The sequence below is a fragment of the Sandaracinaceae bacterium genome (genome assembly GCA_016706685.1).
In the GTDB taxonomy this organism is placed as follows: Bacteria; Myxococcota_A; Polyangia; order Polyangiales; family Houyiibacteriaceae; genus JADJJE01.
In genome coordinates, this window is sequence record JADJJE010000001.1 from 1 (window position 1) to 57,671 (window position 57,671).

A 57,671-nucleotide genomic window follows, 5' to 3' on the forward strand; every position below is an offset into this window, starting at 1 on the left:
GCCTGCTCAACAACGTGGCCATCGCGGCAGCAGCGGCGCTCGCACGGGGAGCGCAGCGCGTGGCCATCGTGGACTGGGACGTGCACCACGGGAACGGCACCCAGGAGATGTTCTACGACGATCCGCGCGTGCTCTTCATCTCGCTGCACCAGTGGCCCTGCTACCCGGGCACAGGCGCCGCGCAGGAGACCGGGCGCGGCGCGGGCCAGGGCACCACGCTCAACATCCCCCTACCGGCGGGCGCCGACCCGGCCGTGTTCGGCGAGGCCTTCCGGCGCCTGGTGCTCCCCGCGCTGCAGGCGTTCCGAGCGGACCTGGTGCTGGTGTCGGCGGGCTTCGACGCCCACGAGCGGGACCCGCTGGCCAACCTGAACCTGGACGCGGCCACCTACGGGGCCATGACCAGCTCGCTGGTGGACCACGTGGAAGGGCTCGGGCACGGGCGCCTGGGGTTGGTGCTCGAGGGGGGCTACGACCTGCGGGCGCTCGAGGACAGCGTGGCCGCCGTGACCCGCGCGCTCGGGGGCAGCGGGGTGGCGCTCCCGGAGGGTCGCATCGGGCCGGAATTCGAGCGAGCCCTCGCCCGTGCCGAGGCGCTCCGCTAGCGCAGGGCTTGCGCCCGGCCCCCGACCCGTGGCTTAACCCGCGGATGCCGTCCATTCTGACCTCTCTCGCAAGCGCGGTGCGCGCCCTCTCCCTCTTGGCCACCTTGGTGGCGCTCGGGTGTGGCTCGCCTAGCCCCGCGCCGGACTACCCGACGCCCGAAGACCCGCCGCTCGACGATGGCGAGGAGGACGCCGTCGAAGAGGAAGTCGAAGACGACTGGGTGGACCCGAGCGCGGGCGAAGAGACCGAGGAGCCCGAGAAGCGCTGAGGTGACCCACGCCGACACCGTGATCGTGGGCGCCGGCGCGGCAGGCAGCGTCATCGCGGCGCGCATGACCGAAGACGGGGCCCACGACGTGTTGCTGCTGGAGGCGGGTCCGGACTACCCGCCCGGCACACGGCTCCCGGCCGACCTGGTGGACGGGACGCGCAACTCCACCCGCGCGCACGACTGGGGCTACGCCATGACGCCCACGCCGCGCGCGTCCAGCATGGACTTCCCGCGTGGGCGGGTGGTGGGCGGGTCGAGCGCGGTGAACACGTGCATCGCGCTGCGCGGCATGCCGTACGACTTCGACGAGTGGGCCGCCCTGGGGCTGCCCGACTGGTCCTGGGAGCGCTGCCGCCCAGCATTCCTGCGGCTCGAGACCGACCTGGACAAGCGGGACGAGCACCACGGGAGCGCGGGCCCCATCCCCATTCGCCGGCACCCGCCCGCCGAGCTGACGCGCTGGCAGGCGGCGTTCATGGCGGCCTGCGACGAGCTGGGCTACGCGGAGAACCCCGACGCCAACCGGCCCGACACCACGGGCTGTGCGCCCCACCCCATGAACAAGGTGGACGGCCAGCGCATGGGCGCCGCGCGCTGCTACCTGACGGCCGAGGTGCGGGCGCGGCCGGGCCTGCGCATCATGGCGCACACGCACGTGGTGCGGGTGGTCTTCGAGGGGCAGCGCGCCATCGGCGTGGAGGTCACGCGCGGGGGCGAGCGCTCCGTCATTCGCGCCGAGCAGGTGGTGCTGGCCAGCGGCGCCATCAGCACGCCCGGCATCTTGCTGCGCTCTGGGGTGGGCCCGCGCGCGGAGCTCGAGCGCCTGGGGGTCCCCCGGGTAGCCGACGTGCCGGGCGTGGCGGCGCGGCTGCTGGACCACCCGGGCGTGGCCATGTTCTACCTGCCGAAGCCGGGCGTGGCCGATGTGCGCGACGCGCTGGTGCAGACGCACCTGCGCTATGCGGCAGAGGGCAGCTCGCGCCTCAACGACATGCAGCTGCAGCCGGGGTCGCTGGTGCCGCTCCCGGTCGCCGAGCTGCCCGCCGTGAGCCTGATGGCCGCCGTGGGAAAGCCGCGCGGGCACGGGCTGCTGCGCTTCCCCACCGCCCTCGCACACCAGAAGCCGGTCATCGAGCTGCGCGCCCTGGCGCACCCGGACGACCTCGAGCAGGCGGCCGAGGCGCTGGAGCTGGCCTGGTTGTTGGGGTCCACCGCGCCCATGCGGGAGCTGGCCACCCTGGCGCTGCCGTCCGAACGAGGCCTCGGGAGCCGAGCCAGCTTCCGGGAGATCGCGCGGCGCCAGTGCGGGAGCGGGTACCACCCGTGCGGCTCGGCCAAGATGGGCGCCGACGACGATCCCTTGGCGGTCACCGACGGGCGGGGCCGCGTGCGCGGGGTCACCGGCCTGCGGGTGGCCGACGCCAGCCTCATGCCCACCATCCCGAGCGGGAACATCCACCTCCCCACCCTCATGATGGGCGAGCGCTTCGGCGAGTGGCTGCGGGACGGTACGTGAAACGCGACTCCAACCTGATAAGCTCCGCCGCGTGAACGACGACCCGACGCTCGAGATGGAGGATCTGCTGGCGATGACGCTGGCAGACCACTACATCATCCATCGCACCCTCGAGTGGGGCGGGGACGCCGTCTCGTACCTGGAGGCCGAGCGCGATGGCCAGCGCCTGATCCTCTGCACGCTGCCCGAGCTGTTCGCCACGGGTGCCGCCAAGGACGCGTTCGTGGCCCTGGCCGAGTCGCTCATGAAGCTGGACGTGCCCACCGTGCTGCCCATCAAGGCGTGGGCCGTGGTGGACGACGTGCCGCTGCTGGAGATGGGCTGGGAAGAGGGCAAGCCCATCAGCACGGCCATCGTGAAGGCGCCGCTGCCGTCCGTGCCGCTCTTGAAGGTGGCCGACCAGGTGCTGCGCGCGCTGGTGCACTGCCATCGCGCGTCCATCGTGCACGGCGACCTCACGCCCGAGAACGTCATCGTCACGCGCGGCGGCGACATGAAGTCGCCCATCATCCGTGTCATCGGGGTGGGGCTCGGGCCGCTGCTGCGCGAGTACGGGCTGGTGGAGCAGAACAACCCCATGTCGGGGGCGTTCGCGCTCGACTACCTGCCGCCCGAGGTGGGTCGTGGGCAGCGCGCGTCGTCGCGCTCCGATCTGTTCTGCATGGGCGTGCTCATGCACCACATGGTCATCGGGCGCCCGCCCGAGGGCTACGACTCACGCGATGGCTTCGCCGACATCCCGCAGATGCCGGATGTCATCCGGCGTGCCACCGCGCGCGACGCGGCCGAGCGGTACTCCGACGCCGCGGGCATGCTGGCCGCGCTCGACTGGCTGGACGTCATCTCGTCCAAGATGAGCCCGCACACGCAGGACATCCCGCTGTGGATGGAGTACTCCATCGTGGGGAACATCCCGGTGCCGCAGCTGAACGCGGCGTCCACGGACGTGCTGCCGGTGCGCCGCACCTCGCGGCCGCCGCGCGCTCCCTCGGCGCCGCCGCCCGGCATGCTGCGAGGCTCGCACTCGCCCAGCATGCCGCAGTCGGTCATCCCCGTGCGCATCGTAGTCAGCCCGTCCATGGCGGCGCCTCCCACCATCACGGGGGCACCCGCGGTGCCCACCATCCCGGGGCCCGCGGGCCTGCCGCGTGTGAAGAGCGCCAGCAACGACGGCCTCTGGTGGGTGGCCGCGGCGCTGTGCCTGGTCATCATCCTGTTGGTGCTGGGCTGGGTGTGGCTCGAGACCAACCCGAACGCCGCGCTGCCCGCCCCCGCTCCCACCGCTGCACCGTGAGTCGCCTGGTGCCGAGACATTCCGGCGCAGTGCTGGTAGGTTCCCGCGCCATGACGATCAACGAGCTCCAGCAGGAAGAACGCATCGCCCTCGGAGGCCTGCTGCGCCTCATCATCCGCTCGGATGGAGACTTCACGGTGGCCGAGGAGGAGACCGTCAACCAGCTGGGCGAGAAGCACCTGGGCGGCGCGGGCGAGCTCTGGCGCGTGATCTCCGCGTCGGCGCAAGCCTGCCCCAACGACGCCGCCATCCGCGCGAGCGCCGCGAAGGTGACGCGCCCCGAGGCCCGCGCCGTCATCCTCGGGCTGGTGCGCGAGGTCGCGGCGGGCGACGAGGTCAGCCCCAGCGAGGAGACGCTCATCGGCTGGCTCGAGTCGCTCTGGAAGTGACGCGCGGCGTCACTTCCCGCCCTCACATCATGGAGACGGGGTCCACGTCCACGCTCGCCCGCGCCGTGCCGCCGCCGCGCTCGATGGCGGCCAGCACCAGCAGCGCCACCTCGCGCAGCGCCTTGCGGTCCGGGCTGCGCAGCAGGAAGCGATAGCGAAAGCGCGAGCGCACCTTGGCCAGCGGCGCCGGCGCGGGGCCCTGCAGCTGCACGCGGTGGTCTTTGACGGCCGGGTGACGCCGCGCCTCGTTGGCCAGCGCCTCGGCCGCACGGCGCGCCTCGAGGTCGTCCGGGGCATCCACGCGCACGGCCACCATGCGCCCGAAGGGAGCGTAGGCCAGCTCGCGGCGCTGCTCGATCTCGGCGGTGTAGAACGCCTCGTAGTCGTGCCGCGCGGCCGACGCGATGGCGTGGTGCTCGGGCTGGAAGGTCTGCACCAGCACGCGGCCCTTGCGCGCGCCTCGGCCGGCCCGCCCTGCCACCTGGGCCAGCAGCTGGAACGTGCGCTCCGACCCGCGAAAGTCGGGGAACGCGAGGCTCTGGTCGGCCAGCAGCACGCCCACCAGCGTCACGTTCTCGATGTCGTGCCCCTTGGTCACCATCTGTGTGCCCACCAGCACGTCGATCTCACCCGAGCGCACGCGGTCGAGCACCTGCTCCACGCCCTCGCCGCTGGCGGTGTCGCGGTCGAGGCGCGCCACCTTCGCGGGGGCCAGCAGGTCGGACAGCTCGTCCTCCAGCTTCTCGGTGCCCACACCGAGGGGCACGCGCTCGGTGGCACCGCACGAGCGGCAGGCGGCCACCAGGGGCTCGCTGTAGTCGCAGTAGTGGCAACGCAGCGCGCCCTCGCGGCGGTGCTCGGTGAGCGGCACGCTGCACGCCGGGCAGCCCACCAGCTCTTCGCAGCCCGCGCACTGCATGGTGGGCGAGTAGCCGCGCCGGTTCAGGAACAAGATGGCCTGGCCCTTGTCGGCCAGGCACTCGCGCAGCGCACGCAGCAGCGGCTCCGACACGAAGCGGCGCTCGGGCCCGCTGCTCTTGAGGCGCCGCAGGTCCACCAGCTCCACGCGGGGCATGACCTGCCCCGTGGCGCGCTCGGGCAGGCTGATCAGGTCGAAGCGCCCGTCGCGCGCGTGCTGAAAGCTCTCGAGGCTGGGCGTGGCGCTGCCCAGGATGCACACCGCCGACGCGCGCGTGGCGCGCAGCACCGCCATGTCGCGCGCGTGATAGCGGAAGCCATCTTCCTGCTTGAAAGAAGGGTCGTGCTCCTCGTCCACCACGATGACGCCCAGGTCTCGCACCGGCGCGAAGAGCGCGCTGCGCGCACCCACGGCGATGCGCAGATCACCCCGCCGCAGCGCCCGCCAGTAGTCGTCGCGCTCCTTCTCGCCGAGGCCGCTGTGCAGCACCGCGATCTCGTTGCCGAAGCGCGCACGGAAGCGGCCCACCAGCTGCGGCGTGAGCGCGATCTCGGGCACCAGCAGCAACCCACCGCGCCCCTGCGCGCGCGCGGCGTCCATCACGCGCAGATACACCTCGGTCTTGCCGGAGCCGGTCACGCCGTGCAGCAGGAAGGGGCGCGTGGGCGCCGCCAGGGCTTCCACCAAGCGCTGTGTAGCGTGCGCCTGGGCAGCGGTGGCCTGGGGTGGCGCCTCGATGGTGGGCGCAGCCGTCAGGAAGCGGTCCGCCAGCACCTCGCGCACCTCGCAGCTGAGCAGGCCGCGCTCCACCAGCTTGGCCACCACGGTGCGCGCCGTCTTCTCGTGCACGCGCAGCTCACTGAGGCTCACCTCGCCGCGCGTGTCCACCAGCGTGAGCACGCGCGCCTGGGCCGCGCCGAACCGGCCTTCGCGCGCGGCCTCCGTGGCGCGCACGAACGTCTCCTCGCGCACGCGCACGGCGGCGCCCTTCAACGCGTCCCCGCCGGTAAGGAAGCCATCCTGACGCAAACGCGCGAGCGCCCCACGCGGGAGCGCCGGCGCGGCGGAGCGCAGCACCTCCCCCAGCGGGTGCATGTAGTAGCGCGCGGCTTCCTCGAGGAAGGCCAGCAGCTCGTCCGTGAAGAGCGGCTCGGCTTCGAGCAAGCCCGCCACCCGCATGATGCGCGTGACCCCCTCGGGGGGCGCCGCGCGCTCGGCCACCACGATGCCCACCGCCTTGCGGCGCGCAAACGGCACGGCCACACGCGCGCCCCGCTTCACCTGCCCGGCCAGGTGGCGTGGCACGGCATAGGTGAACGTGCGCCGCAGCGGCACGGGCAGCGCCACGTCCACGTAGCCGGCGATGTCGTCGCTCACGGCGCGCTCGGCTCCTGGTCACCCAACGGTGCCCGCAGGTCCTCGGCGGCTTCGCGCTCCTGCCAGGCCACGTGCAGGATGGCGGCCACCGCGTCGTAGAGCTCCTCGGGGATCTCCTCGCCCAGCGACAGCTCGTACAAGCTGCGCGCCAGCGGGATGTCGCGCAGCACCGGCACACCCGCCTCGCGCGCTGCGGCGATCATCTTCTGGGCCAGGTGGTCGGCGCCCTTCGCCAGCACCTCGGGCGCGCCCTCCCCGTCTTCGTCGTAGTGGATGGCCACCGCCAAGTGCGTGGGGTTCACGATGAGCGCGTCGGCGCCGCGCACCTGCTCGAGCGTCTGGTGCTCGATGATCTCCTGGTGCTTGCGCTTGCGCTCGTGCTTCAGCTGGCCATCGCCCTCGGCGTTCTTGTACTCACGCTTGACCTCGTCCTTGCTCATGCGCTGGTCGCGCTGGAACTGCCAGCGCTGGTAGAGCAGGTCCAGCACGCCCACGCCCAGCAGCGCGAGGCCCACGCGCAGGAACAGCTGCTCACCCAGCAGCCCCAGGCTGCGCAGCACGGCATCGCCCGGCGCCAGCACCAGCGTGAGCACGCCCCGCAGCGCCGCGCGCAGGCTGACCCACGCCACTGCGGTCACCAGCCCCAGCAGGGCCAGCGACTTGAGCAGCTCCACCAAGCGCTTCAGCGAGAACAGCTGCTTGGTGCCCTTCAGCGGATCCACGCGCGAGAGGTCCGGCGAGATGGGGTCGAACGTGAGCAGCGGGCCCACCTGCAGGAACGTGAGCGCCACGCCGCTGAACATGCCCGCCAGCAGGATGGGCAGCACCAGCGTGCTGGCCAGCGTGAGCGACGCCGTCAGCGCCCGCAGCGAGCCCTCGGCCCCGGTGTGCATGCTGGCCAGGGAGAGCTCGAACAGGCTGCGAAAGCCCACCTGCAGCGGCGCGGCCGAGGACGCGAGCGCGGCCGTCAGCGCCAGCAGCACCACCGCCGACGACAGCTCCCGGCTCTTGGGCACCTGCCCCTTCTGCCGCGCCTCCCGCAGCTTCTTGTCGGTGGCCTGCTCGGTCTTCTCGCTCACGCGAAAACCCTGTCACGCGGGCTGGACGCGCGCACGGGGACCGCACGGACCGAGGCCTCACTCGAACTGGCTGCAGTCGATGAGCGTCGGGTGCACGGCCCCGTTGTTGCCGTCGTTGCACTCCGGCACCACGTCATTGGGGTCCACCACTCCGTACAGCTGGAACATCGTCTCTGGCACGGTCAGCGACTGCTGGAAGGAGAGCTGGCCCCCCGCAGGGACCGTGCCCGTGACGGTAACCGTCTGGATGCTCACGCCACCGGCGCTGGGGTTGCCGGCGAAGAAGCGCACCACCGGGTCCGTGACCGGCGCGCTGCCGTCGTTGAAGACCGTGAAGGACACCAGGGGTGCCGGACACGCGCTGCTCACGGTGTCGATCACCAGCCGCAGGTCGGCCTCGGACGCCCCCGTGGTGAGCGTGGCGACGGCGTCGTTGTTGCTCTCACGGCACTCGCGCTCCACGTTCGCGGCATCGATGGCGGCGCGCACCGAGTCGGGGAGCCCGCTGGGTGTCATGCCGGTGGCGTCGTAGCGCGCCACCAGGAACACCACCCCGCCCGCCTCCAGTGACGTGGTGAGCGGCACGGTCAAAGGACCGCTGTTGGTCATGAGCGGGCTCTCCGTGCCGCCCCACGTGCCGAAGAAGCTCACCTCGATGCCGGGGCCCACGCGCAGGTCGCCCGCGTTGACCACGCGCGCCGACAGGTCGATCTCGGAAGAGAACGTCCCACAGGCTGCATCCGGGGATGACACCTGCAGGCCCGTGACCTGCAGGTCGGGCGCGATGCCGAAGGGGCTCTGCGGATTGCTGCGATAGGAGTTGTAGAGGCGCCCGTTCAGCGGCTCCCAGCTGGGCGGCTCGCTCATGGGTACGCCGCCGCCCTCGTACACGTTGGTCACGTGGTAGGCGTGCTGGTTCCAGATGCGGCGCGCGCTCACCCAGAAGTCGCCGGAGTCGCCCCACATCTCGATGCCGTTGTTGAAGGACGCGCTCACCCCCGGGAGCCCGCAGAAGCCGGACTCGTTGCTGGTGGAGAAGATGATCTCGGCGTTCCCGTCGTTGTCCGCGTCCGCCACGATGGGGTACTCGATGCGCGTGCGGCTCTCGCTCAGCTCGCGGAAGTACACCGTGCCGTCACGCCCGTCGTACACACGGAAGTAGCACTCGTCGTTGTAGACCACCTCGGCCGCACCATCGCCGTTGAAGTCGAAGAGGGTGGAGCCCGTGACCTGGCTCGATGCGTCCTGGGTCTGGCGCGTCCAGCCGTTGTGGAGGCAGGTGCAGGTGCCGGCGCGCGTGTTGCACACGGCCTCGCCCGGGAAGCCACAGTCGGCGTCCGTGCTGCAGGGCACCGCGTTGGGTGTTCTCACTGGGTTCCCCGCGGGCAGCGGCATGTTGTCCACCATGGCGTTCGGCCAGGCCGCGCAGCTGGCGGTCGTGGCCTGGAGGTCGACCATTTGATACCCGGTGGACCCCGCCGTGCCGATCTCGGGGAACCCGTCACCGTCGAAGTCGTCCACGTTGGGCGCGCCGCCGAGCGTGCCGGGGATGTCGATGTCCACGTAGATCTGGCCGGTCTGGCCGTTCATGATCTGCAGGCGACCAGCGGCCACGGTGATGACCTCGGGCACGCCGTCGAGCGCGTTCCCAGGCCCGGGGGCAGCGCTCTGGCTCGTTCCGAGCACGTCGGCCACCGCGCAGAAGCCCTCACGGATGGCGGTGTTGTCGATGGCGCGCGCGTCCCAGCGCGTGACCAGGCGCCCGGCGCAGTAGGCCACCTCCTCGGGAACCGTCTCGCTGCCGCTGCACTCCGAGCGTCGCGTGACGCCCGCCGGCGGGTTGGGGAACTCGTACGCCGTGCTGCCCGCGATGACCTCGAGGCGTCCGTCTCCGAGGATGTCGGCCACGCACGCGATGGAGCCCTGCGTGTTGATGCCCGTGCCCCCGGTGCCGGTGCCGGCGAACGCGTCCCGTACCTGCAGCACGCCTGCGCCGCTGCGCTCGAGCGTGAAGACGCGACGCCCGATCACGATCTCGGCGAAGCCCACACCGTCCACGTTGGCGATGGACGGCGACGGGTTCGGACCTTCGAGTGTCACATCGAAGCTGCTCAGCAGCGCGCCGCGGTTGCTGTAGATGAGCACCTCGTCCGCCTCGTGGATGGCCACGATCTCGGGGATGCCGTCCTGGTCGAGGTCACCCGCCGCGAGGCTCGCGGTGGGGTCCACGATGCCCGCGGTGCAGCTGCAAGCGGCGTCGAACGTGGTGGTGGGCTCGCCCTCGGCCCACACGGCGTTGCCGCACGACGCAAAGAAGTCCTCGCCCTTGTTGGGGCCGCCTCCGTGGATGGCCCGCAGAACACCATGCTGCTGGTAGCGCGCGTTGCCTGCCACGGTGCCGCAGAACGAGGCGAACACGATCTCCGGGAAGTCGAGCTCGTTGATCGCGCCGTCGCCGTTGTCGTCGTCCAGGTTGATGACCAGCGGCGCGATCACCGCCTGCGACGACGGCGGAAAGGGGCTCCCTACCGCGTCGCGGTTGGCCTGCGTGCCACCCCAGGTGATCTCGTTGCTGGGCAGCACGCTGGTGAAGGGCTGGGGCGCCAGGAAGCACGTGGGCGCAACGCCAGTGCCCACGCAGCGGTCCACCACGCACTCCGTGTTGGCGGGGCAGTCCCAGTCGTCGGCGCAGGGGCAGGTGGCCTCGCCGGAGGTCTCGCTGCACGCCTGCGAGCACTCGAGCCGCACGAAGGTGCCCGAGCCGTTCCCCAAGCACTCGAGGACCTGCATGCCCGCGCAGCTCCGCGCGCCGGGCACGCACACGTCGCCCACGCACACGTCGCTCACGCAGCTCTCGGTCGGGTCGCACTCGAGGTCGTCGCTGCACGAGTTGTCGCGGCACACGAAGCCCCCGCCCACAGCCGGCTCGCACACTTCCGTCGGCGAGCACGCGAGCTCGGCGCACGAGTTGTCCACGCACTCGAAGTCGTCATCGACGGTGCTGCAGCGCTGGCCGAGACCACACGTGGCCGTGCAGCCGGTGACGCAGGTGGGCACACCGCTGGCCGCGCTGCACGTCTCGCCCGAGGGGCAAGGGAAGCCCACGCAGTCGAGCACGCACGCCGGCTGCCCGCTCACGTCGCGGCAGCTGTAGCCGGGGTCACACGCAACCCCGGTGCAGTCCGCTGCGCAGCGGTACGAGTTACCGATGTTGACGCACGTCTGGTTCGCGCCGCAGGGGTTCGGGTCGCACGCGTCCACGACCATCATGTCCTGGTCCACGGCGCCGTCTCGAGGGCCACCTTGGTCCCCGTCGCCACCGTCCATTCGTGAGGGCGTACCGCTCTCACAGGAGCAGCCCGCCGCGCCGAGCGCGAGCGGAAGGCCAAAGAGAACGAGCAAGACCACCGACCTGGACAGGCGACTCCGCATTCGGACAGCGTAGCGGCCAGAACGGAATATTGCACTACCGTGGCTTGCGGGGCGCCTCGCGTGATAGCGTCACGTCGGCGCGTCAGGGGGATGCGCCAACACCAGGGATGGAATCCATGTCACTGACCGCCGAACAGGCCGCGCAACGCGTTGGCAAGCAGCCCGCGTGGGAGCTCGCGAACGACATCAAGCGACTGCTGGGGAGCGTGGACGACGCCCGCGAGCGACAGGGGCTCTTGCTCACGCTGGCCAGAGCCGAGAAGGCACAGGGTCGCTCGCTGCATGCCCTGCACCGGGTGGATGACGTGCTGCGTCTCGACCCCGGGTGCGCGGAGGCGCACGTGCTGCGCGGCGACATCTTCACGGACAAGGGCGCCGACAGCGACGCGATCGCCGCGTATCAGAGGGCGATCGAGCTCAGTCCCGACAACGCCGCGGCTCACGCTGGCCTCGGGCTCGTGTACGCCTTCAGCCAGCGGTCGGCCGAGGCCGTGCCGCACCTGACCAGGGCCGTGACCCTCGACCCCACGCACGTCCTGGCAACCCAGACGCTGGGGCAGGAGCTCTTGAAGCTGGGGCAGCGAGAGCAAGCCGAGCCGTTCGTCCGGAAGGCTGCCGACCGGGCTCACCCGCTGTCCGCTTGCACCCTGAAGTGGACCTATGGCGCCACGCTCGACCACCAGCAGCTGGTCGCGCTGTCGCAGCACTACTGGGACCAGAACCAGCAACACCTCACGTTCCAGCACCTGGAGGAGGCCCTGGCGCTGCCGGCGCTCACGCCCGACCAGCGCTGCGAGGTGCTGCAAGCGTACTCGCTCAAGCTCTACTTCACGGAGCTGTACGCGGAGGCCGAAGCGAAGATTCGAGAGGCGCTCGCGCTGGGCGGAGGCGCGGACGCGAAGTCGCAGGCCAACTTCCGAGGCAACCTGGCCATGGCGCTCTTCCGCCAGGGGCCCGAGAAGCTGGACGCGGCGTGCCGAGAGTTCCCGGACGCGCTCCGGCTCGAGCCCGGCAACGCGCAGCGCCTCCACAACTACGGGATGGCGCTGCACGCCCGGGGCAGCACGGACGAAGCGCTCGCGGCGCTGCTCGAGGCCAACGCGGCCGACCCCTACCACGTGAACACGCACTATCAGCTGGGGGTCGTGTACAGCGCCAAGGGCGAGGTCGAGCTGGCCCGGAAACACCTGCTCTACGCCGAGCAGTGCGGGCACCAGGGCGCCCAGGCGCTGCGCCACCAAACCTGCGGTGCGAACGAGCCCGCCGATCACATGAACAACGGCGCCTACTACTTCGACCGCAACCAGCTCGAGCAGGCCATCGCGAGCTTCCAGCAAGCCATCCCGCTGCTGGAAGGCATGGTGGAGTTCGAGGGCGACCGAAGCTCCATCAACCTGGCGTCGTGCCACAACAACATCGGCTTCGCGATGACGTTGCTGAACAACCCCGCTGGCAAGGAGCACCTCGAGAAGGCCATCGCGATGGACCCGCTGTACTTCGACGCCGTCAACAACCTGGGCAACTACCTCGCCGCGTTCGGCCAAGACGACGCCGCGCTCGCACAGTTCGCGCTCGCATCGGAGCTCGACCCGAACTCGGGCTCGCCCTACTACAACCGCGGTCGCGTCTACCTGAACAAGAAGCAGGACTTCCAGCAGGGCATCGAGGAGTTCACGCAGGCGGCCACGCTGTACGCCAACCACGAGCAACGGCTGAACGACGCGCGCTACCTGCGCGCCAAGTGCTACGAGGCGCTCGGCAGGTACGCGGAGGCCATGAAGGACTACTACGACGTCTACGCGGACGCCGACGTGGCGCGCGTCCAGGCGCTCATGTAGACCGGTTGTGGCCCTCGACCTTGGTGGTGCCCCGGACACCACGCCTCCCAATGCGCGTGTGCCACCAACCCAGGAGCCCCGCCCAGATGACGACGGGCAGGAAGACGAGCGCCGGCGCAGTCTCGCCGGTGACGATCAGCTCAGCGCTCGGGAAGCACCACCTGTCGTGGTCCAACCACGGGTACACGATGGCGAGATCGTGCATGAGCGTGCCGAACCTCAGTCGCGCGAGCGGCACGGCGAGCCCCGCCGCTGCGGCCGTTCGCCATGCACGCTCCGGTTCGTGACGAGCGGTGAAGGGAGCGAACCCCACCGCGAACAGGCACACGGCCCCGAGCACCACGACATGACTCGGACGCAACCCCACCAGGAACCACCCGTACATCTCGTATGCGTACATCCCGACGCTCAACACGGAGCACAGAGCGCGCAAGAGGGTGGCGGGATGGAAGAGGGACGTGATGCGCATGAGGGCGGGCTCAGCGAGCGCTCAACTCCGCTGAGGCCCGCGCCATTCCGCGCCCGCATGCGCTCTGGCTAGTGGTCGTGCTTGAGCAAGAACTCGGGGCTGATAGCCTTGAACGACACGCGACCCAGCGTGTTCGAGCGCGCCTCGTTGAGGGGACGGATGACGATGCCCTCGCGCTCGACGTGGTGGAGCGAGCTCGTGCCCATGCTCTTCCGCACCAGGATGGGGATGTCGTTCTCGAGCCGGTAGTCGCTCTCCAGCACGGGCACCATGGGGAGGTCCATGCCTCGCAGGACGTCCACGAGCTCGACGAAGTCGAAGAACCGGTATCGGTCGATGTCGAAGACGTTGAAGAAGCTCACGCGGTGCCCACGGAGCGCATACAGGTTGCCCTGGATGCCTTCGCCGATGATCTCTCCCTGCAGGGCCAGATTGCCGCCCCGGGCGCGCAGCTTCTCTTCGACGCCGAGCGCACGCGCGACGTTCCAGAGGCTGTTCTGCTCCGACTCGAGGAGCTCCAGGTTGCGAGAGCAGACGCCGAACTCGCCGTCCCTCAGGTAGTAGGTCACGGAGCTGCCATCGAGCTTCTCCGTCACGTAACACGCCGTGCCGGCGTACTCGTCCAGCACCTCCTGCAGCACCTGGACGCGTGTCTCGTCGGTCTTCGGGATGAAGCCGGGGAACGCACCCTTGACCACGCCCGCAAGGTTGGCGGGCATGGGTGGCTCGTACTTGCTGACGCCGAGAATCGCCGTGACGTCGGTGCCTTCGGCGCACTCGACCCCCGCCGGAAGGATGCTGAGGGGAAAGCAGATGCCCTGCGAGATCTCGCCGCGCAGGCGAACCGTGCGGATGCGCATGCCACGCGCCTGTAGGAAGGCGAACTCGGGCCGCGCGGGAAGGATGGAGTCGACCTCGCAGTAGACGGCGAGGTCACCGACCTGGAACTCCCCCTTCTTGACGACCAGCTGCCAGCCGAGAACGGTGGCTGCCTCGATGGCGTCCGCTCCGCGGATGGGCTGGAGAGTGCGGATGCGTTGGATGGAAGCGAGTGCGCGCATGATTCGGGTGGCGTCATCGCGATGACGACGCGGCGCCGTTCATGGTACTGCGGACGGCGACGTCAAGCGCGGAGCGGCGTGCTGTGGAGGCGGAGCCCTCGTGCGCCGGTAGACAGTCACAGTCTCGGTGCGTCGTGTGCTTCGGCCCCTTCGTGCTGTTCCGGTGCTTCGGGGAGCAGGTGACCCGCATCAGGCGGGAATTCGCCGCCATGAGCCTGGGCAGCGCGCCGTCACCCGCTGCGTGACAGATCGCATGCGCCGCTCGTGCGTCTACAAGGCGGCGAGGTGGCCCATGACCTATCGAGACGACATCCTGGCCCTTGATGCGCGCGAGCGGGCGGTCAGCGCCGAGCTGGCCATCGTCGACGCGGAGCTCGCCGCGCACGCCGTCCGTCGAGCGGAAGCCAGTCACCTCCGAGCGGAGCTCGATGCGCTGCGCGTACGACGACGGCAGGCCAGCGTCGAGCACTTGGCGCTGCACCCGTTGCACGTGGCCAAGCCTTGCCGTGTGCCGTGGTCGTCCATGCAGGGAGGCGAGCACGTGCGTCACTGCGGGCAATGCAACAAGCAGGTCTACAGCCTGTCGGGCCTGTCCGCCGTGCAAGTCGTGCGGCTGCTCGCGACGGGGGACGCCACGTGCGTGCGCTTCTTCGCGCGCGCGGACGGAACGCTCATCACGTCGGACTGCAGCCCCGCGACCGCTCCCCTGCGGTCCCCTCAGGCTGCTGCTCGCGCACTGCTGCTCGGGGTGAGCGCCCTCGCGGCCGCCACCTGTGCGCTCCCCACAGAGACTCCTGGTGAGGTGTTCAAGCCCGCGCCGCCGGCCCCCATCGTCGTCGAGGAGGCTGTGGAGGCCACGGAGCGGCCTCCACCTGGCGACGAGGCTGTTCCCTCGTACGGTCCCTACACCTACGAAGTCACGGGCTACTTCAGGTGATCAACGCTCCGTCGGGTCGGCTCGAGACCACAGGTGCACTGGCGGCGAGCGACTTGTTCGAGTACGTGGTCCGGGCCGCGATGACCCACCCACACGTCCTCCCTGAATCGAACGTTCGCGAGCACTCGCGCGAAGGGGGCCGCTGATGGCCAAGGCCACACCGCAGGGCGCCAAAAAGCCAAGCACCAAGGGCACCTCAGGGGGGCGCGCAACGTCCGGGCGGTCGGCGGCCAGGAAGCCACCTGCGAAAAAGCCGCAGAAGCTGGACATCGAGCGCGTGCTGGAGGGAAAGACGCCCGTCCCCGTGAAAGTGGACGAGCTGCGCGGCGTGCACGCCCTGCCCGGATCCAAGACCGCCATCACGTTCGCCGCGTGGTGCGTGCGACGGGGCAAGCTCAAGCTGCTCGCGCGCTTGGCCGCCGACCACCCTCTGCTCCTGCGCGAGCTGGGTCTCAACGGCAGCTCGGCGCTCCACACGGCCGCGTCGAAGGGGCCGGCGTTCGTGAGCCTGCTGCTGGAAGCCGGGCTCGACCCCGCACTGGCGGACAACGAGGGGCGCCTGCCCGTGGACATGGCCATCAAGGCCGGCAGCAAGGCCGTGGTGCGCCTCTTGGCGCTGGCAGAGGATCTGGACCCGCTCGTGCTGCTCGACTACCCGGAGTTCGTTCGGCGAGTGTCCGCAGGCGAAGCCCCCAGGCTGCCCACCGCCGCGCTCGCCGCGGTGCTTCGCAGAGCCCGCCTGCGCGTGGACCTGAACGACGCGTCCGGGGCCTCGCGCGCTGCTGCTGCGAGCCACATCGCGCCGCTGGTGGCGAGCCTCCGCGCGCTCGGGGCGCGTCCCACGGACGCCGCCATGCTGGACGTGGACTGGTTTCAGAGCGAGGAGCTGACGGCGGCGTCCACGCGACGCGCGGGGGCGTCTCCAGTTCCCCGCCTGGACCCGGCCTGATACAACCTCCCCCGTGACGAAACCGCGCAGCCCTACTCTCCGTGTGCAAGTCGAGCGTGTCGTGGCCCGCGGGCTCATGCAGTTCCCCGAGGCCGCCCAGCGCGGGCTGGCACGTCTGGCCCCCACCACGCCGCTGGCGCGCGAGCTGCTCCACCCCCAGTTCCAGGCGCTCTTGGCCGCCAACGCCACGCGTCCCAAGATGCACGCGCAGACGGTGCGCGCCGCACGCTCAAGCTACAGCGGCATGATGCACATGCTCAGCCCGGCCCCCGTGCCCATGGCGAAGAGCGTGGACCTGCAGGTGCCGGTGCCCGCCACGGGGGCCTCGCGAGCCGAGCAGATCCTGGTGCGCGTGCACTACCCGCTGCCCGTGAGCGCCGCGTCACCGGCCATCATGTACATGCACGGGGGCGGCTTCACCGTGGGCGACGTGCCTTCGTACGACGCTGTGTGCCGCGACATCGCCGCGCAGACGGGTTTCCCGGTGGCCAGCGTGGAGTACCGCATGGGGCCCGAGCACCCGGCGCCGGCCGCCACCGAAGACTGCGTGGCCGCGTGGAGCTACCTGGTGCAGCACGCCGCCGAGCTGCAGCTGGACGCCACGCGCATGGCCGTCATGGGTGACAGCGCGGGCGGCAAGCTGAGCGCCGCCGTGGCGCAGCAGGCGAAGCAGCGCAGGCTCACCCCGCCGGCGCTGCAGGTGCTGGTGTACCCGGGCCTCGATCTCTTCAACGAGCTCCCCTCGAAGCAGCGCTTCGCCGTGGGCTTCGGGCTCGAGAAAGCCACCATCGACTGGTTCACATCCAACTACGTGGACAACGACGCCATCCGGCAGGACACGCGCGTCTCACCGCTGCTCACCAAAGATCTCACGGGTCTCGCACCCGCCATCGTGGTGGTGGCCAGCGACCCGCTGCGGGACGAGGGCCTGCTGTATGCGAAGCGTCTGAAGGAGGCCGGCGTGGCCGTCGAGCTGCTGGACTACCCGCGCCTGATCCACGGCTTCTTCACGATGGGCGGCGTGGTGCCCGTCGCGGCCATCGCCGTCGCCGAGGTGCTGGGCCGCACGCGCAGCCTCCTATCCCGAGCCTGAGAGGCGCCTCTCAGCGGAAGCGCTTGAAGTCGGGCTTCCGCTTCTCGAAGAAGGCCCCGATGGCCTCCTTGAGTTCGTCGCTCTTGAGCAGGTCGCAGAACACCACCGACTCGGCGTCGATGTGCGCGTTCAGCTCGGGCGCGCTGTGGCGCTTGAGCAGCTGCTTGGTGGCCAGCAGCGCGCGCTGCGGCTTCTCGGCCAGGCGACGGGCGCGCTTGCGGGCGTGGTCCAGCAGCTCGTCCTTGGGGACCACACGGCTCACCAGCCCCAGCTCCAGGGCCAAGGCGGTGTCGAACGGCTCGCCAAAGAAGAACACCTCGGCCGCGCGGCGATGGCCGGCCACCTTGGGCAGCACCAGCGCGGAGCCGGCCTCGGGGCACAGCGCCAGGTTCACGAACGGCAGGATGAACTGCGTCTCGGGCGCGGCGTAGACCACGTCGCAGTGCAACAGCATCGTGCTGCCAATGCCCACCGCGAAGCCGTCCACGGCCGCCACGATGGGCTTCTTGCACTCGGCGATCACGTGCATGAAGCGGAAGACCGGACTCTCGGGCCCGTCCGGCGCGTTCTCGAGGAAGTCCTTGAGGTCATTGCCGCTGCTGAACTGCCCGCCCTCGCCCCGCACCAGGATGACTTGCACCTCGGGGTCGCGCTCCGCGTCCAGCAGCGCCTCGGTGAGCGCCTCGTACATGGTCACGAGCAGCGAGTTCTTGGTCTCGGGGCGCGCGATGACGATCTCGCGGACGCCCTCTTCGGTGCTGACTTGAATCTTCTCGCTGCGGCTCACCGGGGCTCCTTGGTCATGGCTGGGCCGTGCCTTAGCACTGCGAGGCGGGGTCCGCATCCTCGTGTAAGGTCGTCCACCGAAACGGGCTGGTCGTCACCCGTGGGACGCGGGCCGATCTGTTCGTCCGCCCACAGCGGAGACGCGACTGACCCCCCGATGGCGTGCCAAGCGCCCCGCGCTCGCAATGCCGAACCCGCGCCGGCGAACCCAGCGAGTGGCCGTGCCACGATGCCGGGCTGGCATGGGGCCTCTCAGCGTGAGGCGGGCGGTTGGGATGCGCCTAGCTCGCTGTAGCCCCGCAGCTGGCGCACGGTGGCCAGGTCTGGGTCACGCCGCGCACGCCGCAAGCGCTCTCGGCACACGATGCAGCCTGCACCAGCGCGTGCGTGCAGGTCGCGCAGCAGCTCCAGCGCGCGCTCGCCATCGCCCAGCTTCGCGAGCGCGCAAGCCAGATTGTAGCGCACGTTCGCGTCTGCCGGGGCGACCGCGAGCAGACGCACCCAGAGCTGCATGGCCCCCGCATAGTCGCGTGCCCGATGCATGGCCAACGCGGCGCGGTTGTAGCGTGCGACGGTGGTCGCGCTCGAGGCCTCGTCGAACGGCGAGACCGCCCCCGACGTGGCGATGGCGAGCGACGCGACCGGGCGCTCACTCACGAAGCGCGCGGCGTCGAGGCCCTCGACGGCAGCTGGACGCACCTCGGTGGGGAAGTGGCCCATTCCGGGGGCGCTGTTGAAGCCGTGCACGAGCACGACGAGGTTCGCTCCGCCGGGCGACACGGCCACGTGCACCTCGACGGCGTCGGGGGGCGGAATGGCTATCTCCGCGTCTTCGTCCTCGCCCTCCTCCTCCACCCGCTCGGGCGCGCCCAACGTCAAGTCCATCACCATGACCTGCTCGAACCCCGACGCGGTGCGCACCTCGACCACCAGTGTGTGGGAGTGCCCGCCGAACTCGTCGTCGTCGTCGTCGTCGTCCGAGCCGGCAGTGCCTGCCTGCGTGGGCGGCTCGTACCGCGCCAGCGTGGCGCGGATGTCCGTGGGCGCGAGGTAGCGCGCGGCGTGAGGAAAGAACCTGCGCCGCGGGTGGCTCGCGCCGCTGGGCTCACCGAAGTCCTCCGCGTAGGTCCAGTCGTCGCAGCGGCGAGCGCGGTTCGCCTCGCTCGCGTGGAGGTCGAAGCAGCGCACCGGTGAGGTGCTCCGGGCCCGCCACACCTCCAGGCGGTCGAGCGCCTCGCAGGCCTCGGCGCCATGACGCTCCAGCAGCGCGGCGTCCGTGTCCGTGAACCCCAAGACGTCGGCGCGGTCGCCACCGTCGCAACACGCGCAAGCGCTCGCCTCGGTGGGAAGGGCCAACGAGAGCACGCCCGCGAGGATCTGGCCCAAGAGGATGACGCGTGGGAGTGCGAACGAGGACATCAAGCGGAGACGCTATCACTACAGCGCCAGCAGTCGGCGCCCGATGGGCGCCATGGCGCTCGCGCGCGCATGTCGCGATGCCGCCTGCCGTGCTGGTCGTCAGCCCCCCGCTTCAGGGGCTTCGGGGGGGTCTCACGGCGTCGTCACGCTCGGGCTCAGCGCGACCGGAACGCCGAGAGGTCCATGATGGTGGTGCGGGTGGCCGACATCTCCGCCACGCCGCCCGACACGATGAAGGCCATGAAGGCGCCTGCGTCCGCGTCGATGAAGTGCACTCGCTGGCGCGGCACGAGGATCAGGTTGCCCGCGAAGTTGTACGACTGTGGGAGGTAGACGGCGACGAAGCCGGTGAGCACGGGGTCGTCGAACTGCTCGCACGTGACGAAGCCCAAGGTGCGGATGGAACCGTCGGGCACGAGGTCCACGACGATGGGCTGATCGAAGCTCTTGCGGTCGCCGACCAACGCGTTGAGCAGGTCCTTGATCGCGGTGTACACCACCTTCACGATCGGGATCTTCTCGATCAGGTGGTCGACCGCGAGCCCGAGGCCGCGCCCGCGCCGGGTGCTACCGAGCATGCCCACCAGCGTGATGAACACGCAGAACACCACGAAGCCGAGCCCTGGAATCGGCAGGGGCGCGAAGCCGTCCAGCATTCGTACGATCGTCCACAGCAGCGCAGCGGTGGAGAGCAAGGGCAGCACGGCCAGCAGCCCGCGCGCGAAGGAGCGGCTCAGCCGCTGCGTAGCGGTGGGCTTTTTGATCCTGACGTTCTTCGTCACTGTGGCCATGGGTGTAGGTGTAGCAGCGAAACCTCGCGGGGGGTCCTCGATGGTCGCGTCGGCCCGTCTCGAAGGTGCTCGCCCGAGAGACATGACGTATACCCGGCCGGTGCACCCCGATCCCGACATGCACCGCGTGCTCCTCGCCGCCTCGCGCGTGACGCTCAGCGAGCCCGTGCGCGGCTACGAGATGGGCCAAGACGGCTGCCTGCCCTTCTCCGGCTTCGCGCGCTACTTCGAGCACATGCGCTGGGAGCTGGGGCGCCGTGGGCACCTGGCCGACCCGCAGATGCCGAAGCGCGGCGTGGTGCGCGCGCAGACCCACCGCTACCTGGGGGAGCTGCGTTTCCCGAACACGTGGACGGGCCGCACGCACTTGATCCAGGTAGGCGGGTCCAGCCTGCACTACGGGCACGAGATCACGCGCGGCGACGGCCAGGTCGTGGTCCGGGCGCGCACGGTCATCGTGCTGCTGGATGGGTCCAACCGGCCCGCCGCGGCCCCGGGCTACCTGCGCGACTACGTGGACGGAACGCTCGAAGCGCCCACCCCACTCACGCTGCCCGAGCCCGCCTGGACGGGCACGCCCACCTACACGGTGCACGTGCGGCTCAGTGACCAAGACTCGTTCGGGCACGTGAACCAGGCGCGCTACCTCGACTTCGCGGACGACGCGCGTCGCAGCGCCGGGCTCGGGCGGCTGCTCGGCGTGAGCCTGTCCTACGAGCGCGAGACGCTCGCCGGCGACACGCTCGTGATCGAGCTGGGATCCGGGAGCCCGGCCGAAGGGCACTCCCTCCCCGCAGCGCGGCACGCGTTCCGCATGGTGCGCACCGGCGACGGCGTGGTGGTCCACCGCGGCGTGCTCGAGGTGGCCGTGGAGCGCGCGGAGTGACCGAGCCCATCACCGACTGGTACGTGTACGTGCTGGTCAGCCAGACAGGGCAGCGCACCTACGTGGGCATCAGCACCGACCCGGACCGCCGCCTGCTGCAGCACAACGGCGAGCGCCCAGGCGGGGCCCGCAGCACGCGCGCGGGCCGGCCATGGCAACACGCCCGCCTGCATGGCCCGTTCGAGACCCGCGGCGAGGCCCTGCGCATCGAGCGCGCGCTCAAGCAGCGGCGGGGCCCGGCGCGCCTGCTCCCGCTGCCCTCCGCGCAAAATTCTTCGCTGACAGAACTACTCTGATAACCTAATAGGCCGTGTGGGTAAGCCAACGAGCCTTGGATGGAAGCGCCCTGCCGCACAGGCTCGCGCGGACGATGTTGCAGGGCCTTCTGGCCGTGCTGCTAGCGGTGCCCCCCTCGCCGGCCAGCGCCCAGCGCACCGTCTCGCCAGCCGAGGCGCAGCGCGCGGCCACCCCGGCTACTCCCGACAACATCGTGGTCGAAGCCTTCACGGGCATCTCCGCCAGCAACACGCATGATTTCCTGGTGGCGGGGCTCTCGGACCACCCCCTCTTCCGTCTGGTGGACCAGGACGCCGTGCGCACCCGCGGCCGCGAGCTGTTCGACACCACGCGCCTCTCGGCAGAGCAGTACGCTGCCCTGGCGCGTGACCAAGACATCCGCGCGTTCCTGTCGGGGCGCATCGCGCGGCGAAGCGGGCGCTACGTCCTGACGGTCACCGTCCGCAGCGGCGAGACCGGCGAGGTGGTGGGCCAAGCCGAGTGGCGCGTGACCCGCCCGTCCGGCTTCTCGGTGCTGGAGCTCGAGGCCTATGCACAGCTCACCGGCCCGCTCGAGCTGGCCTGGTCCCCGGCGCGCTCTCGGGGCCCCAGCGACGACGAGCAGCCCCCCGAGCCGCCGCCCGTGCTGGAAGAAGAGGTCCCGCCTGCCGTGGACCCCGACGTGATGGCAGACGACGACGACCCGCGCCGCACCTACGAGATGCGCCGCATGGACGCGTTCCGCATGGAGCTGCTGGTGAGCACCCTGCGCCGCAACCTGGACGCCACCGCCGAGGTGGACCCTGCCTTGCGTGGCGGCGTGGCTGGCTCGGCGCCCATCATCGAGCCGCGCGGCTTCTCGAGTAGCGGTCTCGGCGGCCTCGAGCTGGGCCTGCGCCTCGAGTTCTACCCGGGCGCGCTCTTGGCCGACCAGGACCGCCTCGGCTTCTTCGGCTTCTACCTGGCGTATCGCAGCAGCCTGGGCCTGCGCACCACCTTCGACGGCTGCCCGCTCAACAGCGCCCCGCGCTGCACGGACGAGGACGGTGTCGTTTCGCTGAGCACGCGCACCACGGACCTCGACATGGGGATCCGGCTTCGGCACCGCTTCGGCAGGTGGCGTCACTCGCCCACCATCATGGCGGACATCGGCTACGGCATGTTCAGCTACTCGTTCGACGCCGACGGGCTGCAGCAGGTGCGCGCAGACCAAATCCTGCCGCCCATGCGCTATCGCCAGCTGCACCTGGGCACCGGCCTCGAGGTGGGCATCATCCCCGTGTACCTGAGCTTCGTGGGGCGCTTCCACTACCGCCTCGGCACGCAGATCGGCGACGACGCGCTGGCGATCTGGGGGCAGGAGACCTACAGCATCCGCGGCGTGCGCATCTTGGGCGAGCTGCGCACCGAGATGCCGTACATCGCGCCCGGCATGTACTTGGGGCTGGGCGCCGAGTTCTTCCGCTTCCAGACGGTCTTCCGCGGCCAGACGGCGTGCGCCGACCCCGACGCAGCTGGTGGCTGTGCGCCCGGTGAACTGTGGGAGCCGTGGCCCACCCTGCCCAGCAGCATGGGCGGCGCGCCGCGCGTCTCGGGGGGCCTGCGCGATGCGGTGCAGGACAGCTACTTCCGCATCAACCTGACCGTGGGCTACGCGTTCCGCTGAAGGCCCGAGCGCGAGGTCCCACCCTCACGCTACGCTGCGGCCGTGACCACCATCCTGCACGTCGACATGGACGCGTTCTACGCGTCGGTCGAGCAGCGCGACGACCCCAGCCTGCGCGGCAAGCCGCTGATCGTGGGCGGCGGCGGCAGGCGCGGCGTGGTGACCGCGGCGTCGTACGAAGTGCGCCCCTTCGGGGTGCGTTCGGCCATGTCCATGGTGGAGGCCATGCAGCGCTGCCCGCACGCCGTGGTGGTGCCCCCACGCATGGGCCGCTACGTGGAGGTGAGCGCGCAGGTCTTCGCCATCTTCGGGCGCTACACACCCATCATCGAGGGCCTCTCCCTAGACGAGGCCTTCCTGGACGTCACGGGCAGCGAGCGCCTGTTCGGCAGCGGCGAGGTCATCGCCGAACGTATCCGCCGCGAGATCCACACAGAGCTCGGGCTGACGGCCAGCGCGGGCGTGGCGCCCAACAAGTTCCTGGCCAAGCTCGCCAGCGACATGAACAAGCCCAACGGCGTGACCGTGGTGCCGCGCGACCCGGCCGCCATCCGCGCGTTCCTGGCCCCGATGCCCATCGAGCGCATGTGGGGCGTGGGCAAGGTCTCGGCGGTCAAGCTGCGCGCCGCGGGCTTCCAGTGCTTCCGCGACTTCACCACGGCGGATGACGCGCGCCTGCAGGCCCTGCTGGGCAACAGCGGCCCGCACTACAAGCAGCTGGCGCTGGGCATCGACGACCGCGCGGTAGAGCCCGAGCGCGAGGCCAAGACGGTGGGCGCCGAGCACACGTTCGAGACCGACATCCGCCAACCGGACGACCTGCACACGCCCATCCTCGAGCAGTGCGCCCGGGTGGCCAGCCGGCTCACGCGTGCGGGCCTGTACGCCACCGTGCTCACCCTGAAGGTGAAGTACGGTGACCACACGCTGCGCTCGCGGCAGCAGCAGCTGGACTCCCCGGCGCGCGACACCGACACGCTCTACCAGGCCGCCAAGGCGCTGTTGGGGCGCTTCGAGCACCTCGAGCGGGGGGTGCGGTTGACCGGAATCAGCGCCGGAGGCCTGACCGGCGATCCGGCCACCCCGCTCTTCGGCGACCCTGCGCGTGAAAAACGTGAACGCCTCGAGTCGGTCAGCGCCGCCCTGCGGGAGCGCTTCGGGGAACGAGCCATCGAGCGCGCCAGGCTGGTGGATCAGCGTGCGCCGCGGGGGTTCGAGGGGGTCAGCCGCGAGATGGTGCCGGTGCGCAGAGACCCCGACGAGACCTGAGGACGTGACTTGCCGAAGAGGACCGAGTATAGGACCCTCGATCTGGGCCTGAATCGGAGTACACGACCGCGATGAACACGCGCCACACCAAGTTCATCTTCGTCACTGGCGGAGTTGTGAGCTCCATCGGCAAGGGCCTCACGGCCGCGTCGATGGGTGCCCTCATGGAGGCGCGCGGCTTGCGCGTGACCAACATGAAGCTCGACCCGTACATCAACGTGGACCCGGGCACCATGTCTCCGTACCAGCACGGCGAGGTCTTCGTGACCGACGACGGCGCGGAAACAGACCTCGATCTCGGCCACTACGAGCGCTTCACGTCGGCCACCATGCGCCGCGCCAACAACTTCACCACGGGCCGCATCTACGACGCGGTCATCCAGAAGGAGCGGCGCGGCGAGTACCTGGGGGCCACCATCCAGGTCATCCCGCACATCACGGACGAGATCAAAGCCCGCGTGCGCGAGGCCACCAGCAACGTGGACGTGGCCATCGTGGAGGTGGGCGGCACCGTGGGCGACATCGAGTCGCTGCCCTTCCTCGAGGCCGTGCGCCAGATCAAGGTGGAGGAGGGGCCGCAGAACGCCATCTCCGTGCACGTCACGCTCATCCCGTACATCAAAGCCGCGGGCGAGCTCAAGACCAAGCCCACCCAGCACTCCGTGAAAGAGCTGCTGGGCCTCGGCATCCAGCCCGAGATGCTCATCTGCCGCGTGGAGCAGGAAGACCTGCCGCAGGGCCTGCGCAACAAGATCGCCCACTTCTGCAACGTGCCGGTCGCCTCCGTCATCGCCGCGCCCGACGTGAAGAACATCTACGAGCTGCCCATCGTCCTGCACGCCCAGAAGCTGGACAAGCAGCTGTGCGAGCGCCTCAACATCTGGACGCGCGAGCCGGACCTCAGCGCCTGGAAGCGCATCTCGGACGCGGTCGTGGCGCCCGAGCACGGCAGCGTGTCCATCGCGGTGGTCGGCAAGTACGTGCATCTGCGCGACAGCTACAAGTCGCTGCACGAGTCGCTGGTGCACGGCGGCATCGCCAACGACGTGAAGGTGGACCTCACCTACATCGACAGCGAAGAGCTGGAGTCGGGAGACATCGCCGCGCGCCTGTCCAAGCACCACGGCCTCTTGGTCCCAGGTGGCTTCGGCGACCGCGGCACCGAGGGGAAGATCCGCGCCATCCAGTATGCCCGCGAGAACGGCGTGCCCTTCTTCGGCATCTGCCTCGGCATGCAAATGGCCGTCGTGGAATACGCCCGCAACATCTGCGGCCTCACCGGCGCCAACAGCGCGGAGTTCAACCCCGACGCGCAGTACCTGGTGGTGGACATCATGCCCGACCAGCGCGGCGTGAAGGACAAGGGCGCCACCATGCGGCTCGGGGCGTACCCCTGCACGCTCACCCCGGGCTCCATCGCGGCCAGCATCTATGGCAGCGAAGAGATCACCGAGCGCCACCGCCACCGCTACGAGGTGAACAACCAGCACCGCGAGAAGCTGCTGGCGGACGGCCTGGTGCTCAGCGGCCTCTCGCCGGACAAGCACCTGGTGGAGATGGTGGAGCTGCCCAACCACCCGCACTTCGTGGGCTGCCAGTTCCACCCCGAGTTCAAGAGCAAGCCGCTCAAGCCGCACCCGCTCTTCACACGCTTCGTGGGGGCTGCGGTCAAGCAGCGCGACACGCACGAGGGCGCCCGCACGGGGTCGTCGCCCAGCGCCAGCGTCGAGGCCTGAGGGCCGGCCGGGGTGTAGCAAACGCGAGCCTTTCTCGGGGTGGCTTATGCCTCCATACTTCGCACGCCATCGCGGTGTCGACGGCTCGAGCGCTCATGGCCACCCGACGACAACAGCTCCTGCGCGGCGCCGCCATCAGCGCACCGGCCCTCCTGGCCGCGGTGGCGTGGTTCGGCGTGGCGCCGGGGGTGGTGCGGCAGCGGGCCGAGGCGGCGCTAGAGGAACGGCTGGGCGTGGAGGTCACGGTGGAAGGGGCCTCGCTGCGCCTGCGGGGCGTGGTGCTCAGCGACATCCGGCTGCGCAGCGCGAGCGGCGGCCTGGACGTGCAGCTGGACGCCGTGGGGGTGCGCGGCCAGCTGTTCGGGCTGGCAACGCGCGGGGCGGCCGCCGTGGAGTACGTGCAGGTGCGCGGCGCACGCATCGCCGTGGACTCGTCGCGCGGCGACCTGCGGGCCGTCCTGTCGCGCGCGCTGCGACGAAGGCCGGCGAGTGGCTCGGACGACACCGCCCAGGAGGATGGTGACGCCAGTGCGCGCCGCAGCCCCATCTTGGAGGCCCGCAACGCGGACATCACCTGGCGCGACGAGCACGGCCTCTTGATGCGCACGAGCCAAGCCGACGTGCGCCTGGACGGCCCCCGTCTCGAGCTGGGCGCCACGCGGCTCGAAGGTGACCCCGACCTCGCGGCGGACTCCGTGCTGCTGGGCGCGCGTGCGCGCTTCTACCGCGGACACGCCGGGTGGACCCTGGCCGACGCCGAGGTGAGCGGCGGCCAGATCGTGTGGGAGGACGCGTCGCTCGGCGAGCAGCCCAACGCCGAGCGCTACCTGGACCGCGTGCGCGCCGCGCTGGCCACGCTCCTGCCGCCGCCAGCTCCCGAGACCGACGCCGCCCCGGTCGAGGACGATGGCATGCGTGGCTGGTTCGCGCGCCTGGCCCCGGACGTGCGCCTGGTGATCCGCGACGTGGACCTCGAGACCCACGGCCTCGGCCGCCCGGCCGTGCGCATCGATCACCTGGACGCCGAGTTCCTGGCCGAGGACGACGGCTGGTTCCGGCTGCGCGGCAACGGCGAGCCGTCGGGCGAAGGCTCGCTCGAGTGGAACGTGCGCGTGTCCCCCGAGGAGCTGCGGGGCGAGGGCCACGCCAACTTCGAGGGCATCAGCCTGGCGCTGGTGGCGCCGCTCCTGCCCGACATGCCCTGGTACGAGGCCGACCGCGCGCGCGTATCGGGACACCTGCGCATGGCCGCCGAGAGCACCGCGCGCATCTCCCTCGAGGGCGACATCGCGCTCACGGACGCGGCCGTGTCGTCGCCGCGCATCGCGCCGGTGCCGGTCTTCGACATCAACCTCGCAGCCGACGGAAGCGCGTACTTCATGCCGCTCGAGCGCCGGCTGGAGGTCACGCGCGCCACCCTGAAGGTGGGCGAGGCCGAGCTGCGCGTGGGAGGCAGCCTCGAGCTGGGCACCGACCACTACGCCGTGGACGTGCGCGCGTCGATGAACGCCACCCCCTGCGACACGGTGCTGCGCGCCGTGCCGGAGGACCTGCTGGGTGAGCTGCGGGGCTTCTCGTTCAGCGGCGACATTGGCGGCGTCGCGTCGCTGCGCATCGACTCGCGCGACCTGGACGCCACGGCCCTGCGCGTGGAGGTGTCGGACGGCTGCACGTTCCTCTCGGTCCCGGGCCTCGCGGACCTGCGTCGCGTGCAGGTTCCCTTCCGGCACGAGGTGCAAGAGCCCAACGGCGAGGTCTTCAGCATGACCACCGGCCCCGGCACGGCCAACTGGGTGAGCATCCACGCCATGAGCCCCTACTTCATCCACGCGGTGCTGGCGCACGAGGACTCGGGGTTCTTCAACCACAGCGGCTTCTCCATCCTCAGCGTGGAGCGCGCGCTGGTGCGCAACCTGCGCGAGGGGCGCTTCGTGCTGGGGGCCAGCACCATCAGCATGCAGCTGGCCAAGAACCTCTTCCTCAACCGCGAGAAGACGCTGGCGCGCAAGGTCCAGGAGGCGCTGCTCACGTGGTGGCTCGAGACCGCCATGACCAAGAAGAAGCTGCTCGAGCTGTACCTCAACATCATCGAGTACGGCCCCAGCGTGTACGGGGTGCGCCACGCGGCGCGGCACTACTTCGGGCGCGACGCCGACGAGCTGAGCCCGGCCGAGGGCGCCTTCCTGGCCACCGTGCTGCCCGCCCCGCGCCGCATGCACAACCAGTACACCCAGGGGCGCCTCGGCCCCGTCACGCGCACCCGCATGGCCAGCCTGCTCCGCCACATGGCCGAGCGCGGGCGCCTCGATCAAGCCGCGCTCGACTACGGCCTCGACGAGCTCTCGCGCTTTCGCTTCCGCGGCCGTGGCGGCCCGCCCGAGCACCGCGACATCCCCGGCAGCGCCGGGCGCCTGCCCTTCTCCACGGTGGTCACCAGCGACGAAGACTGGGACAGCTGGGAAGAGGCTGGCGCGGAGACGGGCGGCGGGAGCGACCAGGACGACCTCGGCGACTATTGATCACACAGCCGATTCGCCTTGCTGCAAGGCACTATGGGCACCCCGGACTGAAGTCCGGGGCAGCATCCCTGGCCTGGATCAATGGCGGAAGTCGTTCAATGTCGGATGTGTCTCGAGTTCCGCGTCATCCACGCCTTTGCGCTCAACCGTTCTCCTGCTTGGAACTGCCCAGTCCGGGCCCGTTAGGGGCTGGACTTCCGCGCCTGTCAGGGCGGGGGATGCTGCCCCGGCTTTCAAGCCGGGGTGCCAATGCCCCTTGAAACAGGCCCGATTCATGCTCACCAGAGCCTGCCAAGACTTGTGATGAATCATCAGGCTTGAGCCGTGGTGCCCATGACTCCGGCGCCAACTCACCACGCGAGCCCCTCGCTGCCCACGCTGCGCTGGGGCGGCACCAGCGGCCCCGCACCGCCGCGATGCCGGCACTCGCGCCTCGGCGGTTTTGGCCGTATGCGTCCCCCACCCCCCCGGAGACCCACGCATGACCACCGCCGCCGCCATCGACACCAGCGAGATCGACCTCTTCCGCGCGAACGCACGCAAGTACCTCGAGAAGGAGGTGCTCCCCCACTATGACCGCTGGGAGAAGGACGGCATCTTCCCGCGCTCGCTCTGGACGTCCCTCGGCGAGAACGGCTTCCTGTGCGTGGACGTGCCGGAGGAGTATGGCGGCGCGGGGTCGGTCTTCCGGCTGTCCGCGGTGGTCGTCGAGGAGCTGTCGCGGCTCGGGTTCGGCGCGCTGGCGTCGAACGTCTCGGTCCACAGCGACATCGTGGCGCCCTATGTCTTGCACCTGGGGTCCGCGGCGCAGAAGGAGCGCTGGCTGCCGAAGATGGTCACGGGCGAGGCCGTGGGTGCCATCGCCATGACCGAGCCCGGCGCGGGCTCCGACCTCCAGGCCATGAAGATGAAGGCCGAGATGAAGGGCGACACGTACGTCCTCGACGGTGCCAAGACCTTCATCACCAACGGCCAGCACTGCGACCTGGTGGTGATGGCGGCCAAGACCGACCCCGCCGCGGGCGGCAAGGGCATCACGCTCTTCACCGTGGACTGCACGCTGCCGGGCTTCACGCGCGGCCGGAACCTCGAGAAGATCGGCCACCACGCGGCGGACACGTCGGAGCTCTTCCTCGAGGGCGTGACGGTGCCCGCGGGCGAGGTGCTCGGTGGCCTCGGCAAGGGCTTCGCGAACCTCATGAACGAGCTGCCGCGCGAGCGCTTGATCCTCGCCATCGGCGCGCTGGCCGCCTGCGAGGGCACCATCGCGCGCACCATCGCCTACGTGAAGGAGCGCACGGCCTTCGGGCAGCCCATCGCGGCGTTCCAGAACACGCGCTTCAAGCTGGCGGAGCTCGAGGCGCAGGTGCGCGTGAACAAGGCGTACATCGAGGCCTGCAAGGACCGGTACGACCGCGGCGAGCTCACCGCCGTGGACGCCTCCGTGGCGAAGCTCACGACCACCGAGCTGCAGGGCAAGGTCGCGGACGAGTGCCTCCAGCTCTTCGGCGGGTACGGCTACACCACCGAGTACCCGGTCTCACGGGACTTCGTGGACGCACGCATCCAGCGCATCTATGGCGGCACGAGCGAGATCATGAAAGAGATCATCGCCCGCGACATCCTCGGGCGCTGAGCGCGCGTCCGCTGAGCAGAGCGCCCTACTCTTCGTCGCTCTCGGCGTTGCGCAGCTTCTCCAGCACCCCGGCGTCCTCGAGCGTGGTCACGTCGCCCACCTCGGTGTCGCCGGCGGCCAGGCGCGCCAGCAGGCGCCGCATGATCTTGCCGCTGCGCGTCTTGGGCAGCATGTCGGCCCAGATCACGGCGTCGGGCCGCGCGAACTTGCCGATGTCGTCGCTCACCTTGTCGATGAGCGCGGTGCGGAGCTCCTCGGTGGCGGTGACGCCTCCCTTGAGCGTGACGAAGGCCACGAGCGCCTGCCCCTTGAGCGCGTCGGGGCGGCCCACCACGGCGGCTTCGGCCACGGCTTCGTGCGCCACCAGCACGCTCTCCACCTCGGCGGTGCCCAGGCGATGCCCGGCCACGTTCACCACGTCGTCCACGCGGCCCATCACCCAGAAGTAGCCGTCCTCGTCGCGGCGCGCGCCGTCGCCCGTGAAGTACTTGCCTTCGAAGCGCGAGAAGTAGGTGGCCTGAAAGCGCGCGTCGTCGCCCCAGATGGTGCGCAGCATGCTGGGCCAGGGGCGCTCGATGACCAAGAGGCCGCCCTCGTTGGGGCCAGCCTCGTCGCCGTTGTCCCGGAGCACCTTCGGCACCACGCCGAAGAACGGCAGGCAGCACGAGCCCGGCTTGGCGGCCACGGCGCCGGGCAGCGGGGTCATCATGATCGCGCCGGTCTCGGTCTGCCACCACGTGTCCACGATGGGGCAGCGCTCGCCGCCGATGACCTCGCGGTACCACATCCAGGCCTCCGGGTTGATGGGCTCGCCCACGGTGCCCAGCAGGCGCAGCGTGCTCAGGTCGTGGCGCTGCGGGTGCTCGTCGCCCCACTTGATGAAGGCACGGATGGCCGTGGGCGCCGTGTAGAGAATGCTCACCTTGTGGCGCGCGATGATGTCCCACAGGCGGTCGGGGCCCGGGTGGTTGGGCGCACCCTCGTACATCATCACCGTCGCGCCGTTGCAGAGCGGCCCGTACACCACGTAGCTGTGGCCCGTCACCCAGCCCACGTCGGCCGTGCACCAGTACACGTCGTCGTCGCGCAGGTCGAACACGTGCTTGGTGGTGAGCGCCGCGCCCACCATGTAGCCGCCCGTGGTGTGCAGCACGCCCTTGGGCTTCCCGGTGGTGCCCGACGTGTAGAGGATGAACAGCGGGTGCTCGGAGTCGAGCGCAGGCGCCTCGTGGGTGGGGGCTTCGCCGGCCACGAGCTGGCGCCAGTCGTGCTCGCGCTCACCGAGAACCACGGGCTCGGCCATGCGCTGCAGCACCACCACGTGCTGCACGCTGGGCACATCCACGAGGGCCTTGTCCACCTGGGCCTTGAGCGGCACGCGCGCGCCGCGGCGCCACGCGGAGTCTTGCGTGAGCACCACCTTGGCGCCCGCGTCGTTGAGCCGGTCGCGGATGGCCTCGGCCGCAAAGCCGCCAAAGATGACGGTGTGCACCGCGCCGAGGCGCGCGCAGGCCAGCATGCCGATGGCGGCCTCGGGCACCATGCCCATGTAGATGCCCACGCGGTCGCCTTCCACCACGCCCAGCTTGGTGAGCGCGTTGGCCATGCGACAGACCTCGGCGTGCAGCTCGCGGTAGGTGTAGCGCACCACGTCGCCCGGCTCGCCCTCGAAGATGACGGCCGTGGCGTCGGCGCGCGGCCCCGCGAGGTGCCGGTCGAGGCAGTTGTAGGCCAGGTTGGTGGTGCCGCCCACGAACCACTTGGCGTGCGGCGGCTGCCAGTCCAGCACCTGCTGGTGCGGCGTGAACCAGTGGAAGGCGCGGGCCTGCTCGTCCCAGAACGCGTCCGGCTCGTTCACGCTGCGCGCGTAGAGCGCGTCATAGGCCTCACGCGAGCCGATACCGGCGCGGGCGGCGAACTCGGCCGGCGGAGGGAAGACGCGCGTCTCGGTGGAGACGCTCTTGATGCTGGAACTGCCGGTGTCGCTCATGCGCGGCATGAGACCACATCGGTGCTGCGCTGAGAACCGCGAGGCGCACCCCGACCAAGGCAGTTGGGCACCCACCGCTTCAGCCTGATGATTCAACACATCTTGCTGGGGGACCAATTCGCCTTGCTGCAAGGCACTATGGGCACCCCGGACTGAAGTCCGGGGCAGCATCCCGGGCCTGGAGCGCCTGCGGAAGTCCGCCCCCTAACGGGCGCGGACTGCGTCGTTCAAGGTCGGATGTGTCTCGAGTTCAGCGTCATCCACTGCTTGGATCTCGACCGTTCTCCTGCTTGGAACGGCCTAGTCCGGGCCCGTTAGGGGCTGGACTTCCGCGCCTGTCAGGGCGGGGGATGCTGCCCCGGCTTTCAAGCCGGGGTGCCAATGCCGCTTGAAACAGGCCCGATTCATACTGACCAGAGCCTGCCAAGACTTGTGTTGAATCATCAGGCTGAAGCGGTGGGTGCCCAATGTGCATTGAAATAGGCAGGATCGCTACCCATGCATCAGCGGAGCGGCAAGTCGCGGCGCCGCGCGAGGAACAGCTCGGGGCTGGCCACCGTGGCGGGCAGGGAGCCGTGAAACCGCGCAGCGGCCTCGAGCGCCTGGGCCAGCGCCTCGTGTTGACCGCCAGACGCATCGCGCGTGAGCAGCGTGGCCAGCAGCGCCAGCGCGTCCTGGCTGCGGCCGGCCAGCTGCAGCGCCGAGGCACCCGGGATGATCCACTCGAGCGCCAGGCTGTCAGCAGGCACGCTCGTGACGCACGCCACCCAGCAGCGCGCGGCAGCCCCGGCATCGCGCGCTTGCTGATAGGCGCGGGCCGCCTGGGCGAAGGCGCTGGCCGCCTGCTCGCTGCGGCCGGCCGTGGCCAGCGACGCCGCCGCGCGCTCCTGCGCGTGGCCTAGCGACTCGGGCGCACGCTCACTCACGCGCTCCGCGTCCAGCAGCGCGGCCTCGGCCACGCGCAGCTGGGGAAGGTCCATGACGAAGGGCCGCACGCGCTCGAGCCACGCGCGCGCACGCGCCGGCGACTGGCGAGCCAAGTCGGGGATGGCGTCGGCGATGAGTGCTGCCTGCTGGGCCGCTGGCAAAGGGGACGCCAGCAGCGCGTTGAGGAGCGCAGGATCACGCGAGCCCGCACGCGAGCGCAGCGCGAGGCCCAGCACGCGAGCAGCCACGTTGGGGCTGCGGCCGGCGCTGCCCAGCGCGCGCAGGGCAAGCTGCGTGATGTCGGTGTCCACGTCGGTCACGTCACCCGCCAGCTCGCAGACGCAGAGCAGCTCGGCGAGCGTGAGCGCGGCGTCGGCTCGCATGAGCGGCGACGGGTCGAGCGCCGCGTAGGTGTCGAAGAGTCGCTTCGCGTGGGCGAGGTCGAGGGGCGCGGAGAGCGCCTGGTCCAGCACCTCGGCCAGGCGGTGCCGAGCCTGCTCGTGGGGACGAACACCGTCCGAGCCACCGGCCTCCGTTGGCCCGACCGCGCGCTCGGCGCTGGGTGCCGCGCCTTCGGGGAGCGCTTCCTGCGCCAGCAGCGTGAGCGTGGTCCCGTGGCGCTCGCCCCCGTCGCACCACCGCAGGGAGCCCGCGAGCCCGCGTGTGCGCGGCACGCGCCAGCCTGCGGCCAGCAGACCACCCGCGAGCAGGGCCTCGAGCGCGTGGTCGATGGTCAGCGTGAGGCGCTGCTCGTGCTCGTCCACGCTCACGTGCAGCGGCGTGCCACGCGCGGCGAGCGTCCACTCCAGCGGGCGCAGGGCCGCGCCGCAGCTGGCGGCGAGCCCCTCGCGAGGCAGCGTGCTGGCGAAGCGCTCGAGCCTCAGCGCGAGCACGCCCGCGTCGAGCACGCCGCGCACCTCGCAGTCCACCGGACCGTCCTCGAGCCACAGCGTGGCGCCGAACGCGCCGGTCGCTGGCAGGGCCCCCGCGTGAAGACCCACGGGCAGCCCGAGCGCGCGGAGCGCCTGCTCGAGCGCACGCACCGACAGCGACAGGCTGGCAGCCACCGCGTGCGTGCGCCGGTCGCGCAGCGCGAGCGCACCGGCGCGCAGGTCGAGTGGGCCACCCAACTCGCCCGCCACCAGCTCGAGGGCATCGAGCGAACCGAGCGGCAGCGGCAACGGGGCACGCGTGCGCAGGCGTGCCTCACCGCGCCGCAGCGTCATGTCGAAGCGCGGCACGGGCCGCTCCGGGAGGCCCGCGCTCACGACTCCGCGCGGTAGACCGGCGACTCGATGCGCCGAGGCGGCGGCACCTGCGCGCGCAACTTCTTCCAGGCGTCGCCCAGCGCGCCCTCGGCGGCCTTGCGCGCGCCCGCCAGCTCGGCGTCCGGGGTGCCCACGGCCGAGGCCTGATCGCACACCACAGCGGCCGCCAGCATCCAGCCACGCTCCACGAAGCAGCGCGCGAGCAGCGGCAGCGTGTCACGCTCACGCGCGCCCAGCGCGATGGCGCGGCGCAAGAAGCCGATGGCCTGCCCCGAGCGGCCACGCTCCACGTACGACTGCCCCAGGCGGCGGAAGAGGTCGCCCGCGGCCGGGCCGTCCTGCCCCCACTGAATGCCCAGGCGCATGACGTCCTCGGCCCAGTCGTGCCGGTTGGTCTCGGCGTAGGCCGTGCCCAGCAGCGCCAGGCTGCGAGCCAGCGTGGCGCGCACCTCGGGGGCCAGCGACTGCCCCTCGGCCGTGCGCAGCAGGAGCGAGAGCGGGCTGGGCCAAGGGCCCAACAGCTCCACCGTCTTCTCCCAGTCGCCATCGGCGTTGGCGCGCTCGGCCTTGGGGATGACGTTCAGGTCGATGGCGAACGGCGACTGCGGCCGTGCCGCCTGCGCAGATGCACGCACTCGGTCGCGCACCAGGTCGTGGAGCTCCGAGAGCGGCACCTCGTCACGCGCGCCGCCCAGGTCGATGAGCAGGGCTGGAGGCTTTCCCCCGCCCACACGCAGCTCGCGCAGACCCAGCCCGAAGAGCGGCGCCAGCAACACGAAGCGGCCACCCAAGAACCCCTGCAGGTCCTCGGGCGTGGGCGCTGGGGGCAGCGAGTCTGGCACGGGCTCCTCGGCCAGCATGGTGGCCGCCACGCGCCGCCGGAACTCCCCGAGGGCCAGACGGTGCTCTTGCTGGTCGTCCAGCATGAAGTCCACCAGCGAAGCGTCTTGCGAGCGCTGGTCGATGCTCACGGCCGTGATGCGCACCCCCGCGATGACCGAGTACGCCAGGAACTGCTTGCCGATGGCATCGCAGAGCTGGCGAAACGAAGGAGAACTCTCACCGAGCTTGTCGAACCAGCCGTCGGCGCTGACGGCGGTGAGGGGGTAGTGGCGGCGGTCGTTCATGAGGCGCGCCCAGCGGGCGAGAGTCGGTGAGGATCTCAGGTGGCGGGGGGAGCGTCAAGCGGGGCGACCGGCAGCGAGGCGGCCGACCGTCGGCCATCCCCCACCCCAAGCGCTCCAGCCACTCTCCACCTGGCAGCAACTGCCCAGGCGCATCCACGATGCGCTGGCCACATACTGCGTCCATGCGACTCCGCATCACCCTCGCGTTTGCGCTGCTCGCGGCATCGATCGGGATGCTCCTCTACTCGTTCGGGGCATCAGAGAACTACACGATTCACAACTACTCGTTGGTTGTGTGCTGCCTCCTCCCCGTCGGCAGTCCCTGGGTTGCCCTCGCCGGGCTTTGGATCCTCAACCGCGAGTGGAAATTGCGGCGAGCGCGAATCGCGCGCGTGCCGAATGATCCCCCCGGAGGTGAAGAGCGCTAGCGAGGTCTCACCTGGAGGTCGCACCCTGGTCCGGGACCACCGCGTCGAGGAAGGCGCGGAGATGCCGGCGCATCACGTCGGTGGAGGCGCCGAGGGCGAGGTCCTCGTGGTCGGCACGCGGGACCACGACCACGTGGGCATGCGTGAGCGGGGCGACGATGCGGTACGCGTCGCTGGGTGGGGCGCGGTCGTCGGCCTCTCCGAGGTGCGGTTGGCCACTACGGCCGGAGCGCGTCCTCCAGCGTCCACTGGATGAAGCGCGCTTCTTCGTCGGTGAGCCCCGAGACCAGCTTGGTGAGGCTTTGGTCGGCTAGCTTCAGGGACACGACGTTGGAGCTGGCCGGGTTGCTGCCCCGAGTGCCTGTGTTGACGTGGGTCGTCACCTCCACGCCACGGATGTCGCCACGTGGGTAGGAGCCGTTGCCGCGCCACGGGATGGGGCCGTGCTGCACCCTCAGCGTCTCGGGCGTGAGGGCCAGGGTGGTGCGGTTCAGGAAGCCGGCGATGACCGAGTAGGTGAGCCCCACGCCCACGGCCACGTGAGCCAGGGGGAACACGATCATGAGCCAAGGCGCGTCGGTGCCGAAGGCGCTGCCGTACCAGAACACCAGGAACGAGTCCCAAGCGATGCAGAAGAAGAGCAGGAAGACGTGCTGGGCCTGGAACCAGCGCCTCCGGAGGGTGAAGGTTCCCGGAGGGCGCGCGCTCGAGTCGCGGTAGGCCTGCTGGAAGACGTCGCTAGGCTCGTCACGCACGAGGGTGATGCTCGAGGGGCGACCTGGACTCGGCGCCGGAACCGAGGTCTCGGAGGCGAGCGTACTCGGGTCGATGCGGAAGACGTGGTGGCAGGCCACGCACTTGCCCACGAGCGCTTCGAGGTTGACGTCGGACGCGGGGATCCCCGCTCGGCACTTCGGACACGCGAGCACGTGCGGCTTCCTCTCGGTGGATGAGTGGTCCTGAGGGTACCAAGGGTGCGTGCGCTTGTCCGCACATGGCAGAGCTTCCGAGCGCCCCCTGTGGGGAGGAGCGCGACTCAGCCCCGCGCCGAGGCCACGAACTCGCTGACGAAGCGCGACGCGGGCTGCGCTACGAGCTCCGCCCAGGTCCCCGTCTGTGTGACCTTCCCTGCCTCCAGCACCGCCACACGGTGCCCCAGCGTGCGGGCGTCCTCTGCGTCGTGCGTGACCACGATGGTGGGCAAGGCGAGCTTGCCCAGGTAGCCCGCGAGGAACGCGCGCACCTCGTGGCGCGAGTGAACGTCCAGCGCAGCCAGCGGCTCGTCGAGCAAGAGCGCGCGGGGACCCACCGACAGGGCACGCGCCAGCGCCACGCGCTGCTTCTCGCCGCCCGAGAGCGCCTGCGTGCGGCGGCCGGCATGGGCCGTGAGACCGAGGTCGTGGAGCATGGCGTCCACTCGCTGCGCACGCTCCCCCGGGCCCGGCGGCGGGGACACGCTGCCGAGCGCGAAGTCCACGTTCTGCCGCACGCTCAGGTGCGGGAAGAGCGCGTAGTCCTGCGGCACGTAGCCCAGGCGCCGCTGCTCCATGGGGACGTCCACGTGCGCCGCCGTGTCGAGCAGCACGGTGTCGCCGATGGTCACCCTGCCCTGCTCCACGGGTAGCGCGCCGAGCAGGAGCGACAGCAGGCTGCTCTTGCCCGCGCCGTTGGGCCCCACCAGCACCAGCGTCCCCGCGCCCGTGTCGAGCTCGGCATCGATGAGCAGACGCCCCACGCGGGCTGTGAGACGTGCGTGCAGGCTCACGTCGGGCCCTCCGCGCGCTCGGTGGAGCGGCGCAGCACGCCGCGCACGAACACGAGCAGGCCGAACGCCACCACCACCAGCACGATGGAGAGCGCTTGGGCCGCGCGCATGTCCGACTCGAGCGCGGTGTAGATGGCCAGCGGCAGGGTCTGCGTCTCGCCCTGCAGGTTGCCGGCGAACATGAGCGTGGCGCCGAACTCGCCGAGCGAGCGCGCCCAGCTCATGGCGGCGCCTGCCACCAACCCGGGCGCGGCGATGGGGAGGCCCACGCGAAAGAACACACGCAGCGGAGACGCGCCAAAGGTGCGCGCCACGATCACGAGCTTGGGGTCCACGCGCCGGAACGCGCTGGTGGCGGCCTGCACGAAGAACGGCGCTGACACGAAGACCTCGGCCATGACCACGGCCGCGGTGGTGAACGTCACGGCCCAGCCCTCGGGGTAGAGCCAACCGGCGAGCATCCCGCGGCGCCCGAAGGCCAACAGCATGGCCACGCCGGCCACGGCGGGCGGAATGACGATGGGGAGCTGAACGGCCGTCTCCACGGCGCGCGCGAGCCGCCCCTGCGCGCGCGCGAGCGACCACGCGAGCGGCGTGCCCAGCAGCACGACCAGCACGAGGCTGATGCTGGTGGTGAGCAGGCTCAGGCGTAGCGCGGGCCAGACCAGCGGGTGCCGCAGCCCCTCCTCGAATTCCGTGGGTGAGGTGCTCACCACCAAGGCGAGGAGCGGCAGCACCAGGAACGCCGCCAGCAGGCCCCCCACGACCCGCAGCGTGGCGTGCTCCATGGAGATGCGACGGCGGCTCACGGCGCGGAGGCGCTCCCCGGTGCCGGCAGGAACCCCGCGCTGCGGAGCGTGCGCTGCCCCGCAGCCGACAGCACGAAGGCCACGAACGCGCGCCCGAGCGTGGGGTGCGCCGCGTCGCTCACCACGGCGATCGGATAGTCGGCGGTCACGTTGATGTCGCTGGGGATGGTCACCACGCTCACCTGGTTCCGCGCCGACTGTGCATCCGTGCGATAGACGATGCCAGCCTGGGCTTCCCCGAGGCTGACCTTGGCGAGCACTTGGCGCACGTTGAGCTCGCGCGAGACCACGCGCGCTTCGACGCGCGAGCGGAAGTCGGCCCCGAGCGCGGTCGCCGACGCGCGGTCCAGGACCTGCAGCGTGTAGCGCCCAATGGGCACCTCGGGCGTGCCGATCACGATGCGGGTCGCCGAGGGCAGGTCCGCGAAGCTGCGCAGGCTGGCCGCGGCCTCCGTGGACACCACCACGACCGGCTCGTTGCGGGCGAACACCACCGGCGCCGTGGCGCGCGCCGACCGCACTAGCGTGTCCATGTGGCCCTGATCGGCCGAGGCGAACACATCCACCGCGGCGCCGTGCTCGAGCTGGGTGCGCAGCTCCTGCGTGCCGGCGAAGTTGAACGTGAGCTCCACGCCGGGGTGAGCGCGCTCGAAGTCGGCCCCCAGCGCGGTGAACGCGTCGCGCAGCGAGGTGGCGGCGAACACCACGAGGCGGTCCTCGCGCACCACCGGATCGAGAGGCGGAGTGCGCTCGCAGCCGTTGAGCGAAGCGATGGTCAGGAAGACGAGCAGGATGGCTTCGATTCGTGCGCTCCGGGTGCTTCGGTTGGGCATCAGTCTGGTCATCCGCAGCGCAGGCTTCTCACGGCCCGCCGCGCAGCCTGTCATGCAGGTCGCTCTGGGTGAAGACGATCCCGGTGGATTTGCGGCAAGATGTGGCTCGATGGCCACGGCATCCACCCGCAGCGGTTCAGAGCAGCCACTCGCGTCACGCGCGCTTCGCGGGAGTCGCCTCGGTCTCGTCGTGCTGTGCGCCGCGCTGGTGTTGCCCCAGGCGGCACGCGCCCAGGACGAGGTGGTGAGCGTGGCCCGCCGGAGCTACGGGCCCAACGACGTCGGCCGGCTGGTGGACGCCAGTTGGAACCCCGTGGGACGCACGTTCGTCTCGGAGGAGGTGGTCACCTTCGCAGGCGCGGGGATCGCGCGTGAGGTGCGGACCTCGCTGGCCTCGGGCGAGGCAACGGCGAACGCCAGCGCATTTCCCGCGGCAGCGGCGATGCGTCGCGCCGAGGCCAACGGCTACGTGCGCGTGGCGGACATCGAGACGGTGTACCAGGTGGCGCCGGACACTGCGCTCGCCGCGCCCGTGGGCAGCGAGGGCCAGTTCTACATCCACGCCGTCTTCGTGGGCCGCTTGTACCAGCGCCAGTTCTACGGGAGCCCCGAGACCGTGTCTGCGGCGGTGACGACGGCGAGCGAAGGGCGAGGGGTCACACGCGACGTGCGCAGCGCGCGCCTGCTCCGCGGGTACCGAGCCGCCCGCGCTGCCGACGAGGCTGTGCTGCTGGGAACGACCGACGCGGAGAGTCTGCGCCCGCTGCTGCGAAACAGCGGACGACCGACCGGCGTGCTGGTGGTCTTCCGTCGCGTCCAGCCCCGCGGGTTGGACCGGATGCGCGGGCGGATCGCGTTCGGTGCGGTCGTCTCGGTGCCGCTGGTTCCCGGCGGGATCCCGTCGGAAGGGTACGACCCGACCGCGATCCATCGCTGGCTCCACTCCCGCCGTGCGGTGGTGCTGCGCTGCTACGAACAGGCGCTCCGCAGAGACCCCACGCTTCGTGGTCAGCTGGTCCTGACGTTTGGCATCATCCCGGACGGTCACGTGGTGGACGTCACCACCACCAGCCCGGACCTCGACCAAGAGGTCACCGCGTGTGTGACCACGGCCGTCGCCCGCTTTCGCATCACCCCGCTGCCCGACGAGCCGGCGCGCTTCGAGGCGCGAGTGACCCTGCAACCTGGGGAATGATCGGCGTGCTGGTCCCTCCTGCTAGCGAACGGCCTGCTAGCCTGCTCGCATGACCGGTGAAGCCCCAGCGTCGTTCCACGTGACCAGCGCCTTCGACGAAGTGCGCATCGAGACGCTCGCCCACACCAGCGAGGCCGCGGCGCACGCCGCGCTCGAGGTAGCGCATGGCCTCCACGAGGGTCGCGCCGGCTGGCTGAGCGTGCCCGTGCGTGTGGCTGTCCTGAAGCGCTTCGCCGCGCTGGTCGGCGAGCAAGCCGAGGCCCTGGCCCGGCAAGCGGCGCGCGAGGGCGGCAAGCCGCTCGCCGACTCGCGCGTGGAGATCGCGCGCGCCATCAACGGCGTGGAGGTGGCCATCGCAGAGATCCCGCAGCTGCACGGCACCGAGGTGCCCATGGGCCAGACGGCCTCGTCGGCGCAGCGCATCGCGCACACCTTCCGCGAGCCGCGTGGCGTGGTGCTGGCCATCAGCGCGTTCAACCACCCCTTCAACCTCATCATCCACCAGGTCATCACGGCCATCGCAGCGGGGTGCCCGGTGCTGGTCAAGCCCGCCACGGCCACGCCGCTCTCGTGCCGCAGCGTGGTGCAGCTCTTGGCGCAGGCCGGGCTGCCTGCGGGCTGGTGTCAGCTGCTGCTCACCACCCCCGCCGTGACGGAGGCGCTGGTGGCGGACCCACGCGTGTCGTTCCTCACGTTCATCGGCTCGGCCAAGGTGGGCTGGCAGCTGCGCTCGAAGCTGGCCCCGGGCGCGGCGTGTGCCCTCGAGCACGGCGGCGTGGCGCCCGTCATCGTGGACCCCACGGCGGACCTCGACGACGCCATCCCGCTTTTGGTGCGCGGCGGCTTCTATCACGCGGGCCAGGTGTGCGTGTCGGTGCAGCGCATCTACGTCCACCAGTCCGTCGTCGCCGACTTCACGCAGCGCTTCGTCGCCGCCGCTCAGGCGCTCCGCACGGGCGACCCGCTGGACGAGACCACCGAGGTGGGCCCGCTGATAAGCCGCGCCGAAGTCACCCGCGTGGACACGTGGGTGCAAGAGGCCATCGCGGCGGGCGCGCGGCTGCTGTGTGGAGGCCATGCGCTCGGGCCCACCACCTACGCGCCCACGGTGCTGCTCTCGCCGCCTGATGACGCGCGCGTCTCGTGTGAGGAGGTGTTCGGCCCCGTGGTGGCCATCTACCCGTACGCGCACCTCGACGAGGCCATCGCCCGCGCGAACGCGCCGGACGTGTTCTTCCAGGCCTCCATCTTCACGCGCGATCTGGACACGGCGCTGTCCGCCTCTCGGCGGCTCGCCGGCATGGCGGTCCTGGTGAACGACCACAGCGCGTTCCGGGTGGACTGGATGCCCTTCGGCGGCCACCGGCAGTCGGGGCTGGGCCTCGGGGGCATCGGCCACACCATGCGCGACATGAGCCTCGAGCGCATGGTGGTCTTCCGCTCGCGGAGCCTCTGAACACGGGCCCTTTCAGGCCACATGCCGTTGTGGACGGCATTTTCCACCATACGTGCTAGACCGGGCCCATGCTCGGCAGCCGCCCCCACGCTTCGCTCATGCTGTTCCTCGCCACGCTGGCGCTCGCGCCAACCACCCTCGGGTGTGGTGGCGATGGTGCTCCCACCGACGCCGGCGTCGACGAGGGCGTCCTCGACGCCTCGCAAGACGTGGGTGTGGACGCCGGCCCGATGGACACCGGAGTGGATACAGGCCCCGTGGACGCGGGCCCACCTGCCACGTGCGTGCCCGCCCTGCATCGCATCAAGCCCGTGTGCCCGGTGCGCGACTGCGACCCCACCTGCGAAGCCGTGGACATCGCCGCGTGCACCCTCGAATGCGAAGCCGGCGACCCACAGGACTGCACCTGGTCGTGCCCGACGCCGACCTGCACCTGCGCGGCCACCAGCGGGCCCGAGACGTGCACCTACCCCGGCCCCACGTGCAACGCCGTGTGCGAGCCGCCACGCTGCGGCACCACGTGTGAGTCCGGGCAGTGCGTGGAGGACGGCTGCCCGTCGTGCGAGGCCACCTGCGGTCAGGCAGCCTGCGCGACGACGTGCGATGGCGTGTCCGAGTGCGCAGACGTGTTCCAATGCCGCCGGATCGACGCCACGTGCACCACCACGTGCAACACGCCCAGCTGCGCTTGGGTGAACCTCGACGATGTGGACGACGCCGGCGTGCCCACCACCGACGCCGGCGCGTGTGGCCTGGGCACGGGCGGTCGCCCACAGGCGATCGAGGGGGCTATGGGCTCCCTCTGCGAGGCCGACGCGGGGGCCGGGAACTGGGGCGTGGTCTGTGAACGCCCGGAGTGCGAGATCCGCTGCTCGAGCGGCCCGTACGTGGAGTGCCAGACGGCCGAGTGCGAGCTCGACTGCGAGAACCCGACCTGCACCGTCTCGTGCGAGACACCCACTTGCCTGCCGGGCGACGGGGGCGTGGACTGCGGCACGCCCACCAACTGCGTGGTGGACTGTGCCTGCCGCGTGGGGATCTGCACGGAGACGCGCGACTGACGGCCCGCTGAAGTCGGCCCGCGCACCCGCGGTTGGGGCGGCTTCAGCTTGACGTTGGATCGCGTCTAATTGACCGACTCCCGTCGCGCATGAGCGGGCTGCGACGCGCAACCGTTGCGCGACAGGCGCCGAGCGGGCGTGAGAGGAGTGAATTCCGGCTTGGATCATCCGGTGGCGGACGTACGGCACGGCACGTGCTCCCAGCGCTCCGCATGACCGCGCGCAACGTGTCTTCCATCCTGTGGTTCGAAGAGGTCGGCATCGACGACATCGGCCTGGTGGGCGGCAAGAACGCGTCCCTCGGCGAGATGATTCAGGTGCTGGGCAAAGAGGGCATCCGTGTGCCGGGTGGCTTCGCGGTCACCGCCACGGCCTACCGTGACTTCCTCGCGCACAACGACCTGTGGCCCACGCTCGCGGGCCTGCTGGCCAGCCTGGACACCGGCGCGCGTCTCGACGAAGTGGGCACCGCCATCCGGTCGCTCATGGAAGCCAGCCAGCTGCCTCCCCCGCTCACGGCGGCCATCACCGCCGCGTACCAGCAGCTGGGCACTCGCACGGAGCGCGCCACACCGTCCGTCGCGGTGCGCTCGAGCGCCACCGCCGAAGACCTGCCGGACGCCAGCTTCGCGGGGCAGCAGGAGACCTTCCTGAACATCGAGGGCGACGCCGCGCTGCTGGCCGCCGTAAAGAGCTGCTTCGCGTCGCTGTTCACGGACCGTGCCATCACCTACCGGCGCCTGCATGGGTTCGCGCACGAGCAGGTGGCGCTCTCCGTGGCCGTGCAGCTCATGGTGCGCTCGGACGAGGGCGCAGCGGGCGTGGCGTTCACGCTCGACACCGAGACGGGCTTCCCCAACATCGTTCTCATCAACGGCGCGTGGGGCCTGGGCGAATATGTGGTGAAGGGCGTGGTGAACCCCGACGAGTGGCGCGTCTTCAAGCCCCTGCTGGCCAACCCCGCGCTCCGTCCGATCCTGGACCGCCGCGTGGGCAGCAAGGAGCGCAAGCTGGTGTACGACGCCACGGGCACCGTGGACCGCACCACCACGGACAGCGAGCGCGCGCGGCTGGTGCTGAACGACGACCAGGTGCTGGAGCTGGCCCGCTGGTGCGCGCGCATCGAGGCGCACTACCAGAAGCCCATGGACATCGAGTGGGGCCTCGACGGCATCACGGGCGAGCTGTGGATCCTGCAGGCGCGCCCGGAGACCGTGCACGGCCACTCGGGGGGGCACACACCGGCCACGTACACGCTCACGGAGCGAGGTGACGTGCTGGTCACCGGCGTGGCGGTCGGAAGCCAGATCGCCACCGGCAAGGTGTTCGTCATGGGAAGCATGGCCGAGGCCGACCGCTTCGAGGACGGCGGCATCCTGGTGGCGCGCAACACCGACCCGGACTGGATGCCGCTCATGAAGCGCGCCGCGGGCATCGTGACCGACTACGGCGGCCGCACCTCGCACGCCGCCATCGTGAGTCGCGAGCTGGGCATCACGGCCATCGTGGGCAGCGAGCACGCCACCGCCGCCCTGGTGGACGGCAGCACCGTCACCGTGTCGTGCGCCGAGGGCAACGTGGGGAGCGTCTACGCCGGCGCACTGGCGTTCACCAAGACCGCGCTCGACCTCACGGGCCTCGCCGAGCCGCCCACGCGCATCATGCTGAACGTGGCCGACCCGGACGCGGCCCTGCGCTACTGGCGCCTGCCGGTGAAGGGGATTGGTCTGGCGCGTCTCGAGTTCGTCATCGAGCACCGCGTGAAGATCCACCCCATGGCCCTGATCCGCTTCGACGAGCTCGAGGACCAAGACGCCGTGGCGCAGATCACGGCGCTGACCGCCGGCTACACCGACAAGACCCAGTACTTCGTGGACAAGCTGGCCGAGGGCGTCGCCAAGATCGCGGCGTCCCAGTACCCGCACCCGGTGGTGGTGCGCACCAGCGACTTCAAGACCAACGAGTACGCCGAGCTCATCGGCGGGCGCATGTTCGAGCCGCACGAGGACAACCCCATGATCGGCTTCCGCGGGGCGTCGCGCTACTACAGCGGCATGTACCGCGAGGGGTTCGGGCTCGAGTGCGAGGCGCTGCGGCGCGTACGCGACGAGCTGGGCTTCGACAACGTCATCCTCATGATCCCCTTCTGCCGCACGCTGGGCGAGGCGGACAAGGTCATCGCCGTCATGGCCAGCCACGGCCTGGTGCGCGGGGAGAACGACCTGAAGCTCTACGTGATGGCCGAGATCCCCTCGAACGTGATCCTCGCGAAGGAGTTCGCCGAGCGCTTCGACGGCTTCTCCATCGGCTCCAACGACCTGACGCAGCTCATCCTGGGCGTGGACCGCGACAACGGCCTGCTGGCGGAGATCTTCGACGAGCGCAACGACGCCGTGAAGCGCGCCATCACGGACTTGGTGCGCGTGGCCCACGAGAGCGGCCGCAGCGTGGGCATCTGCGGACAGGCGCCCAGCGATCACCCCGACTTCGCCGAGTTCTTGGTGGGCCTCGGCATCGACTCCATCTCACTCAACCCGGACAGCGTGGTGGGCGTCATCCGGCGAATCACGGCCTGAGCGGGCCAGCATCCAGGAGAGACACATGAACCAGTTCAACGGACGCGTGGCGTTCATCACGGGCGGCAGCAAGGGCATCGGCGCGGCCACGGCCCTGCGCTTCGCGAGGCAGGGCGCGCGCGTCGTCATCGCTGACGTGGACGTCGAAGCGGGGGACGCGGTGGCCCAGCACATCCTCGGAGACGGGGGCGAGGCGTTCTTCGTGAAGTGCGATGTGTCTTCGGAGGGCGACATGCGAGCCGCCATCGAAGAGACGGTGCACCGCTTCGGGCGACTGGACATCGCGTTCAACAACGCGGGCTGGGAGGGCGCCATGGGCCCCTTGCACACTTGCAATCCGGAGGACGTGGACAAGCTCTTCGGGATCAACCTGCGCGGCGTGTTCCTGGGCATGAAGTTCCAAATCACGGAGATGCTGAAGACTGGCGGGGGCGCCATCGTGAACAACAGCTCCATCGCCGGACTCAAGGGGCTGGCCACCGCCAGCATCTACGCCGCGTCCAAGCACGGCGTCATCGGCATGACCAAGTGCGCCGCGCTCGACTACGCCACCGCGGGCATCCGCATCAACGCGGTCTGCCCGGGCGTGATCGACACCCCCATGATCCAGCGCGCCGCGCACAACGACCCGGCCGCCATCGCGGCCTACACCAACATGCAGCCCATCCGGCGCATGGGTAAGCCCGAGGAGATCGCGTCGGTGGTCACCTGGCTCTGCTCGGACGAGGCCAGCTTCGTCACGGGTGCCACCATCGAGGCCGACGGCGGCATCATGGCGGGCTGACGCTCAGAGGCCGAGCTTCGCGCGGTACCAGGCCAGGGTGCGCTCGATGCCGGTCTCGAGGTCCACCTTGGCGCGGAAGCCCAGCAGCTTCTCCGCCTTGATGACATCGGGAATGCGCAGCTCCACGTCGGCGAAGTCCCACGGGACGAACTCGAGCGTGGACTGACTGTTGGCGATCTGCACCACCAGCTTGGCCAGGTGGTAGATGGTCACCGAGCTGCGCGCGTTGCCGATGTTGAAGGTCTCACCCACCGCTTCGTCGCGCGTCATGGCGGCCACGATGGCGTCCACGATGTCGTCGATGTAGCACCACGCACGGATCTGATCGCCCTCGTTGTGGATCTGGATGGGCTCGTTCTTGAGCGCGCGCAGCACGAACGCGTGGATGGCGCCCTCGCCCACCTGGCCGGGCCCGTAGATGTTGAACGGCCGGATGGCGCACGTGGGCAGCCCGAACTGCTTGTAGTAGTTGTGCGCCAAGTGCTCGGTGGCCAGCTTGCTCACGGCGTAGGTCCAGCGCGCCTCGCCCACGGCACCGAGGCTGGTCACGTCGGCCTCGCGCACGCGGAACGCGTAGGTGCCGAACACCTCGCTGGTGGAGAAGTCGATGAAGCGCTTGATGTTGCCGTGCACCCGCGCGGCGCGCAGCGCGTTCATGGTGCCCTCGATGGAGATCTCCATGGTGGGCACCGGGTTCTTGAGCACCGTGTCCACGCCCGCGATGCTGGCCATGTGGATGACGTACTCCATGCCCTCCATGGCCTTGTCCACGGTGGCGCGGTCCTGCACGTCGCCCTTCACGAGCTCCACGTTGGGGTGGCCGTCCAGCCCGGCCGCGCCGAGGGCGTTGCGCCGCAGCGTGTCCAGGATGCGGATCTGGTTGTTGTCCGCGAGCCGTGCCGTGAGAGCGGTGCCGATGAAACCAGCACCGCCCGTGATGAGAATCCGAGCGCCTTCGAGCATCCGCAGCGTGTACCACGGAGGCTCGCCGGCGCCCAGCCCGCTAGACCCGTTTCAGTCCTGACAGCCCGACTGCTCGACGATGACGAACTCCACGCGCCGGTTGGCGGCCTGGCCGGCGGGGGTGTTGTTGGACTCCACGGGGCGCTCTTCGCCGAAGCCCTGCGACGCCAGGCGGTCCCCGGCGATGCCCTGCGCCACCAGGTACTCACGCACCGCATGGGCGCGCTGCTGCGAGAGCCGCAGGTTGTGCTGATCGCGGCCGCGCGAGTCCGTGTGGCCCTCGATGCTCACGCGCCGGATGTCCGGGCGTGAGGCGATGACCGCAGCCAGCTGATTCAGAGCCCGAAGGAGCGGTGCTGGATCACGGCGCGGTTGTTCTCGAAGTGGATGCGCTCGCGGATCTCGATGGCCGCGCAAGTCACGGTGATGACGCTCTCGTCGGGGCAGCCATCCTCGTCCTCGAAGCCGTTCATCACCTCGGGCTGCAGCGGGCAGCGGTCGCGCGGGTCCAAGATGCCGTCGGCGTCGTTGTCCGGGTCCGGACAGCCGTCTTCGTCTTGGAAGTGGTCGCGGTCCTCGGGCTCGTGCGGGCAGGTGTCGCGCGGGTCGAGCAGGCCGTCACCGTCGGTGTCCACCTCGGGGCAGCCGTCGTCGTCGTGCACGCCGTTCATGTCCTCGGGCTCGAGCGGGCAGGTGTCCACGCCATCCAAGATGGTGTCGCGGTCGTTGTCCGGATCCGGGCAGCCGTTGCGGTCCTCGAAGCCGTCCATGTCCTCGGCCTCGAGCGGACACTCGTCCACCCCGTCCACGATGCCGTCGCCGTCGTTGTCGAGCTCCACGCAGCCGTCTTCGTCCTCGAAGCCGTCGTGGTCCTCCGCGACGTTGGGGCAGCGGTCGTCCGCATCCAGGATGCGATCTTCGTCATTGTCCGGGTCGGGGCAGCCGTCCTCGTCCTCGAAGCCGTCGCCGTCCTCCGGGTCGTTCGGGCAGGCGTCCGCCGTGTCGGGGATGCCGTCGCTGTCGTTGTCCAGGTCCGGACAGCCGTCTTCGTCCTGGAACTGGTCCATGTCCTCGGCCACGTCCGGGCACGCGTCGCTCGCGTTGCGGATCCCGTCGCCGTCGCGGTCGCCATCCGGCACCTGCAGCCAGCTGAGGCCGAACATCACGCGGTAGTCCGGCGAGCCCACGCCCTGGAAGAGCCCCACCCCGCCGCCGACCTGAATCTGCAGCTGCGGCACGGGCAGGAAGCGGAAGTTGAGCGCGGTCTCGACCGGCATCTCCTCGTAGTCGAGGTCCTCGGCGGCCACCACGATAGACCCACGGATCTCGGGCACCACGTGCACGTACTGGCTGCGGAACTGCACCGCGAAGCCCCAGTCGAACGTGCCGCCCACGCTGAGCCCCGCCGACTCGAGGTCGCTGCGGTGCGTGTAGCCCGCGCTGAGCGAGATGCGGTGGCGGTTCTCGGTGACGCCGTCGAACACCAGCGTGGGCGAGAAGCGCCAGCCCTCGCCCTGGAACATGTCCTGATTGCCGGTGGGGAAGAAGACCTCCACCACCAGCGCGAGCGCGGTGCCCCCGGGAGACTCGTCCGTGTGCGTGGTGAAGAACTGGAGCTTGGCGGCAAAGCGCACGTCGCCTGCCCCCGCCCCCGCGTCCGACGCATCCAGGTCGAAGTTGGGGATGGTGGGGATGGTGTCGCCGCGCTGCATGACGATGACCGGCACGTCGATGCCCAGCTCGAGCCGGCCGGCGATGCCCACGCCCGCCAGCAGGTGCACGCTGGCCTGGCGATCGATGACCGAGTAGATGCGGCTTCCGTCCGCGCTGCGCACCACCAGCGGCTGCGACTCGTAGTGACCCAGCAGGCCCAGCTCGAACGACGCGTTGGGCAGCACGTCGGCCGACCAGACGCCCGCGGCGTTGCTGCGCTGCGTGATGCTGGGGTGGAAGAACTGCGGGTCGAAGCGCTCTTGGGCCAGCGCCTGCCGCGGGCCGAGCACCAACACCGAGAGGGCGAGCGCGAGCAGCGCCGCTGTGCCCAGGAGCCGGCGGCGGGATTCGTTTCGCCTCTTCATGAGCGCCTCGTGCTGCGACGCGCCACGAAGACGCCGAGCAACAACAGCCCGAGCAGCGGCAGCGGTGCCTCTCGACCGGGGGTTGCGGCGCAGGTGTAGACGCCGCCTCCGGAGAGCAGGCCCGGCAGCGGGTCGTCCACTGGGAGCAGCGGGTCGGAGCCGCGCGCCACCTCGTCGCCGTCGCTGCGGCCGCCCGCGTCGGTGTCGGCGTCGAGCGGGTCGGTGGCCGCGCAGCCGTCGCAGTCGGCCGGCGTGGCGCAGATGGTGGCACACGCAGCCGGGCATGCGTCGGCCTCGGGGATCTCGCACACGTTCAGCAGCAGGTCGCCGTCGATGTCGTCATCGCAGGCATCGCCCGTGCCGTCCTCGTCCAGGTTCTCCTGACCGGGGTTGGGCGTGTCCGGGCAGTTGTCCACGTCGTCCGGGTCGCCGTCGCTGTCGCGGTCGGGCTCGGGGCAGCCATCGGTGTCCATGTACCCGTTGGCGTCCTCGTCCACGAGCGGGCAGGCGTCCACCAGGTCGTTGCAGGCCAGCGTCGGGATGGTAGCGCGGAGCGCGCAGTCGCCGTCGCTGTCCTCCGTCAAGTAGTTGGGCGTGCCGTCCATGTCGGCGTCGTCGTTGGTGGGGTCGCCGTCGTCGTCGGTGTCCTCGGCGCAGGTCAGCACCCCGTCGCCGTCGTCATCGTCGTCCAGGTAGTCGGGCCGCGTGTCCGGGTCCGAGTTGTCGTTGGTGGGGTCCCCGTTCATGTCCACGTCTTCGTCCGCCGTGGGGATGCAGTCGTTGTCGTCGTTCGGGTCGAGCGCGTCCACGAGCGCGTCGCCGTCGTTGTTCACGCCGGGGCGGCCGTTGCGGGTCTCCACCTGGTCGTTGACCGTGTCACCGTCGGTGTCCGCCAGGAGCGGGTTGGTGCCGGTGGTGCAGCGCTCGATGTAGTCGGTCAGGCCCTCGCCGTCGGTGTCGAGCGTTCCGTCCACCGAGCGAATGGTGATGGGCGAGCTGTTGGCCTCGGACAGCCACGTGTACGTGTCGAGGTACGCCTCGTTGCCCTTTCCGGTGCCGGATCCGCCCACGGACACGAAGTCGCCCCAGGCGCGCGCGTTGGCCGTGGGGAGCACCGTGGTCTCGCCCAACGGCACCGGCATGGCGCTCGGGCTCCCGGAGTTGAGCCCGTTCGGGCCGGAGGTGGACGCCGGTACGAAGGCGAACGGCGCGGGCATGTTGATGTCCATCGCGGAGACCAGGCTGTCGTTCCAGTACATGTCGAGCGGCGTGAGCGACGTATCGGCGCCGACTTGGAACATGCGCAGGCCACGGAAGCTGGTCTCGATGTCGCGGCCCACGTAGTGGAACTCGCCCACGGTCACGCGCACCCGGCACTGGTGATTGCCCACCGGGAAGGGGTCGCCCTGGTTGTCGAGGCCGTCGAACGTGACGCGGTTCTCGCCCGCCACCGCCGACCCGAGGATCAGGAAGTCGCCGTCGTCCACGATGTCGAACATGTTGTCGTCGTTGAGGTCGCACACCAGGTGAAAGGAGCCCACCACGTTGGAGGTGAAGACGAACTCGCCCTCGGTGCTGCCCGCCACGAACTCGTCGCACGTGCTCACGCCCCCGGGGGTCTCGGTGCCGCCCTGAAAGCTGAAGTCGCGCACCTGCGGCCCGAGGAAGCTGTAGGTCGCGTCGTCCGGTGGGTTCAAATAGATCTGGTACTCGTCGGCCGCGCTGTTCCCCACCTCGGGTACGCTGCGCCCGGCGTTGGGGCCGCGCACGCCCGTGCTGTTGCCCTGCACTTCGAAGATGAAGCCCGCGAGGCCGTCCGTGCGCAGCTCCATCACGGCGAAGCTCTCGTCGTCGCCGCCGGGGACGCGCGCGTAGAAGCTGGCGTTGGTGGCCGAGGCCACGTTGAAGCCGCCGGTGTTGAAGCCCCAGGCGAACGAATACACGCGACCATCGCGCGGCACACCGTTGCGGAAGAGCGTGACGTCCCAGGGTTGCTGGGTACCGGGGATGACGCCGCTCATGTTGGAGTCGAACTGGTCCTCCAGCAGGTCCAGGCGGTAGCTGCCGCTCATGGTCGGGGTGATGGTGGCGCCGCTCGCGAACGTCCCGATGGACGTGCCGGCCGGATTGAACACCGTGACGCTGCCCTTCCCGGTCCACACGAACGTCTCCATGCTGACGTCGATCACGTCGACGAACACGTTGGTAGTGCCGCGCAGCGCTTGCGAGGGAGCCAGCTCGGCCCCCGCACCCAGAGAACCCTCTGCTCGGGCGGTGGGGTTCGGCAGCAGCGCCAGCGTCAGGATGGCGCCGGCAAGCACGAGGGACGGATTTCCAACGGTTCTCATAGGAACCTCCAAGCGAAGGTAGATGCCCGAGACGATACCACGAGTGGCGATTGGCAAGCGCAGTCACGCGCCGAGCACGTGCCGAACGTCAGAGGGTTGCTCATCCCGTCTGCGAGCAACAGGGATGAGCCATGCACCGCAGCCGCCTCTCCCTCCTCTTGCTGAACCTCGTGGGCGGCTTGGCCGTCCTCGGAAGCTACGGCTTCATGCTGGCCACACACCCCGACGTGGGGGACGCCCTCTGGGGTGGCGTACCGCGTGCATGGGTGCCGCTCTACACCGCCTCCATGCTGAGCGCGACGGCGGGCTACTTCGCCTTCGCCCAGCACCTCTTCCTGCGGGCGAACCCGGACGAGACGCGCTTCGGCGGGCTGCCGTTCACGGCGCTCCACGCGATCTTCGCGCTGATCCTGCTGCCCTCCGCGGTGTGGATGCCGCTGACCTTTGCCTACCTCGACGCACCGTCGGGGGCGCTGTTCCTAGTCATCCGGGTGGTGCTCGCGCTGGTGGGGCTCGGCTCACTCGCGCTCGTGGTGGCGTTGCTGCGCATGCAGCCCCGGGGCCCGCGGGTGTCCTGGGCGCTCGCGGTGGTCGGCAGCTTGCTGTTCCTGTTCCAGACGGGCGTGCTGGATGCGCTGGTGTGGACGCACTACTTCCCGCTCGCGCCGTGACGCGACCGTGACGCCACCATGACGATGGCCGCCCGGGCACCGTGTCACACTCCCCAGATGCGACGCTGGCGCGGCCTCAAGTCCCTGATTCACGACGCGGTGGACGCCACCGTCGAGCTGGTGCGCGAAGGGCACGAGTCCACCTCGCGCACGGTGATGCGCGTAACCGACGAGGTCCCGCCCCTGCGCGAGCCCGCGCGTGTCGTGGACGCCGTGCGGCGGCTCGGGACGAGCTCCGTGCTGGGGACCATCAAGGTGGTGAACCGCTCGGTGCAGGTGGTCACGGACGTGGGCCTGGACGTGGCGCTGGGCGAGTACGATCCCGAGGTGGTGCCCGTTCCGCTCACGTCGAGCGCCATGTCGAGCCTGCACTGGGTGGGCGACGCGGCGCTGGGCCTGGTGAACGCGGCCGTGGGGGACCACCTGCACCAGACCGACAGCGGGCTCGACCTGTCGATGGAGCTGCGCGCGGGCGACCGCTACGTGCCGTTGACCACCGAGGCGCTGCGCGCCGCCCTGCCCGAAGCCACCACGAAGGTGGCGCTGTTCGTGCACGGCATGGCCACCACCGAGTGGTCGTGGTCGCTCAAGTCCGAGACCTATCACGGCGACCCGGCCGCCAACTTCGGCAGCATGCTGCAGCGTGACCTGGGCTACACGCCGCTCTTCCTGCGGTACAACACCGGGCGTCACATCTCGGAGTGCGGGCGCCGCCTGGCGCTGATGCTGGACGAGCTGGTGCGCGTGTATCCCGCGCAGCCCATCGAGCTCACGCTCATTGGCCACAGCATGGGAGGCCTGGTGATCAGCAGCGCCTGCCACTACGGCGAGGCCGACCAGCTGCCCTGGACCGCGAACGTGCGCCGTGTGTTCTACCTGGGCTCGCCACACCAGGGGGCGCCGCTCGCGCACTTCGGACACGCGCTGACCGGTGCGCTCGCCCGGGTGGACCTGCCCGCCACGCAGATCCTGGCCCGCATCCTCGAGCGCCGCAGCGCCGCCGTACACGACATGCGCCACGCACCCATCGTGGACGAGCACTGGCTCTCGGATAGTCCCCTCGCGCGGGAGGCGCTGCCCCTGCCGCACGCCACCCACCACTTCATGTCGGCCACCATGACGGTGGACCCCGAGCACCCCGTCGGCCGGCTCATGGGCGACCTGCTGGTGCGCGTGCCCAGCGCCTCTGGTCCCGCCATGGCCAGCAGCACGTTCTCCATCGACACCAGCCACTACGGCGGCGTCATGCACCACGAGCTGCAGAACCACCCGGCGGTGTACGCCCAGCTGGTGCGGCTGTGCGCCGGCGACACGAGCGCTTGACGTGAGGCCCAACCCCGGACATTGGTTTATCCAAATGTCCCCCCGCCGCCCCGACGTCCCGATCGAGCCGAGCACCCGCACGCTGCCCGACCGTCTGGCCGACGAGCTGATCGCCCGTATTTTCACGGGTGAACTGGCCCCGAACGAGCGCTTGTCGCCAGAGCGGACGCTGGCCGAGGAGCTGGGCGTGGACCGGACGTCGCTGCGCGTGGCCCTCCGCCAGCTGTCGCGCATGAACCTGCTGCGCGCCACGCAGGGCTCGGGCATCACGGTGCTGGACTACCGGCGCCACGCGGGCATCGACTTCCTGGCCGCCGTGTTGGAGGTGCCGGGGCTCGAGCTGGGTGGGGCGTTCCTGCTCGAGGCGCTCGACCAGTGGAACGTCATGATGCCGCGCTTCGTGGCCTCGGCCCTAGCGGATGCCCAGCCCGAGCACCTGCGGGAGATCGACGCGTTCTTCGAGGCGCAGCTGCGCGCGCTGGACGGCACCACGGACGCTGTGCTGGACCAGGTGACCGAGCTCGAGATAGCCCTGCAGGACCGCATGGTGGACCTGCTGGGCGACGTCACGCTGCGGCTCGTGGCCAACTCCACGCGCGGCATCCGGCGCAAGCTCACGCGCCTGCAGTTCGGTCTCGTGGACGCGCGCGCCCAGTGCGCTTCGCAGCGGGCCATGTTCAACGGCGCCATCACCTCGCCGCTGCCGCCCGAGGTGCTGATCAACGCGCACGCCGCCTACCTGAGCGCGCACCACCAGGCGCTGCGCGCGCACATCCTGACCCTCCCGCAGCAACCGTACCGCACCTCCTCCTGGACCCGCGCCGCCCACTGACGGGTGGCCCGCCCCCCCTCGAAAGACCCGAACACGATGCCGAAGCTCACGTCCCTGATCCAGTCCCCGCGCACCACCATCGCCGACATCGCAGCGCACCTCGACGGCCTGACCCACAGCTCGCGCATGCACGAGCTCAGCCGCACCACGCGCTCGGATCAGCGCACCATGTGGGAGAAGGCCTCGGTCGAAGCCGGCCGCATCACGCTCGAGCACTTCCTGCCGGAGGGCCTCCCGGCGCTGCGTCCCATCGTGCACCACGGCCGTAACACCCTGCCCCTTCCGGACAAGCAGAAGTTCTTCCGCAAGCCCATGGTGCGCCCCGCCGACGGCACACCTCGCGCGTTCGGCTACAACGACGCGCCCTCCGAGCGATTGGTGGGGCCGGGCTACTTCGTGCTCGAGGCCACCAAGGGCAACACCAACTGGGAGCCGCGCGGCGCCTGGGTGGTGGACTACTTCCAGCACCCGGACGGACCGGTGGCCTCGGGCTGGCCGCGCGTGCGCTCCAACCGCGAAGGCCTGCAGGTGCTCGTGTACTACGGCACGCGCGACTTCATGCGCCGCGTCAGTCAGCACGTCTCGATTGGCGCCGCCTACAAGGGCGAGAAGCCGCTCGACCACTACTTCACGCTCTGCCGCGAGGACTGAGCGCCTCGATGTTCCGCTTCGAGCGACGCTGGCTGCTGCGCATCTTCGACGCCATCTACCCCGGTGGGACGGCGGAGGGGCTGCGCCTCGGCGCGGCGGACGTGCCCATCGAGGGCCTGCTCGAAGACATCGCGAAGCGCGCGCCCTTCGACTTCGTGCTTGGGCTGCGCGCCGGCGCGTGGGTGGTCACGCTCTTCGGGCCGCTGTTGACTGGGCGCTTTCGTCGCTTCGCGGGGCTCTCGGTGCCGGAGCGCGGTGAGGTGCTCGAGGCGCTGGCCCACAGCCGGCTCTACCTGCTGCGCGAGATCCCCATGCTGCTGAAGATGGTGGCCAGCCTCGGCTACCTGGGCGTGCCGCAGGTGCAGCGCGAGCTCGGGGTGCCGAGCGTGGACCGCGAGCCACCCGAGTGGGCGCGGAGCAAGTCATGAGCGGCAGCACGCAGAGCCTGGCCGATGTGGCTGGCAAGTCCGTCGTGGAAGACAGCGCCGACGTCGTCATCATCGGCAGCGGCGCGGCGGGCGCCACCGCGGCGCGCGTGCTCACCGCAGCGGGCCTCGACGTGGTGGTGATCGAAGAGGGCCACGCCATCCCGCGCGACGGATTTCGCCAGGACGCCTACTCGGCGTTCAAGGGGTTGTGGCGCGACTTCGGCTTCCAGGCGGCACGGGGGCGCGTGCTGATGCCCATCCTGCAGGGGCGCGCGGTGGGCGGCACCACGGTGATCAACGGCGCCATCATGCACCGGCTCCCCGAGAAGGTGCACGCGGCGTGGGAGCGCGACGGCGCCATCGATGACCTGCTGAGCTACCCGGGCCTCGAGGCCACCTTCGACCAGCTGGACCGTGAGCTGTCGGTGGGGCCCGCCCCCGAAGCCGTGCTGGGCCAGAACAACGCGCTCATGCGCGCGGGGGTGGCGGGCATCGGGGCCAAGGGCAACCTCATCCTGCGCAACGTGAAGGACTGCGAGGGCAGCGCGCGCTGCGGACAGGGCTGCCCCAACGGGCGCAAGCAGAGCATGCACCTGACGTACATTCCGCAGGCCATCGCCGCGGGCGCGCGCGTGTATGCCGCGTGTCGCGTCTCGAAGGTGGAGATCCGTGGCGGCAAGGCCGTGGCGGTGCTGGGGGAGTTCCGCGACCCCACGGGTGACGCGCGCGGGCCACGCATTCGCGTGGTGGCCAAGCGCGCCGTGCTGCTGGCGGCCAGCGCCATCCAGACGCCCGTGCTGCTCATGAAGAGCGGCGTGCGCGGTGGCCAGGTGGGGCGGCGCTTCCAGTCGCACCCAGGCACCAGCGTCATGGGCGTGTTCGACGACAAGGTGAACATGTTCTTCGGGGCCACGCAGGGCTACGAGACCACGCACTTCTGGGACGAGCGCATGAAGTTCGAGAGCGTATCCGTGCCGCCCGAGATCGCGGCCACGCGCCTCCCGGGCTTCGGCGCCGACCTGCAAGCACGGCTCGCGCGCGTGGGGCACGTGGCCCAGTGGGGCGTGCAGGTGCGCGCCGAGGCCCACGGGCGCGTTCGCCCCGGCATCACCGGCGGCGCGAGTGTCAGCTACGACCTGACCAACGCGGACGTGGCGCGCTACCGCCTGGGCGTGAAGCGGCTGGTGGAGATGATGTTCGCGGCAGGCGCCAGCGAAGTGTGGCCGGGTGTGCACGGGCTGCCCACGCGGCTCACGTCGCCGGACCAAGCCCGCGCCCTCGACACGCTGGACGACGACCCGCGCCGCTTTCACTTCATCGCGGCGCACCTGTTCGGGACCGCGGCGATGCACCGCGACCCGCGTGCTGGGGTGGTGCGTCCGGATGGCCGCTGCCACGCCGTGGATGGTCTCTACGTGGTGGACTCGTCGCTCTTCCCGACCAACCTGGGCGTGAATCCACAGCACACCATCTGCGCCATCGCCTGGAAGATCGCCGAGCGCATCGCGCAGTAGGCGGCTCGGGATTCGACCGCGCTGCGCCCCACGCAGGGGATCCGCGTGCTTTACTGCGGCATGTGTTCTCTCCTGGGTGCTCAGCGACGCGCGCTGCTCTGCGGTTGCCTCCTCGTCGCGCTGGGCTGTGAAGCCCCCGTGGAGCGCCGCGTGCAGTACGACGAGCGCTTCGAGCGCAACCAAATGGACCTCTACCTGCCCGGCGACGGCGCGGTGGGGCGGCCAGCCATCCTCACGGTGCACGGCGGCGCCTGGACGTACTTCGACAACCGCAGCTACCGCAGCATCGCGCGGCGCTTCGCGCGCTCGGGCTACGTGGTGGGCAACATCAACTACCGGCTGGTGCCAGACGGTGTGTTCCCCAACTCGGTGCACGACGTGGGCTGCGCCCTCGCTTACCTGCAGAACCACGCGGACGAGCTGGGCCTCG

At 70.4% G+C, this 57,671-nt stretch carries 48 protein-coding genes (1 of these 48 running past the window's edge); 29 read left to right on the forward strand and 19 right to left on the reverse strand.

Annotated elements, in window-relative coordinates; genetic code table 11:
• The 5 genes from IPI43_00005 to IPI43_00025 form a co-directional block, all read left to right on the forward strand.
• On the forward strand, positions 1–605 hold a 605-nt coding region (locus tag IPI43_00005), incomplete at its 5' end, for a histone deacetylase (GenBank protein MBK7772511.1).
• Positions 606–682: 77 nt separating this feature from the next.
• Positions 683–874, forward strand: a complete 192-nt coding sequence (locus IPI43_00010) for a hypothetical protein (GenBank protein MBK7772512.1) — start codon at positions 683–685, stop codon at positions 872–874.
• Positions 783–2,393 (forward strand): GMC family oxidoreductase N-terminal domain-containing protein, encoded by a 1,611-nt coding sequence (locus tag IPI43_00015; GenBank protein MBK7772513.1) that lies wholly within the window; start codon positions 783–785, stop codon positions 2,391–2,393. Before IPI43_00010 ends, IPI43_00015 begins: the two co-directional genes overlap by 92 nt.
• Positions 2,394–2,424: 31 nt before the next feature.
• The gene (locus IPI43_00020) at positions 2,425–3,687 is read left to right on the forward strand and encodes a protein kinase (GenBank protein MBK7772514.1); all 1,263 of its coding nucleotides are present in this window, start codon (positions 2,425–2,427) and stop codon (positions 3,685–3,687) included.
• Positions 3,688–3,737: 50 nt separating this feature from the next.
• Entirely contained in the window at positions 3,738–4,076 is a 339-nt protein-coding gene (locus IPI43_00025) for a hypothetical protein (GenBank protein MBK7772515.1), read from the forward strand.
• A 22-nt stretch (positions 4,077–4,098) separates the two neighbouring features.
• On the opposite strand, the gene priA is transcribed toward IPI43_00025, so the two are convergent.
• From priA to IPI43_00040, 3 genes are read right to left on the reverse strand one after another with little or no spacing between them, the layout of a single operon-like run.
• Complete coding sequence (priA, locus tag IPI43_00030; GenBank protein MBK7772516.1) at positions 4,099–6,360, reverse strand: primosomal protein N'; 2,262 nt, start codon at positions 6,358–6,360, stop codon at positions 4,099–4,101.
• An 8-nt stretch (positions 6,361–6,368) separates the two neighbouring features.
• The gene (locus tag IPI43_00035) at positions 6,369–7,451 is read right to left on the reverse strand and encodes an EscU/YscU/HrcU family type III secretion system export apparatus switch protein (protein ID MBK7772517.1); all 1,083 of its coding nucleotides are present in this window, start codon (positions 7,449–7,451) and stop codon (positions 6,369–6,371) included.
• Between the two features lie 57 nt (positions 7,452–7,508).
• Positions 7,509–10,778 (reverse strand): hypothetical protein, encoded by a 3,270-nt coding sequence (locus IPI43_00040; GenBank protein ID MBK7772518.1) that lies wholly within the window; start codon positions 10,776–10,778, stop codon positions 7,509–7,511.
• Between the two features lie 221 nt (positions 10,779–10,999).
• Between IPI43_00040 and IPI43_00045 the strand changes: the two genes are divergently transcribed.
• Positions 11,000–12,721 (forward strand): tetratricopeptide repeat protein, encoded by a 1,722-nt coding sequence (locus tag IPI43_00045; protein ID MBK7772519.1) that lies wholly within the window; start codon positions 11,000–11,002, stop codon positions 12,719–12,721.
• Here the strand turns inward: IPI43_00045 and IPI43_00050 are convergent.
• The gene (locus tag IPI43_00050; GenBank protein MBK7772520.1) at positions 12,714–13,190 is read right to left on the reverse strand and encodes a hypothetical protein; all 477 of its coding nucleotides are present in this window, start codon (positions 13,188–13,190) and stop codon (positions 12,714–12,716) included. The two genes, IPI43_00045 and IPI43_00050, sit on opposite strands and share 8 nt — an antisense overlap.
• Positions 13,191–13,258: 68 nt before the next feature.
• Positions 13,259–14,251: an RNA ligase (ATP) gene (locus IPI43_00055; GenBank protein ID MBK7772521.1), complete on the reverse strand. Its 993-nt coding sequence runs from the start codon at positions 14,249–14,251 to the stop codon at positions 13,259–13,261.
• A 292-nt stretch (positions 14,252–14,543) separates the two neighbouring features.
• Between IPI43_00055 and IPI43_00060 the strand changes: the two genes are divergently transcribed.
• From IPI43_00060 to IPI43_00070, 3 genes are all read left to right on the forward strand, one after another.
• Positions 14,544–15,188, forward strand: a complete 645-nt coding sequence (locus IPI43_00060; protein ID MBK7772522.1) for a hypothetical protein — start codon at positions 14,544–14,546, stop codon at positions 15,186–15,188.
• A gap of 277 nt (positions 15,189–15,465) precedes the next feature.
• Entirely contained in the window at positions 15,466–16,137 is a 672-nt protein-coding gene (locus tag IPI43_00065; GenBank protein ID MBK7772523.1) for an ankyrin repeat domain-containing protein, read from the forward strand.
• Between the two features lie 13 nt (positions 16,138–16,150).
• On the forward strand, positions 16,151–17,230 hold the full coding sequence (locus tag IPI43_00070) for an alpha/beta hydrolase (protein ID MBK7772524.1): 1,080 nt from the start codon (positions 16,151–16,153) through the stop codon (positions 17,228–17,230).
• Positions 17,231–17,240: 10 nt separating this feature from the next.
• Here the strand turns inward: IPI43_00070 and IPI43_00075 are convergent, their stop codons facing one another.
• The 3 genes from IPI43_00075 to IPI43_00085 all read right to left on the reverse strand — a co-directional run bounded on the left by IPI43_00075 (position 17,241) and on the right by IPI43_00085 (position 20,226).
• On the reverse strand, positions 17,241–18,074 hold the full coding sequence (locus tag IPI43_00075; protein ID MBK7772525.1) for an enoyl-CoA hydratase: 834 nt from the start codon (positions 18,072–18,074) through the stop codon (positions 17,241–17,243).
• 194 nt (positions 18,075–18,268) lie between these two features.
• The gene (locus tag IPI43_00080; GenBank protein MBK7772526.1) at positions 18,269–19,435 is read right to left on the reverse strand and encodes a tetratricopeptide repeat protein; all 1,167 of its coding nucleotides are present in this window, start codon (positions 19,433–19,435) and stop codon (positions 18,269–18,271) included.
• 155 nt (positions 19,436–19,590) lie between these two features.
• Positions 19,591–20,226: a DUF502 domain-containing protein gene (locus IPI43_00085; protein MBK7772527.1), complete on the reverse strand. Its 636-nt coding sequence runs from the start codon at positions 20,224–20,226 to the stop codon at positions 19,591–19,593.
• 100 nt (positions 20,227–20,326) lie between these two features.
• Here IPI43_00085 and IPI43_00090 point away from each other — a divergent pair, with 100 nt between their 5' ends.
• The 7 genes from IPI43_00090 (at position 20,327) to IPI43_00120 (ending at position 30,214) form a co-directional block, all read left to right on the forward strand.
• Complete coding sequence (locus IPI43_00090; GenBank protein MBK7772528.1) at positions 20,327–21,112, forward strand: hypothetical protein; 786 nt, start codon at positions 20,327–20,329, stop codon at positions 21,110–21,112.
• An 8-nt stretch (positions 21,113–21,120) separates the two neighbouring features.
• Entirely contained in the window at positions 21,121–21,408 is a 288-nt protein-coding gene (locus tag IPI43_00095; GenBank protein ID MBK7772529.1) for a GIY-YIG nuclease family protein, read from the forward strand.
• Positions 21,409–21,482: 74 nt separating this feature from the next.
• Complete coding sequence (locus IPI43_00100) at positions 21,483–23,054, forward strand: hypothetical protein (protein MBK7772530.1); 1,572 nt, start codon at positions 21,483–21,485, stop codon at positions 23,052–23,054.
• Positions 23,055–23,096: 42 nt separating this feature from the next.
• On the forward strand, positions 23,097–24,323 hold the full coding sequence (gene dinB, locus IPI43_00105) for a DNA polymerase IV (protein ID MBK7772531.1): 1,227 nt from the start codon (positions 23,097–23,099) through the stop codon (positions 24,321–24,323).
• Positions 24,324–24,394: 71 nt separating this feature from the next.
• The gene (locus tag IPI43_00110) at positions 24,395–26,059 is read left to right on the forward strand and encodes a CTP synthase (protein ID MBK7772532.1); all 1,665 of its coding nucleotides are present in this window, start codon (positions 24,395–24,397) and stop codon (positions 26,057–26,059) included.
• Positions 26,060–26,154: 95 nt separating this feature from the next.
• Positions 26,155–28,578: a transglycosylase domain-containing protein gene (locus IPI43_00115; protein MBK7772533.1), complete on the forward strand. Its 2,424-nt coding sequence runs from the start codon at positions 26,155–26,157 to the stop codon at positions 28,576–28,578.
• 481 nt (positions 28,579–29,059) lie between these two features.
• Positions 29,060–30,214: an acyl-CoA dehydrogenase family protein gene (locus IPI43_00120; protein MBK7772534.1), complete on the forward strand. Its 1,155-nt coding sequence runs from the start codon at positions 29,060–29,062 to the stop codon at positions 30,212–30,214.
• 25 nt (positions 30,215–30,239) lie between these two features.
• Here the strand turns inward: IPI43_00120 and acs are convergent, their stop codons facing one another.
• The 3 genes from acs to IPI43_00135 form a co-directional block, all read right to left on the reverse strand.
• Positions 30,240–32,204 (reverse strand): acetate--CoA ligase, encoded by a 1,965-nt coding sequence (acs, locus tag IPI43_00125; GenBank protein MBK7772535.1) that lies wholly within the window; start codon positions 32,202–32,204, stop codon positions 30,240–30,242.
• A gap of 503 nt (positions 32,205–32,707) precedes the next feature.
• Positions 32,708–34,399 (reverse strand): hypothetical protein, encoded by a 1,692-nt coding sequence (locus tag IPI43_00130; protein ID MBK7772536.1) that lies wholly within the window; start codon positions 34,397–34,399, stop codon positions 32,708–32,710.
• Positions 34,396–35,526 (reverse strand): hypothetical protein, encoded by a 1,131-nt coding sequence (locus IPI43_00135; protein ID MBK7772537.1) that lies wholly within the window; start codon positions 35,524–35,526, stop codon positions 34,396–34,398. The genes IPI43_00130 and IPI43_00135 overlap by 4 nt, the downstream gene beginning before the upstream one ends.
• 182 nt (positions 35,527–35,708) lie before the next feature.
• Here IPI43_00135 and IPI43_00140 point away from each other — a divergent pair, with 182 nt between their 5' ends.
• On the forward strand, positions 35,709–35,954 hold the full coding sequence (locus tag IPI43_00140) for a hypothetical protein (GenBank protein ID MBK7772538.1): 246 nt from the start codon (positions 35,709–35,711) through the stop codon (positions 35,952–35,954).
• A gap of 218 nt (positions 35,955–36,172) precedes the next feature.
• Here the strand turns inward: IPI43_00140 and IPI43_00145 are convergent, their stop codons facing one another.
• From IPI43_00145 to modA, 4 genes are all read right to left on the reverse strand, one after another.
• Complete coding sequence (locus IPI43_00145; GenBank protein MBK7772539.1) at positions 36,173–36,883, reverse strand: hypothetical protein; 711 nt, start codon at positions 36,881–36,883, stop codon at positions 36,173–36,175.
• A 107-nt stretch (positions 36,884–36,990) separates the two neighbouring features.
• Positions 36,991–37,719: an ABC transporter ATP-binding protein gene (locus IPI43_00150; protein MBK7772540.1), complete on the reverse strand. Its 729-nt coding sequence runs from the start codon at positions 37,717–37,719 to the stop codon at positions 36,991–36,993.
• Positions 37,716–38,507, reverse strand: coding sequence for a molybdate ABC transporter permease subunit (gene modB / locus IPI43_00155; protein MBK7772541.1), 792 nt, complete (start codon positions 38,505–38,507; stop codon positions 37,716–37,718). Before modB ends, IPI43_00150 begins: the two co-directional genes overlap by 4 nt.
• A gap of 17 nt (positions 38,508–38,524) precedes the next feature.
• Complete coding sequence (modA, locus tag IPI43_00160) at positions 38,525–39,361, reverse strand: molybdate ABC transporter substrate-binding protein (GenBank protein ID MBK7772542.1); 837 nt, start codon at positions 39,359–39,361, stop codon at positions 38,525–38,527.
• Positions 39,362–39,551: 190 nt separating this feature from the next.
• Here modA and IPI43_00165 point away from each other — a divergent pair, with 190 nt between their 5' ends.
• The 5 genes from IPI43_00165 (at position 39,552) to IPI43_00185 (ending at position 46,433) form a co-directional block, all read left to right on the forward strand.
• A complete protein-coding gene (locus tag IPI43_00165; GenBank protein ID MBK7772543.1) occupies positions 39,552–40,556 on the forward strand; it encodes an AgmX/PglI C-terminal domain-containing protein in 1,005 nt (334 codons plus the stop codon).
• Positions 40,557–40,605: 49 nt separating this feature from the next.
• Positions 40,606–42,012, forward strand: coding sequence for an aldehyde dehydrogenase family protein (locus IPI43_00170; GenBank protein MBK7772544.1), 1,407 nt, complete (start codon positions 40,606–40,608; stop codon positions 42,010–42,012).
• Positions 42,013–42,080: 68 nt separating this feature from the next.
• Complete coding sequence (locus IPI43_00175; protein ID MBK7772545.1) at positions 42,081–43,073, forward strand: hypothetical protein; 993 nt, start codon at positions 42,081–42,083, stop codon at positions 43,071–43,073.
• 212 nt (positions 43,074–43,285) lie between these two features.
• On the forward strand, positions 43,286–45,649 hold the full coding sequence (gene ppsA, locus IPI43_00180) for a phosphoenolpyruvate synthase (GenBank protein ID MBK7772546.1): 2,364 nt from the start codon (positions 43,286–43,288) through the stop codon (positions 45,647–45,649).
• Between the two features lie 25 nt (positions 45,650–45,674).
• Positions 45,675–46,433, forward strand: coding sequence for a glucose 1-dehydrogenase (locus tag IPI43_00185; GenBank protein MBK7772547.1), 759 nt, complete (start codon positions 45,675–45,677; stop codon positions 46,431–46,433).
• Between the two features lie 3 nt (positions 46,434–46,436).
• Here the strand turns inward: IPI43_00185 and IPI43_00190 are convergent, their stop codons facing one another.
• Genes IPI43_00190 through IPI43_00205 form a run of 4 tightly spaced genes read right to left on the reverse strand, consistent with a single transcriptional unit; the run spans position 46,437 to position 51,822 of the window.
• Complete coding sequence (locus IPI43_00190; protein ID MBK7772548.1) at positions 46,437–47,396, reverse strand: NAD-dependent epimerase/dehydratase family protein; 960 nt, start codon at positions 47,394–47,396, stop codon at positions 46,437–46,439.
• A gap of 51 nt (positions 47,397–47,447) precedes the next feature.
• The gene (locus IPI43_00195; GenBank protein MBK7772549.1) at positions 47,448–47,813 is read right to left on the reverse strand and encodes an OmpA family protein; all 366 of its coding nucleotides are present in this window, start codon (positions 47,811–47,813) and stop codon (positions 47,448–47,450) included.
• Entirely contained in the window at positions 47,732–49,474 is a 1,743-nt protein-coding gene (locus IPI43_00200) for a thrombospondin type 3 repeat-containing protein (protein ID MBK7772550.1), read from the reverse strand. The genes IPI43_00195 and IPI43_00200 overlap by 82 nt, the downstream gene beginning before the upstream one ends.
• On the reverse strand, positions 49,471–51,822 hold the full coding sequence (locus IPI43_00205; protein MBK7772551.1) for a hypothetical protein: 2,352 nt from the start codon (positions 51,820–51,822) through the stop codon (positions 49,471–49,473). Before IPI43_00205 ends, IPI43_00200 begins: the two co-directional genes overlap by 4 nt.
• A 131-nt stretch (positions 51,823–51,953) precedes the next feature.
• Between IPI43_00205 and IPI43_00210 the strand changes: the two genes are divergently transcribed.
• The 7 genes in view from IPI43_00210 to IPI43_00240 are tightly spaced (at most 60 nt apart) and all read left to right on the forward strand, a layout consistent with a single transcriptional unit that may run on beyond the window.
• Positions 51,954–52,493 carry a hypothetical protein gene (locus tag IPI43_00210; protein MBK7772552.1) on the forward strand — a complete coding sequence of 180 codons (540 nt, stop codon included), beginning with the start codon at positions 51,954–51,956 and terminating at the stop codon, positions 52,491–52,493.
• 57 nt (positions 52,494–52,550) lie between these two features.
• Complete coding sequence (locus IPI43_00215; protein MBK7772553.1) at positions 52,551–53,816, forward strand: alpha/beta hydrolase; 1,266 nt, start codon at positions 52,551–52,553, stop codon at positions 53,814–53,816.
• A gap of 34 nt (positions 53,817–53,850) precedes the next feature.
• On the forward strand, positions 53,851–54,648 hold the full coding sequence (locus tag IPI43_00220) for a FadR family transcriptional regulator (GenBank protein MBK7772554.1): 798 nt from the start codon (positions 53,851–53,853) through the stop codon (positions 54,646–54,648).
• Positions 54,649–54,684: 36 nt separating this feature from the next.
• Positions 54,685–55,299: a hypothetical protein gene (locus IPI43_00225; protein ID MBK7772555.1), complete on the forward strand. Its 615-nt coding sequence runs from the start codon at positions 54,685–54,687 to the stop codon at positions 55,297–55,299.
• A gap of 8 nt (positions 55,300–55,307) precedes the next feature.
• Positions 55,308–55,727, forward strand: a complete 420-nt coding sequence (locus IPI43_00230) for a hypothetical protein (protein MBK7772556.1) — start codon at positions 55,308–55,310, stop codon at positions 55,725–55,727.
• A complete protein-coding gene (locus IPI43_00235) occupies positions 55,724–57,241 on the forward strand; it encodes a GMC family oxidoreductase (GenBank protein MBK7772557.1) in 1,518 nt (505 codons plus the stop codon). The genes IPI43_00230 and IPI43_00235 overlap by 4 nt, the downstream gene beginning before the upstream one ends.
• A 60-nt stretch (positions 57,242–57,301) precedes the next feature.
• Positions 57,302–57,671 carry the beginning of an alpha/beta hydrolase gene (locus IPI43_00240; GenBank protein MBK7772558.1) on the forward strand. 512 nt of this gene lie beyond the right edge of the window, so the window shows 370 of its 882 coding nt (coding positions 1–370); the start codon lies at positions 57,302–57,304; its stop codon lies off the right edge, out of view.

Bases quoted from the DNA above. Each gene is read 5' to 3' on its own strand.
- IPI43_00015 (MBK7772513.1), top strand. From the start codon at position 783: ATGGCGAGGAGGACGCCGTCGAAGAGGAAGTCGAAGACGACTGGGTGG.
- IPI43_00025 (MBK7772515.1), top strand. From the start codon at position 3,738: ATGACGATCAACGAGCTCCAGCAGGAAGAACGCATCGCCCTCGGAGGC.
- IPI43_00040 (MBK7772518.1), bottom strand. From the start codon at position 10,778: ATGGACGGTGGCGACGGGGACCAAGGTGGCCCTCGAGACGGCGCCGTG.
- IPI43_00045 (MBK7772519.1), top strand. From the start codon at position 11,000: ATGTCACTGACCGCCGAACAGGCCGCGCAACGCGTTGGCAAGCAGCCC.
- IPI43_00050 (MBK7772520.1), bottom strand. From the start codon at position 13,190: ATGCGCATCACGTCCCTCTTCCATCCCGCCACCCTCTTGCGCGCTCTG.
- IPI43_00055 (MBK7772521.1), bottom strand. From the start codon at position 14,251: ATGCGCGCACTCGCTTCCATCCAACGCATCCGCACTCTCCAGCCCATC.
- IPI43_00060 (MBK7772522.1), top strand. From the start codon at position 14,544: ATGACCTATCGAGACGACATCCTGGCCCTTGATGCGCGCGAGCGGGCG.
- IPI43_00075 (MBK7772525.1), bottom strand. From the start codon at position 18,074: ATGCGGACCCCGCCTCGCAGTGCTAAGGCACGGCCCAGCCATGACCAA.
- IPI43_00080 (MBK7772526.1), bottom strand. From the start codon at position 19,435: ATGTCCTCGTTCGCACTCCCACGCGTCATCCTCTTGGGCCAGATCCTC.
- IPI43_00085 (MBK7772527.1), bottom strand. From the start codon at position 20,226: ATGGCCACAGTGACGAAGAACGTCAGGATCAAAAAGCCCACCGCTACG.
- IPI43_00100 (MBK7772530.1), top strand. From the start codon at position 21,483: ATGTTGCAGGGCCTTCTGGCCGTGCTGCTAGCGGTGCCCCCCTCGCCG.
- IPI43_00110 (MBK7772532.1), top strand. From the start codon at position 24,395: ATGAACACGCGCCACACCAAGTTCATCTTCGTCACTGGCGGAGTTGTG.
- IPI43_00115 (MBK7772533.1), top strand. From the start codon at position 26,155: ATGGCCACCCGACGACAACAGCTCCTGCGCGGCGCCGCCATCAGCGCA.
- IPI43_00120 (MBK7772534.1), top strand. From the start codon at position 29,060: ATGACCACCGCCGCCGCCATCGACACCAGCGAGATCGACCTCTTCCGC.
- acs (MBK7772535.1), bottom strand. From the start codon at position 32,204: ATGAGCGACACCGGCAGTTCCAGCATCAAGAGCGTCTCCACCGAGACG.
- IPI43_00135 (MBK7772537.1), bottom strand. From the start codon at position 35,526: ATGAACGACCGCCGCCACTACCCCCTCACCGCCGTCAGCGCCGACGGC.
- IPI43_00140 (MBK7772538.1), top strand. From the start codon at position 35,709: ATGCGACTCCGCATCACCCTCGCGTTTGCGCTGCTCGCGGCATCGATC.
- modB (MBK7772541.1), bottom strand. From the start codon at position 38,507: ATGGAGCACGCCACGCTGCGGGTCGTGGGGGGCCTGCTGGCGGCGTTC.
- modA (MBK7772542.1), bottom strand. From the start codon at position 39,361: ATGCCCAACCGAAGCACCCGGAGCGCACGAATCGAAGCCATCCTGCTC.
- IPI43_00170 (MBK7772544.1), top strand. From the start codon at position 40,606: ATGACCGGTGAAGCCCCAGCGTCGTTCCACGTGACCAGCGCCTTCGAC.
- IPI43_00175 (MBK7772545.1), top strand. From the start codon at position 42,081: ATGCTCGGCAGCCGCCCCCACGCTTCGCTCATGCTGTTCCTCGCCACG.
- ppsA (MBK7772546.1), top strand. From the start codon at position 43,286: ATGACCGCGCGCAACGTGTCTTCCATCCTGTGGTTCGAAGAGGTCGGC.
- IPI43_00185 (MBK7772547.1), top strand. From the start codon at position 45,675: ATGAACCAGTTCAACGGACGCGTGGCGTTCATCACGGGCGGCAGCAAG.
- IPI43_00190 (MBK7772548.1), bottom strand. From the start codon at position 47,396: ATGCTCGAAGGCGCTCGGATTCTCATCACGGGCGGTGCTGGTTTCATC.
- IPI43_00200 (MBK7772550.1), bottom strand. From the start codon at position 49,474: ATGAAGAGGCGAAACGAATCCCGCCGCCGGCTCCTGGGCACAGCGGCG.
- IPI43_00205 (MBK7772551.1), bottom strand. From the start codon at position 51,822: ATGAGAACCGTTGGAAATCCGTCCCTCGTGCTTGCCGGCGCCATCCTG.
- IPI43_00210 (MBK7772552.1), top strand. From the start codon at position 51,954: ATGCACCGCAGCCGCCTCTCCCTCCTCTTGCTGAACCTCGTGGGCGGC.
- IPI43_00215 (MBK7772553.1), top strand. From the start codon at position 52,551: ATGCGACGCTGGCGCGGCCTCAAGTCCCTGATTCACGACGCGGTGGAC.
- IPI43_00220 (MBK7772554.1), top strand. From the start codon at position 53,851: ATGTCCCCCCGCCGCCCCGACGTCCCGATCGAGCCGAGCACCCGCACG.
- IPI43_00225 (MBK7772555.1), top strand. From the start codon at position 54,685: ATGCCGAAGCTCACGTCCCTGATCCAGTCCCCGCGCACCACCATCGCC.
- IPI43_00230 (MBK7772556.1), top strand. From the start codon at position 55,308: ATGTTCCGCTTCGAGCGACGCTGGCTGCTGCGCATCTTCGACGCCATC.
- IPI43_00235 (MBK7772557.1), top strand. From the start codon at position 55,724: ATGAGCGGCAGCACGCAGAGCCTGGCCGATGTGGCTGGCAAGTCCGTC.